Source organism: Actinophytocola sp. KF-1 (genome assembly GCF_054661535.1).
The window spans coordinates 57,672-113,348 of sequence record NZ_BAAFVK010000011.1; the positions used below are offsets into that span (position 1 = coordinate 57,672).

The following is a 55,677-nucleotide window of genomic DNA, read 5'->3' on the forward strand; positions in this document are numbered from 1 at the left end:
CGCCGGGAGATTTCGAGGTCCATGGATCCGCCTTCCGCCGCCTTCGCCGGGCACGCAGCCTTTCGCAACGTAACAACGAAAGTACGTTCAGTATCAACAAAAGTTGCGGGAGCGAAGCGTCAGCTCAACCAGGTGTGCAGCGCCCACCACCAGCGCAGGGTCTCCGGGACCGTGGTCGGCGCCGGGCGGGCGCCGGTCAGCTCGGCGAGTTTGCCCAGCCGGTACCGGACCGTGTTGGGGTGCACGTGCAGCGCCTCGGCGGTCTGGTCGAGGCGCTGCCCGTGGTCGAGGTACGCGATCCCGGTGCCCACGAGCTGGCGGTGGAACGGATCGGCGCGGTCGAGCGCGCCGAGGTACGCCGACGCCAGCAGCTCGGCCAGCAACGGTTGCGCGGCGAGCGCGGTCTCGCCCGCGAGGTCGGTCAGCTGGCGCACCCCGCGCAACCCGGGCACGGCCGTGACCGCCGTCAGGCACAGGTCGTACCGCGACCGCACCTCGCCGAGCGGGGCCGGGGGCGCGACGACCACGAGGTCCGGCACGTCCGCCAGTGCAGGCGCCCGCACCGACAGGCCCGCCAGCCGTCCTTCCACCAGGCCGAAGACGCCGCCGGACGCGGCCAGCCGACGTTCGAGCGTCCTCGCGCGGACCGGGTCGGCGACATCGGTCAGCACGCAGTGGTACCGCCCGTCCGGGCGCAGGCCCGCCCGCGCGATCTCCTCGTCGGCGAGGTCCGCGCCGTGCAGGAGCCTGCGCAGCACGTGGGTGTGCGCGTCGCGGGCGGTGAGCTCCGCGCGGTGGTGGCCGCTGATCACGTGCCGCTCCAGCGCACCCGCGTACCGGCTGAACCGCACGAGCGCCTCGAGCATCACCTGCGGTGGGACGCCGGCCGCGTTCGCCTGGGCGACCGCGATGTCCACGGCACGGGTCCGGCCCGCGTGCACGCCCCGCAGCAGCGCCTCGAGTGGGATGCCCTGCGCGGCGCGGTCCGCGCCCAGCGCCTCGGCCGCCGCGAAGACCTCGTCGGCGGGTTCTGCCGGGTCCTCGACCGCGGCGATGGCGGCGGCGACCACGACCGCGATGTGGCGGCGGTTCTCGGCCTCCGGCAGGCGCGCGACCTCGGGCGACGCCTCGCGGGCCGCGGCGACCACCTCGTCGACGAGCGCCGGATCGGCCGCGAGGGACTTCAGCACGACCCCGAGTGCGTCCATCTGCACCGCCTTGTGCGCGAACCACAACCGGCGTGGTGCGCGTTGGCGGTCGCCGCCTACCGCGGCCGCGCGGCCCGCTGGTTTGCTGAGAGCTACCGAACGGTAACACTCCCCTGCCCGGAGGCTCCGATGTCGTGGCGTCCCCTGCTCGCGGCGGCGCTCGCCGCCGTGTCGATCACCGCGTTCGCACCCACCGCCCCCGCGGATCCGCTGCGGGAGGTGCTGCTCGTCGGCAACAACTGGGAGGGCACGGCCGACGTCGTGGCCTCGACCCCCGACCTCACCAGGATCGGCCGGATCGACGTCGTGCCGGACAAGGACGAGCGGCTGCGCGAGATCTACCTCAACCCGGTCAAGCTCGCCTACTTCCTCGGCATCCGGGAGACCGTCGGCGAGGGCCACGACCAGTTCGTCGACGACATGTACACCACGCCCGACGGGTCCGCGGTCGTCGTGTCGCGGCCCAGCTTCGCCGACGTCGTGTCCATCGACCTCGCCGACGGCGGCGTGAACTGGCGCTTCCCGGTGTCCGGCTTCCGCGCCGACCACATGGCCGTCTCCCCCGACGGCACCAAGGTCGCCGTGTCCGCGTCGACGTCGAACACCGTGCACGTGCTGGACATCGTGACCGGCAGGCAGCTCGGTTCGTTCCGCACCGGCGACAAGCCGCACGAGAACGTGTTCACCGGCGGTGGCCGGTACGTGTGGAACATGTCCATCGGCGAGGTCAACACCGCGCTCGACGACCCGGCGCTGGACTGGACGAAGGGCGACCGTCGCATCACCGTCGCCGACGCGACCACGTTCGCGCAGGTCAAGGTGATCGACATGCGGCAGCGGCTGGACGCGTTCGGCCGCCGCGACCTGTCCGACGCCGTGCGCCCAGCCGTGTTCTCCCCGGACGGGTCGAAGCTGTACTTCCAGGTGTCGTTCTACCACGGGTTCCTCGAGTACGACGTGGCGACCGACCGGATCACGCGCGACAAGACGCTGCCGAAGAACCCCGCGACCAGCGAGGACCGCACCACGTGGATCAACGACTCGCGCCACCACGGCCTGTCGATGAACCCGTCGGGCACGAAGCTGTGCGTGGCCGGGACCATGGACGACTACGCGACCGTCGTGGACCGGGCGACGCTGGCCGAGGGCCCGCTGGTGACGGCGTCGAAGCCGTACTGGGCGACCGTGTCCGGCGACGGCCGCGCGTGCGTGATCTCCGAGAGCGGCGCGGACCGCGTCACGTCGATCGACTTCGCGACCGGCAGGAAGATCGCGTCGGTGCCGGTGGGCGACCACCCGCAGCGCGTGCGCCTCGGGCACGTCCCGGCCGGCTGGACCGGGACGGCCTAGGCGGCGTCCGCGTCCGGGAAGGACGCCTTGTAACCCAGTGACGTGAACATGCCCGACAGCATCTGCCGGGTGTTGCGTTCGGCGCGCGCGGTCAGGCCGGCTTCCTTGGCCGCGTCGCCGATCCGCTTCTCGGCGAGGACGTACAGCTCGCGCTGGTCGGACTCCTCGAACAGCGACTTGATCCGGTCGAACGCGCCGCGGTCCTGCGAGTACAGGTAGGTGTGCTCCTGGTCGATGTTCGGCTTGGCGAGCTTCGGGTCGGGCAGCCGGACCTCGACGGTCTTGCGCTCCTCGTCGACCGTCAGCGCCTTCTCCGACAGCGTGCCGAGGTCGACGTACGCGCTGACCGAACCGCGCGCGACGAACAGCGCGCGGTTCCCGGCGATGAAGTCCGGCACCCAGGCCACGTCGTGCTCGACGTCGACGACGACCTGGAAGTCGCCCTCGGCCGCGTGGTACTGGCTCAGGTCGCGGACCGACTGGAGCATCGCGGGCCCGGTGCGGTCCTTCGTCTCGGTCGTGAAGGGGTTCAGCGAGGGCACCTGGGCGACCAGCCACATCAACGCGGCCACCACCACGACCACGACCAGGACCACCCGGCCGACCTTCCACAATGGACTGTCCGGCACGACGACCTCCCGTCTAGGGTGCCTGTCGTGATCGAAACCGACCTGCGCGTTCCCGACGGGCGGACGCTGCACACGTACGACACCGGGCAGGGCGACCTCGTCGTCTTCTGGCACCACGGAACACCCAACACGGGGCTACCCCCTGAGCCCCTCTTCGAACCAGGGTTGCGCTGGGTGTCGTACGACCGGCCCCGGTACGGCGGATCGTCGGCTGCTCCGGACCGCGACATCGCGTCCACGGCGGCGGACACCGCGGCGGTCGCGGACGCGCTCGGCGTCGGGACCTTCGCCCTGCTGGGCCATTCGGGTGGTGGCGCGCACGCGCTCGCGTGCGCCGCGCTGCTGCCGGACCGGGTGCGCGCGGTCGCGTCGATCTCGTCGATGGCCCCGTTCGACGCGCCCGGCCTCGACTGGTTCGCGGGCATGGGCCCGACCAGCGCGGCGACCCTGCGCGCCGCGGCGGCGGGCCGGGCCGCGCGCGAGGCGGTCGAGGGCGGCGACCCGGACTTCACGGCGGCCGACTGGGCGGCTCTGGCGGGCACGTGGTCGTGGCTCGGCGAGGTCGTGCGCCCGGCACTGGCGGGCGACCCGTCGGCACCGGTCGACGACGACCTCGCCTACGTCCGCCCGTGGGGCTTCGACCCGGCCACCATCACCGCGAAGACGCTGGTGGTGCACGGCGCGGACGACCGCCTGATCCCCGCGGCCCACGGCGAATGGCTGGCACGGCACATCCCCGGCGCGGAGCTGCGGCTCGTGCCGGGGGCAGGGCACATCTCGGTGCTCGACCACGCTCAGCAGGTGCTGGCGTGGTTGCGGCTCAACTCTGGGTGATCTCCACCTTGTCCGGGTAGAAGGCCACGTGGTCGGCGATCCCGGCGACCGCGGGGTACGGGGTGCGGTAGGTCCAGATGGCGTCCGCCAGCTCGCCGTCCGGCGTGACCAGCGTGTAGTACGACGCCTCGCCCTTGTACGGGCAGTAGGTGCTGGTGTCGGTCGGCTTGATGAGGGCCGGGTCGACGTCCGCCAGGGGGATGTACTGCACGGGCGGGTAGTTCGACTCCTGGAGCACCAGGGCGGCGGTGGTGTCGGCGACGACCTGGTCACCGACCCGGACGGTGACCCGTGCCGGGTTCTTCTCGACGGTGATCGGGTGGTCCGGGCCTGGCGTCTTCATCTCACGGGGCATACCTACCTCAAGTCCCGGCGGGCGCGAGTTGTTCCCGGGGTCCACCGATGCGGTGACGCGCGGCCACCGCGTGCCCGCCCGCCGTGCGCTGGCCTTAACCTTGTGCCGCGCGGGGACGTGACGAACGGCGGTGTTGGTGCGCGGGATCGACTACTACGAACTGCTCGGCGTGACGCGCGACGCGTCGTCGTCGGAGATCAGGTCCGCGTACCGGGCGCTCGCGAAGGCCATGCACCCCGACACCGGGGGCACCGCGGGCGCGTTCCGGCTGCTGCGCGAGGCCTACGACACCCTCACCGATCCCGAGCGGCGTGCCGACTACGACCGCGGCGACGAGGACGAGCCGTACGAGCCGGAGCCGCCGCCCGCGCGCACGCGCAGACCCCGGCCGGTGTCCCGGCACGTGCCCGCGTTGCCGGTCATCGAGCCCGGCGACATCCCGTGGTGGGACGAGGTGCGCCGGGAACGGCAGGTGGTGCTCGAGCCGACGAGCGGTCCCAGCAGGACGGTCACCCTGATGGCGGCTGGCGCGACCGCTTTCGTTGTGCTAGCAATGGGTCTCCTCGGCGCACCGCTCTGGCTGTTGATCTTGTTCCTGCTGGTCGGGGGCGCAGCGACCGTCGAATGTGGACGGCGGAACCTCGCGGCGCTGCGCGTGGACAAGGAGTTCACCGCGGAGTTCGGCGACCGCAAGGTGTTCGGGTCGCCGGGCCAGGAGGACGACGAGGTCGCCGAACGCCTGACGGCGGAACTGCTCGCGCGGTACCTGACCCGCATCCCGGGTGTCCGCGTCTGCCACGGACTCGCCGCCGAGGAGGGTTCGGTGTTCGCCGACCTCCACCACGCGGTGCTGTGCGGGCACCGGCTCGTGCTCGTCGAGTCGAAGTCGTGGCTGCCGGGGCACTACGACGTCGACGCGTCCGGCGCCGTGCTGCGCAACGGGCACCCGTTCCGCGGCGGCACGGTGAACCTGCCCGACCGGCTCGCCGCGTACCGCGCGTTGTTGCCCGACGCGGAAATCCGTGGCGCACTGCTGATCTACCCCAGCCGAGCAGGAACGATCACCGTCGGCGACGGCATCGGGCACACACCGGAGCGGTTCGTCGCCGAGATCGGCGGGTGGCTCGCCGCCGATCCGTCCACTGTGGATCGCGAGATGTTCGCCACGCTGCTGCGCCAGGTCGTGTCGCCCGGCTGATCAGCGACGTTGTCGCGAACCGGGGGTGGTAACGCGGAATTCCCCGCACAGGGCCAAAGTTCGCTAGTCCGTTTGCGGTAGAGTCTGCTGCGCTTTCCGGCCCGGCGCGCGCCGGTTCGCGTTCGCCTCCCCTCGCACAGGAAGGACCCGATGTCCGAGACGCCTACCCCACCGTGGGGAATCAGGGTCGAGAACGACATGCAGGCCGCCTACGCCGACGGCATCGAACGGCTGCAGGCCAGACTCCTGCACATCGGGTTGTTCCTCCTCACCGCCGTCGTCCTCGGCGGCGGCGCGGGCGTGCTGGTGCTCGCGACCGGCGGCGGCAGCGCGCTCACCGTCTCGGTCAGCGTGGTCGCCGGCTGCGTGGTCGCGGTGCTCGTCGCCGTCCTCGCCGCGATGTCGGCCACGCGGCAGATCACGCCGCTGGCCCGCAGGCCGGTCCAGCCACGGGCGCCGATCCCGGCCGCGCCACCGGCGCTGCCGACCGCGCAGAAGCCGGAGCAGCGGGTCGTCGAGGTGGTCACCCGCGCGCCGGAGCCCGCACCGCTGTGGGGCCGGCCCGGCGAGGGGCACGTCGTGGTCGGCGACGACCCGGGGCAGCGCCGCGAGGTGTTCGTCAAGCTGGCGCGCCGCCTGCAGTCCCTCATCAACCGCGCCATCAAGCGGATCGACGAGCTGGAGCAGGAGAACGAGGACCCGGAGCTCCTCAACGGCCTCTACGAGATCGACCACCTGTTCACGCTGGCCAGGCGGCAGGGCGAGAACCTGGCCGTGCTGGGCGGCGAGGCGCCGCAGCGCCGCTCCACCAGGCCGGTCAGCGTGTACTCGGTGCTGCTCGCCGCGGTGTCCGAGGCCGAGCACTACCGGCAGATCGCGATCGTGCCGGTCGAGGACGTGGAGATCCACGGCCACGCCGTCGCCGAGATCATCCACCTGCTCGCCGAGCTGCTGGAGAACGCGACCCGCTTCACCTCGCCGGACGGCCCGAAGGTCGAGGTCCGCGCGCAGAAGGTGACCGCGGGCCTCGCGATCGAGGTGCAGGACCGCGGCCTCGGCATGAGCTACGAGGACCTGGAGCGGATCAACCACCTGCTGGACGGCTCGACCCGCATCGACATCTCGGAGCTGCTCACCGACGGCCGCATCGGCCTCGCCGTGGTCCGCGAGCTGGCGCGCCGCCACGACATCCGCGTGCGCCTGCAGTCGAACATCTTCGGCGGCATCGCGGCCGCCGTGGTCATCCCGCCGCAGCTGCTGAGCGAGCCGGAGCCCGCCTCCGACGCCCGCCACCGCGCCCCGGCCCGGCGCGAGCCCGTGGACGCGACGGCCTCGTCGCCGTCGCTGACGCCGGTGCAGAAGCCGGTGCAGAAACCGTCGCCGACGCCGCGGCCCGCTCCGGCCGCCCCGGCACAGCAGGCCCCGACCGTCGTGCCCGCACCGCTCCCCGTGCCCACCGCCGCCGTCGCGGCGCCGGGCCTCGGGCCCATCCGTCCACAACAGGCACGCCCGGCACCGGCGGAGACGGTCGCGGAGACCGTCACCGAGGACAAGCCCGAGCGCGACCTGCCGCCGCTGCCCGTGCGCTCGCCCGGCCGGTCCTACGACGACCTGCGTGCCGGTGGCAGCGGCGGGATCTCCGCGGAGGACGCGGCCAAGCTCGCCGACCCCGGCGTCGTCGCCGGTGAGCAGCCGCCGCCGCTGCCGCAGCGCAAGGGCAGCCACCTGCGCGAGGAGCTGCTCGAGCCACCGCAGCTGACCAAGCCGGTGCCCGGCCACAACACCAACCTCATGAAGACCGTCCAGGCGGGCCGGGACCACTGGCTCGCGGAGCAGAACCGAGAAGCGACGAACAGAGGAGACTCCACAACATGGCCGACGACCTGAACTGGCTGCTCCGCCGGCTGGTTGAGGCGGTACCCGACACGCACAGCGCGCTGTTGCTGTCGGTGGACGGCATCCCGAAGTACTGGTACGGGCTCGACATCGACGGCGCGGACCGGCTCGCCGCGCTCGCCAGCAGCATGTGTTCGCTGGCCAACCAGGTCGGCAAGAAGTTCTCCGAGGACGGCTCGGACGGCGTCCGGCAGGTGATCACCGAGCTCAACGAGATCATCCTGTTCGTGACGGCCGCGAGCGCGGGCAGCGTGCTGGCCGTGCTCGCCGCCCGCGACGTCGACGCGGGCATCCTCAGCTACGAGATGCAGCGCCTGTGCACCCAGGTGCCCGCGGTGCTGACGACGCCGTCGCGCCACCACGTCGCGCACCAGGGCAATGGAACGCGTTGACCATGAGCGGTCCGGACGAGACGACTGCCACGGAGGACCCCGGCTTGTTCGGCGTACGGCCGTACGCGATGACCAACGGAAGGACCCAGCCGAGCACACCGCTCGACCTGATGTCACTGGTGCGGGCGACCGGCCGGGGCATGGTCGGGAAGAGCAGGCTGGGTGTCGAGCACTCGAAAGCACTGGAGCTGTGCGAGTCCCCCACGTCGGTCGCGGAGATCGCGGCCCTGCTGCAGCGGCCGGTCACCGTGACCAAGGTCGTGCTCTCCGACCTGATCGAGCTGGGCGCGGTGATCGCGAAGTTCGCCCCGCGCGATACCTATGCCAACGACCCGGCGATTCTGGAGGCGGTGATCGATGGCCTCCGACGGTTCGTCTGAGCTGTTCCCCAACCAGGTGAAGATCCTCGTGGCGGGCGGCTTCGGCGTCGGCAAGACGACGTTCGTCGGCGCGGTCAGCGAGATCGAGCCGCTCACCACCGAGGAGACGCTGACGGCGGCGAGCGCGTCGGTCGACAGCGTCACCGGCGTGGAGAGCAAGGCGACCACGACAGTGGCCATGGACTTCGGCCGGCTGTCCTTTCGCGACCAGAACCTCGTGCTGTACCTGTTCGGCACGCCGGGCCAGGACCGCTTCTGGTTCATGTGGGACGAGCTGTCCCTCGGCGCGGTCGGCGCGGTGGTGCTCGCCGACACCCGCAGGCTCGCCGACTGCTTCGGCGCCATCGAGTTCTTCGAACGGCGCGACATCCGCTTCCTGGTGGCGCTCAACGAGTTCGACGGCGCCTACCGCTACGAGGACGCGGACGTCCGCACGGCGCTCGCGTTGAAACCCCACGTCCCGCTCGTCCGCTGCGACGCGCGCAACACGCGTTCGGCGAGCCTCGCGTTGATCACCCTGCTCGAGACCGTCCTGGCGACGTCGCGCGCCGCCGCCACACCCCCGATGATGCGGAGTCCACGTTGAACCACGACATCCTCGACACCCGGCTGCTGAAGGCGCCCCACGACCCGGACATCCCGCAGCGCCTCGCGCGGCTGGCACAGCTCGGTCTCGGCACCCGGCCGGACGCGGAGTTCGACCAGTTCGCCGCCCGCCTCGCCGCGGCCGCGAACGCCCCGTACGCGATGGTCAACTTCGTCGGGGACGAGGAGCAGTACTTCGCCGGGCTGTACGGCCCGGACAGCGCGAAGGCCGACGCGCTCGAGGCGGCGTCGTCCGCGTCGCACGCCGCGCCGGGCCGCACGATGTCCCGGGAGCACGGCTACTGCCCGCACGTGGTGGTGCGGCGCAAGGCGCTGGTGCTCGACGACGTGTGCGCGTACCCGAGGTTCGCGGTCAACCCGGTGGTGAACTCGATCGGGGTGCGTGCCTACATGGGCGCGCCGCTGATCGACCGCACCGGCACCGCGCTGGGCACGATCTGCGTGGTGAACACGGAGGAGAGCAACTGGGGCAGGCCCGGCCTCGAGATGATCAAGTCGATGGCGGCCGAGGTCGTCGAGATGATCCACCGCCGCGAGCAGCTCGGCCACTGACGGTGCTGACGGGCACCTCCGGAACGTTTCAATCCGAAGGTGCCCGGGGTGGCTTCACCTGCGCCACCACCGCGACGGCGTCGTGTCGTCGTCATGCGGTTCGTGGACGACGGGTTCGTCCGCGGCGCGGGCGACCCGGTTGAGCAGGCCGCTGCTCGCGCGGAGCTGGGCGGAGAACCGTGCCGACCACTGCTCGCGGTAGGTGCCGAGCGCGACCTCCGCGAGCCGGATCCGCTGGATGTCCGACGTGCCGGCAGGCGCGTAGATGTGGTTGGCGTCGCGCAGGAAGCGCTCGATGTTGCTGCCGGGGTAGAGCCCGTACGCGGCGTGCACCTCCATCGCCGTCCTCGCACTGTCCAATGAGGACTCGACGTTGAGCAGCTTCGCACTGATCAGTTCCGCGTCGCACGGCAGGCCCTCGTCGAGCAGGTGCGCGGCGTGGTACGCGGCGAGCCGCGCGGTCATCAGCTGGGACTGCATCTGGCCCAGTTTCTGTTTGACCGTGGGGAGTTCCGCCAGCGGCTTGCCGTAACGCGTCTGCGCGGTGGCGAACTCGACGGTCTGCTCGACGATCGCGCGGTGGATGCCGAGCGACACCGCGGTCAGGTTCGGGCGTCCATACAGGACACTGGAGGAGTAGGCGACCGCCAGGCCGTCCCCCTCCGACCCGAGCAGGTTCTCCGCGGGGACGCGGCAGTTCTCGAAGATGAGCTCGCCGAAGCTGAACCCGTGCAGCCCCATGGCCGGCTGGTGCCTGCCGAGCGACAGGCCGGGCGCCGTCGACTCCACGAGGAACGCGGACAGGCCGCGGGAACCCGGGCCGGTGCGGACCACCACACCGTGGAGGTCGCCGACGTGGCTGTTGCCGACGAACACCTTTCTGCCGTTGAGGAAATAGTGGTTTCCCACCCGTTCGGCGGTAGCGGACATGCCGAGCACGTGCCCGCCGGACTCGGGTTCCGTCACCGCGATCGTCGGCATGCAGCGGCCGTCGCTGATCATCGGCAGCCAGCGCCGTTTCTGCTGCTCGTTGCCGAAGTGGACGATCTTGGCGACACCCAGCTGGGAGGCCTGGACCATGGCGCCCATCGCGCCGCTGACCCGCGACAACTCCTCGATGATGATGGTCTTCGCCAGGTGCCCGAGACCCATTCCCCCGTACCTGGGGTCGATCGTGACGCCGAGCCAGCCCTGCTGGGCGATCAGGCGGGACATCTCGACGTGGACGGACTTGGCCGCCTCCATGTCCTCGACGCGCGGCGCGACCTTCACCTCGGCGAAGTCGCGGACCTGCGCACGCAACCGCTCGTGCTGCGGGGTGGTGAAGTAGCTGGTCGCAGGGGTGGCGATGGTGGTCACTGGACGGCCCTCGACGTTTCGTCACAGATCAACACGAACTCCCCGTTGGTTGTGTGCGCCGCACAACTTTGCCATTGATCACACTTGAGCGGTACCTCCTTAATGGTGACGAGAATAACTCACGACTACTAACGGTGATCGTTCTCGCTGACCGTGATCATCCACAAAGGACAGACCGCGTGCCGCCCTTTCGTAACAGGGCGACACGCGGCCGCATTGATGAAGGTCAGGCGTGGTTCAGGCGTGCCGCCGCCCCCCGGAGGACCGAACAGGACGATCGACAGCGGGCATCCGGTCGTAGGAGTCCTCGGGCCCGAAGCGCGGGCGGACGAGGTAGTCGTCGTCCGGCCTGCTGTGCTTGGGGACGCGGTCGAACGCGTCGTCCATGCTCGGCAGCGCCGGGACGAGCCGCATGCTGCTCAGCGCCGGGTCCATGGTGCGGGAGAGCCGCTCCTCGGCCCGCCGCCGCGCGGCACGGCCACCGTTGGTCGGCGCGCCCGTGGCGCGGCGGGGCGGCATGCCGTCGACGGACGTCTCGTCGGCGCTTCCCCCGACCGGCGGCATCCGGTCGAGTGAATCCCCGACCGCGGGCGCCAGGGGCGGGAACGGGTCCTCGGGACCGCGGGAGTCGTCGCGGCCGAAGCCCGCCCGCGTGCCACCCCGGCGGACCGGGGGCATGGCGTCGAACGAGTCGGCGGGACCGCGCCGCGACGCGGGCACATCGCGGAAGGAGTCCTCGCGCGCGGCGCCACGTGACTCGGGGGCGCCCCGGCGCGCGGGCGGCATCGCGCTCCGCGAGTCCGCCGCACCGCCCCGGGCAGGCGGCATGGCCCCGAACGAGTCTTCGGCACCCCGCGTCACCGGCGGCATCGCACCACGCGAGTCGGCGGCGCCCCGGCGCACGGGCGGCATGCCGCCGAAGGAACTCTCCGGCCCCCGCGAGACGGGAGGCATCGCGCCATGCGAGTCCGCGGCGCCCGGGCGCACGGGCGGCATCCCACCCCGCGAGTCGGCCGCGCCACGGCGAGCGGGCGGCATGCCGCCGAACGAATCCTCCGGTCCCCGCGACACCGGCGGCACCCCACCGCGCGCGGGCGGCATCCCGCTGCGCGCGTCGGCGGTCCGGCGCACCGGCGGCATGCCGCTGAAGGACGCCTCCGGGCCGGGCGCGACGAAGGGGTCGGGCGGGAGCTGCGCGAACGACCCGTCCGAACCGCGGCCGACCGGCGGGATCACGCCCTCGACCATGGTCTCCGGACCGCCGACCGGGTCGTGGAACTCCGGCTGGCGGACATGCCCGTTCGCGTCGAGCAGCGCCATCTGCCCGGTCACGTCGATCGCGAGCGCGTCGTCCGCGCTCAGCCGCCCGCTCAGCGGCTCGGGCACGGCCCGGAACCGCGGCGGTGTGGCGCGACCACCCGTCGCCGGGCCGAGCGCGGGCCTGCCGTTCCGCGGTGGGGCGAACGGCGGCACCGGGGCCCCGTTCCTCGCCCGCCCGTGCACCGGGGGCGGCACCGGCACACCGGGTGGCGGCACCGGCGTCCCCGGCGGGGGCAGGACCGGGGCGCCGCGCACGGGGCCGCGGTTCGACGGCGGCAGCGGGCCCGCGCCGGGCCGCACCTTCACCGGCAGCATGCGGCTGAACGAGTCGACCACGTTCTTCGGCCGCCCATCCGGCACCTGCCCGGTGCCGACGCCGACGGACGGCGGCTCCTCGACGTACGCGATCTCGTGCTCGCGTTTCTCCGCACGTTGCGGCTGCTTGTCCTTGGGCGGCAACGAATGCCGGCCCTTGCCGCGCTTGGCCTGGCCGCCGACGCTGACCGCGGGCGACTTCTCCGCCGGTGCCGTGCGGGGGCGCGGCGCCGGGTTCTGCCTGCTCACACTGTCGGTCCACGCCAGCACCGACGACGGGCAGTCCAGGCCGACCACCCCCATCAGGCGGCCCTCCTTGGAGTACCCGTACACGGTGCCGGTGCCCTCGTCCGGCGTGCCGAGCGTGATGATGTCCTTGCCCAGCTTCGGCATGCCTGCCGCCTGGATGCGCACGCCGTACTGCTCGGTCCAGAACCGCGGCATCGGGGTGAACGGCTCGGCCTCGGCACGGCCCGCGAGCAGGCTCTCCGCGGCGGCGCGGCCCATCTCGACCGCGTTGAGCCAGTGCTCGACGCGGCGGGGCACGTTGTCGAACCGCAGGTTCGGCCACTGCGCGACGTCACCGGCGGCCACGACGTCCTCGGCGCCGACCACGTGGCACGTGGGCTCGCAGACCACGCCGTTGTCCAGCGGCAGACCGGAACCACGCAGCCAGCCCGTCATGGGCACCGTGCCCGCCGCGACCACCACGCACGACGCGAGCAACGTGGACCCGTCGGTCAGCCGCAGGCCGATGCCCTCGGGCCCCGGCGACCACTCCTGCACCGAGTTGCCCAGCGCCAGGTCGACGCCGTGGTCGCGGTGCAGGTTGGTCAGCCATTCGCCGAGCTCCGGGCCGAGCACGTTGCCCAGCAACGTGTTCTGGCGGCCGATGAGCGTCACCTCGCGGGACAGGTACCGCAGGCTCGCCGCGATCTCGCAGCCGGTGAAGCCGCCGCCGACGACGGCGACGCGGCCCTTCGTGGAGCCGATGACGCGCTCCAGGTCGAGCCCGTCGGCCATGGTGCGCAGCACGAGCACGCGCGGGTCGTAGTAGGGCAGGTCGTTGGGGCGCTTGGCCTCCACGCCGGTCGCGATGACGAGACCGTCGTAGGTCAGCTCCTCGCCGCCGGGCAGGTGCAGGACCTTGTTGTGCGGCACCAGTTGCCGGACCTGCGTGCCGAACCGCCACTTGGCGTTGAGGTCCTCGTACGCGGGCAGGGTGAGATCGCTGGACCGCAGCGTGCCCATGAGCAGTTGCTTGGACAGCGCGGGCCGGTGGTACGGCGGCAGCTTCTCGTCGCCGAGGATCATGATCTCGCCCTCGAACTTGAGCTCACGGAGCCGTTCCGCGGCGCGCAGGCCGGTCAGGCCCGCGCCGACCACGACGATCCGTTCGTCCCGGTTCATCGGGTGCGTACCTCCTGCAACTGGATGGCCTGCATGGGGCAGGACCGTGCCGCCGCCTGCGCCTGGGCGCGGCTGTCGGTGTCGGGGTCACGGACGTAGCGCAGTCGTCCGTCTTCCATGAGCTGGAAGAGCTGCGGGGACTCGGCCTGGCAGATGCCGTACCGCTTGCAGCGCTGGTTGTCGACGCTCACCTGCACCTTGCGCCCGACGCGCGGCCCGGGTGGCGGGGGCTCGACGACCGCCAGCTGGGTGCCGGTGGTGGCGGGGGCCGCGGCGAGCAGCCCGGCGCGGATCAGCATCTTCGGCGGCAGGAACCGCAGCGCGGTCAGCGTCACGGCCGGGGTGAGCACCGTGATGCCGCCGAGCCACAGCAGCGCGAGGTGCCCGTTGTGGATGGCGCCGAACCACGAGTGCACGACGACCATGCCGACCGCGACGTAGGCGAGCTGGTGGAACCGCAGCCAGTTGCGGTAGCGGATGAACCGCCGCATGCCGGTGGTGATCGTGATCGCGATCATGAGCTCGAGGCCGAGGATGCCGAGCGCGTGGCGGGCCAGGCCGGCGAACGGCACCGCGATGCCGAAGACGTCCAGGCCCTGTTCCCGCAGCAGCAGGAACACGATCGCGTGCGTGACGCCGGTCGCGAGCGTGAAGGTCGCGAGGATCATGTGCGCCGAGCGGATGGCCTGGTGGCCGGTGAGCCGTTTGATCCAGCCGGTCGCGGTGAGGACGCCCCAGCACAGCGTCAGGCACATGAAGACGTAGGAGGCCCGTGCCGACAGCGCGGCGACCTCGCGTACCCCGATGTCGTGCTGCGGCAGTGCGATATCGATCATTCGGCGGGCCCCGGTGCGCTGAAGGTCCGCACGATGCCGATCGTGGCCGCCGCCATCAGTACGGCGACGACGCCGGCGAGCAGTAGGTCGCCACGTGTCAACGTGTTCTCCGGGTAGCTGATCTGACGGGCCGCGGCCTCGGCGAACATGCCGTGCTCCACACTGACGTGACCGGTGCCCTCGAGCAGGGTCATGTGCTTCATCACGATGTCGTTGGCCTGGGTCGCGAAGTCGCGGATGACCGGGTTGCGGGTGCCCGCGCGGACCTCGGCGATCAGCCCGAACACGGTGCCGTGCGCGGCGCGCAGCCGGTCGGCGAAGGCGTTGTCGAAGTCCTCGCCGGTCTTGGACGAGATCTCGTTCATCCACGCCTGCGTGGACGAGGACGGCTGGTCGGGCAGCCGGACGCCGAACCGGTCGGCGAGCTGGTTCACGACCCCGTCGAGCTTGGTGTGGTCGGCGGCGATGACCGCGCCGGTGTCGCGGACGGCCTGGGAGTTGCCGCGCTCGGTGGCGAGCTTGCCCATGGGCATCTCCCACAGGTTGGCGAAGTTGATCACCGTGAGGAACTCGCGGTCGAGCGGGGAGATGGTCTGTGCGGCCCGTTGCTGGTCGGGCTGCGCCTGGCTGGTGCTCGCCATGGCCACGCCCACCGCGGGGCAGGCGGCGCCGAGGAACACGAGGAACGCGGCAACGGACCAGCGGACAATTCTGCGTCGCATGGCTCTGTTCACCGGCGACTCAGTTTCCGCCCATTTCGTGTTGGCCGGCCGATTTCGCCATGCCTTGCGGCTCGCCGTACTCACTCGCGGCACCTTCGCGCAGCTGGCAGCCACCGAGGAGGAGCGCGGAGATCGTTGCCAGCACTGCGAGTCCGGCAACTCTAGAGCTCTGCATCCTCATGGATGAACTCCTCTGCAGTAGATATCAGAACGATTACGCGGCGTCAAGATTTTTGTTTCAGGCACGCCTCGTTGCAGGTGCTACCCGTATATACGTTTGGTAACGGCACCTACGTTCAGATCGCCCACTCGGAGATGTGTGGTCTAGGTCACATCGAGCTGACCTGGTGTGACGTTCTCGGCCCGGCGACCGCCAGTCATCGGCCTGCGGCCGAACGGGTGCGGGACGGCGTCGCCGCGGGGTTGTGTGCGAGCGGGGCCCCGGCCTCGGCATCGACGTCCACTGATCAGCGAGAAGCGTGAGGTATCCCCACCCGTCCCCGACAGGGTGGCGTCGCAGTCGGATGGGTTCGTTCCTTGGCTGCTGGTGGTGTGCCTTGCCTGGGTTTTCCCTCCGGGGGGTCCTCGCCGGACGGGCTGGTCTCCGGGATGGCGGGGGTTTGGTCTCGGGTTGGGTTGGCAAGGACTGGTGTCCGTGGCTGCCTGCCATCCCTCAGGGGGTGTTGGGGCTTCGCCCCGCTTCGCGGGGCCGGGCGCGCAGCGCCCGGCATGCCGGGGTCGGCCCACGCCGCTCGCGCGCGATGGCAACCCCCACCCGATCCCGGGGGCCACCCGCCATGCCAGTCTACCGGGGACCACCGACAGTCGGGGGGTGGCGGGGCGCGCCTGTGGACAACTACCCGGGCTGTGGACAACCAGCGGTCAGAGCGGGACCGAGACCATCGTCTGACCGTCGCGGGTGCGGATCTCGACGGCCTTGACCTGGTCCGGCGGGACGTCCGCGGTGCCTTCGAGCTGGGTGCCCTTGGCGGAGCCTTCCTGGGACACGAGCCAGCCGCCCGCGAGGATGTCCTTGCCGTCCTTGGTGACCACGTACATCTCGCAGTGCAGGCCGGCGTCGAGCCCCTGCACGGTCGCGTTCACCCACACCCAGCCCTTCTTGGGCTCCAGCGCGATGGTCATCGACGTGCCGGTGCCGGGGTCGGTGGCCTCGGCGAGACGCGCGTTCGACGGGAGCGTGGACGTCGGCGGCTGGGCGACCGGCGAGGGAGACACGGTCTCGCGGCCGAGCAGGATGCCGCCACCCAGGGCGACGGCCACCGCGACGGCGGCCGCGACCGCGAAGCCCGCCGAGAAGCCCCGGCGGGCCGGTGCCTCGGCGCGGACCTGGCGCAGCGTGCGCCGCAGCAGCAGGTCGCCGTCCTCCGGCGGGCCGTCGACGAACGCCTCCGGCGGCACCTGGTCCAGCGCGCGCCGGATCATCATCAGCTCGTTGACCTCGCGCTGGCAGTCCAAGCAGGTGGCGAGGTGCTCGTGCACCTGCCGTGCCTCGACCGGGTCGAGCACGCCCAGTGCGTAGGCGCCGAGTTGCGCCCGGTCGTGCACGGGACCGGTCATCGGCGCACCTCCCCCGATTGGCCGAGCGTCGCCCGCAGCGCGCGGACCGCGTGATACGTCCTCGATTTCACGGTACCCGGCGCGATGCCGAGCACGGCGGCGGTCTCGTTCACCGTCCGCCCCCGGTAGTACATCTCGACGAGCACGGCCCGGTGCTCCGGTGACAGGCCCTCGAGCGCCCCCAGGACGGTCATGGTGTCGACGACGGTGTCCGCGTGGTCGCGCTGCGCGGCCGGCACGTCGATCGGCTGGTTGACCTCGGTCGGCCGCGCCGCACGCGCCCGTGCCCGGTCGGTCACGAGGTTGCGGGCCACGGTGAGGAGCCAGCCGCGCACCGACCCGACACCGGACTGCAGCGCGTCGGCGTGCTTCCACGCCCGCAGCAGCGTCTCCTGCACGACGTCCTCGGCCGCGGCGCGGTCGCCGGTCAGCCGGGTCGCGTAGTCCAGCAGGCTTCGGCCGTGTTCGGCGTAGAGGGACTTGATGAGGTCCTCGGCCGGGTTCGCGGCACGCGCGCGCCGGGAACGTCTGCCGATCATTGCCACGGCCGCCATCACCTGCCCAAGTGGCCGGTCGATGAGCAGGGTACTGGACGCAACTTCGCTCACGACTGGAACACGGTTGTGAACCGGGTTCGGTTCATGCCAACGAGATCTGATCCCCGGTCACCTTAACGGCAACGGCGGGCAGCGGCGCGGAGGCGGGGCCCTGCGCCACGGATCCGTCGAGCGCGAACTTGCTGCCGTGGCAGTTGCAGTTGATGGTGCCGCCGAGCACGTCGTTGACGACGCACCCCTGGTGCGTGCACACGGCCGAGTACGCGCGGATCTGCCCCGGCGCGGCCTGCGTGACCACGACCTGCTCAGCCTGGAACACCTTGCCGCCGCCGACCGGGATCTCCGCGGTCGTCGCGAAACCGGCGGGCGCCTCGGTGGCCTGCGCGGTCTCCTGCGGGGCGTCCGGCTCGGTCGTGCCGGGGTCGGTCGTCTCCGGCGCGGTGGTGCCCGGCGCTTCGGCCGCGCCCGTCACGAGGTCGCCGTTGTCGTTGACGCTGACCGCCACCGGTGGCAACGGCCGCGTCGCCGGGCCGGTCTCGACCGCGCCGTCCAGCGCGAACTTGCTGCCGTGGCAGTCGCAGTTGATGGTGCCGGCGGCGACGTCGTCGACGACGCAGCCCTGGTGCGTGCACACGGCGGAGAAGCCCTTGAACTCGCCCTTGGCGGGCTGGGTCACCACGATCTTCTTGTCGCGGTACACCACGCCGCCGTTGACGGGGACGTCGATGGCCTTGCCGAGCACCTGCGGCGCCGCCTCCTGGGTGCCGGTCTGCGCCTGGGGCTGCGCCACCGGCGCGCCGTACCGGGTGCAGGCGGCACAGGCGGCGCCCACGACAGCGAACCCCACCGCGGCGCGGCGGGGGATCTCGTGACTCATCAGAGACTCACCCCGAACTCGGAGAAGAACCACAGGGAGGACGTCACCCACAGGCCGACGAGCGCGGTGAACACGGCCGCGCCCATGACCGGCAGCGCCCACCCGGGCGTGCGGTCGCGGGTGAGGACGACCATCTTGCAGACGAACAGGCCGTAGAAGAAGCAGCCCAGCAACGAGTGCAGCAGCACGCGGGTGTCGAAGGTCTGGAAACCCAGGGCGTACAGGCAGTGCGCGGCCACCGGCAGCGACACGAGCACGGCGACGCGCCCCGACCAGCGGTGCACGACGGCGGTGCCCTTGCCCGCGGTGAAACCGGGGAGCCTGCCCCACATCGCCAGCGCGGACAGGACCTGCACGATCGCGAGCACGAACGCGGCGGACCCCAGCCACGCCTTGGCGTGCAGGCCGTCGGAGAAGCCCGCGAGGTTCAGCGCCTCACCGGTGCCCTCGTGCACGTTGCCGTACACGCCGAGCGCGACGGCGACGAGCGCGCCCGCCGACAGCGCGACGACGACACCGCGGATGTTCGGCGGGTCCTCGTAGCTGTCCTCGTCCTCGAACGCCACCGGCGCGACGTTGGTCGCGGTCTCGTTGAGCCAGTGCCCCGGCACGGGCTGGGTGAGGTCGGAGTCGAGCGGTGGGCCCATGGGGCCGAAGTCGGGCGGCTCAGGCGGTCGCGTGGTCATCGGAGTTCTCCTTCGTGCTGCCGGGGAACACGCCCCCGGCACCCTCTGTCGCGTGCTCGGTTCCCCCGCGGAACCGTGGAGATCAGCCGAACGTGGTCTCCCCCGAGACCTTCTCGGCCGTGATGCGCGTGCCGTCGACCGTGACGGCGCCCTTCGCCGGGTCCAGCGCGGGTGCTGGCGCGGTGCCGGACGCGCTGCGTGCGATACCGACCTGCGTGCCGTCGGGCAGCAGGATCCAGCCGAGCGTGGTCACGCCGCCCTCGCCGCGGTACAGCCCGGCAGGCGCCTTCGCGACCGCGAGGCTGAACTGCTGCTGCTGCCCGGCGATCGACACCGTGCCGTTGAGGTCCTTGTCGACCAGCTCGCCGGTGAGCGTCGTGGCGCCGTCCTTGGACGTGAGGCGCACGGTGCCGTCGACGGCCGTGCCCCGCAGCCACGACTCGACCTTGGCGCCGTCGCACAGGTACGCGGCGGCCTCGTCCCCCTTGACCGCGACCGCGATCGCCAGCTCGCTGTTCGTGGCACGGCCCGCGTACACCACCTCCGCCGGGAACCGGGGCTTCGGCGGCGCCTGCTCCTCGGTGGTGGTCGTCGACGCGGGCGGTGGCGGCGGTTCGGTCGTGGTGGGCGGCGGCGCGGCTTCCGTGGTGGTGGTCGGCGCCGCGGTCTCGGTCCCGGTCGCGGCGACCTTCTCCTGACCGGGTGGCGGCGCGTCACCCGCCGTGACGAGCCCACCGGAGGCGTTGGCCGCCATGAGACCGACGAGCCCAGCCACCACGACGACGGCGGTGACCAGCGGACCGCGCTGCGCCATGACCTTCTCCCTGTCCGTGCGTATGCCGACACATGAGCGACCAACCCGCTCGGGAGATACACGTACCGGCGACTGCGCCGGTTCAGGCGGACTTTTCGGGCAGCCTTCGGGGCGTCACCCGGCGACGGTGTCCCGGTGCGCCTGAGCGACGGCGACGAACTCGGCGATCAGCGGCGTGCGCCGGGCGCTGTCCCACGCGAGGCAGACCTGGTTGTCCGCGAGGTCGTCGACGCGCACGGACGTCACGTCCGGGCGGGTGTAGAACCGCGCCGTCGACAACGGCAGCACGACGATCCCCCGTCCCGCGGCGACGTTCTCGAGCTTCTCCTCGACGGTCCACGACCTCAGCGGTGCCGCCGCGGCGCCGGACCACTCCGGCACCGCGGCGGGGTCCTGCAACAGCGTCTCCGCGCCGAGGTCGGCGAGGCACAGGGAATCCTTGCCCGCGAGGCGGTGGTCCGCGGGCAGGACGACCACACGTGGTTCGGTGAGCAGCGGCTCGACGCGCAGCCCCCTGGTGTCCACGGGCAGCCGCACGTAGCCGACGTCGGCCCGTCCGTCCCGCAGGACCTCGACCTGGTCGTCCCAGCCCGTGCGCAGCACCGTGACCGAGAGCTCCGGGTGCCGACCGGACAAGGCACGCACCGCCCCGGTCACCATGAGACCCGGCATGAAACCGACCGTGAACACGCCTTTCTCGCGTGCCGCGAGCACGGCCCTGCGCCTTGCTCCTGCCGCGGCCGCCAGTAGCGGGCGTGCGTCGGCCAGTAGCTGACGGCCTGAGGCGGTCAGTTCGGTGGCCCGCTTGTCCCGCACGAACAGCTGAACCTTCAGTTCTTGCTCGAACGCGCGGATCTGGCGGGACAGCACCGGCTGCGCGATGTGCAGTTCCTCCGCGGCGCGGCTGAAGTTCAGGTGTTCCGCGACGGCCACGAAGTACCGCAGCTTCCGCAGGTCCAGGTCCATACCTCGAGGGTATGACAGCCGACGGATCAGGTCTTGGACGCGCACCCCGGGCCCGGCCCATCGTGGCGGTGTGAGAAAGGAGCACCGGAGATGAAGGCAGTGGTGCTGGGTGGCACGTCGGGGATCGGGTTCGCGGTCGCGGCCGCCGCCGTGCGGGAGGGGTTCGACGTCACCGTCGCGTCGAGCCGTCGGTCGAGTGTGGACAAGGCGGTGGCCGCGCTGCCGGGCGCGGCGGGCGCGGTCGTCGACCTCGGCGACGCCGGGCAGGTCGACGCGTTCTTCGCGGCACAGGGCGAGATCGACCACCTCGTGTACACGGCGGGTGAGCCGCTGTCGATGATGCCGCTGGCCGACCTCGACCTGGACGCGGCGCGGACGTTCTTCGGGCTGCGCTACTTCGGCGCGGTCGGCGCGGTCAAGGCCGCGGCGCCGCACGTGCGCGGGTCGATCACGCTCACCAGCGGCACCGCGGCGGCGCGCGGCGGTCCGGGGTGGGCGATCGGCGCGAGCATCTGCGGCGCGATCGAGGCGCTGACCAGGTCGCTCGCGCTCGAGCTCGCGCCGGTGCGGGTCAACGCGGTCGCGCCAGGCGTGGTGCGGTCACCGCTGTGGCAGCGCATGTCCGACGCGGACCGGGAGGCGATGTACGCCTCGGTCGGGGCGTCGATCCCGGCCGGGCGCGTCGGCGAGGTGGCGGACGTGGCGCCGGCCTACCTGTACTGCATGACCCAGGCGTGGACGACCGGCACGGTGCTGACCGTGGACGGCGGGACGGTCCTGGCGTAGCCGGCTACCCCCGCAGCCGCGTGACCTGGGCGAGGGCCTCGTCGACCGAGGCCGCCGGGTCGGTGACCGGGAACTGGACCGCGCGGATGGTGCGCGCCGGGTCGACGATCATGGTCAGCCGCTTGAGGCGGTCGACGCCGTGGGCGCGGAACGTGGGCAGGCGCAGCGCCGCGGTCAGCGCGAGGTCCTCGTCCGACAGCAGGGGGAACGGCAGGCGCGCGTGGTCCGCGAAGGCACGCAGCTGGTCGGGCCGCTGTGTGCTCAGCCCCCGCACCGCGACGTCGTGACCGACGAAGTCGGGGTACCGGTCGCGGTAGGTGACCGACTCGAGCGTGCAGCCGGGGGCGCCCGGGATGTCGCCCCAGTCGGGCGGCAGCGGGGTGCCCCCGGGCGCGAACGCGCCGGGGAACGCGTAGAGCACCGTCCACTGCGCGGGTACGGCTTCGGTGAGCTTGCCGGAGTCGGCGAGCAGGCCGACGACCGGGACGCGTGTGCCGACCAGCCCGTGCACCCGCCGCGCCTCCGCCGACGACGGTGCACTCGTCCCGGTCAGCGACCCGTCGCCCGACACGTACCGCGTGCCCCAGTCCTGCAACGCGATCAGCACGGGCAGCAGGCCGCGGCCCTTGTCGGTCAGCCGGTACTCGTAACGCGGCGGCCGGTCCGAGTAGTGCGTCTTCTCGACGACCTCGTTGGCCACCAGCGACTTCAGCCGCTCCGTGAGCGTCTTCCTGCTGATGTCCAGCTCCCGCTGCAGGTCGTCGAACCGCGTGATACCGCCCGCGATGTCCCGCACGACCAGCAGCGTCCACCAGTCGCCGACGATGCCGAGTGCCTGCGCGATGGCGCACTCGGCGTCGGCCAGCTCGCTGTGCTTCATGAACGCACTCGCCTGTTCGCCACTCACCCAATATAGTCAGTTCCCATTGTGAACTCACTTGGGAGGGTGCATGTTCTGGCGCTTCTGGTCGGCGATGGCCGTCAGCCAAACGGGCACGGCGGTCACGGCGGTCGCGTTGCCACTGGTCGCGGTGACCACCCTCGACGCGTCGGCGTTCGAGGTCAGCCTGCTCACGGCCGCGACCTACCTGGCGTGGGCGCTGGTCGGCCTGCCCGCGGGGGTGATCGTGCAGCGGCTGCCGTTGCGCGGCACGCAGGTGGCGATGGACCTGGTTCGCGCCGTCGCGATCGGCTCGATCCCGCTCGCGTGGTGGCTCGGCCACCTCACGATCGCGCACCTCGTCGTGGCCGCGCTGGTGATCAGCCTCGCGAACGTCGTGTTCGACGTCGGCTCCAACACGTTCCTGCCCACCATCGTCAGCCGCGAGGAGCTGACCGCGCGCAACAGCCTCGTGTCGGCGACGCACTCGGCGACCTCGCTCGGCGGCCCGAGCCTCGGCGGGCTGGTCGTGCAGGTGCTCGGCGCGGTGCCGACGCTGCTGGTGGACACGGTGAGCTTCCTGGTGTCGGCGGTGCTGCTGCGCGGCCTGCCCCGCGGCTCGGCGCCCGCGCCCGCCGACCGGCCGCGCATGGGCGCGCTGATCCGCGAGGGCTGGCGGTTCGTGGTCCGGCACCCGGTGATGCGCACCTGCATGCTCGGCGCGACCGCCGACAACTTCGCGAACGGCGCGCTGATGGCGCTGATCCCCGTGTTCCTGGTGCGTGACCTGCACGCCTCCCCCGCGCTGGTGGGCGTGCTGATCGCGGCCGACGGGCTCGGCGCGCTCATCGGCGCCGCACTGGCGCCGTGGCTGACGGCGCGGCTGGGCAGTGCGCGGGCGCTGGTCGTGGCGGCGTTCGGCGGCGCGGGGATCGCGTTGCTGATGCCTGCCGGCGCGGGTGTGGCGGGCATGGTGCTGTTCGCCGTGGCCAACGTGGGCTTCGGGATCGGTGTCGTGGTGTTCAGCATCAACGCGCGGACGCACCGGCAGGTGGCGAGCCCGCCGGAGCTGCTGTCGCGGGTGGTCGCGACCGTGCGGTTCGTGTCGTGGGGCGCGATCCCGTTCGGCGCGCTGATGGGCGGCCTGGTGGCGACGGCGATCGGTTCGCGGAGCGCGTTGTGGGTGGCGTGCCTGCTGACGCTGGCGTGCCCGGTGCTCCTGTGGTTCAGCCCGGTCCGCCGGCTGCGGGACCTGGCCGACGAACCCGCGCCACCAGCTTCTGCGGTGCCCGCAGGCAGTAGCTCTCGGTGAGCAGTTCGCCGATCTCGTCCCAGTCGGCGTCCGGTTCGACGACCATGCCGACGGCGTCGGGGTGCCACCTCAGCTTGTAGAACGGGTGACCGGTACCGACCAGCGCGGCCAGCTCGTCGCCGCGCGAGCGGAAGGTCAGCACGGTCGCGTCGCCGACGTAGGGGGCTTCGCGGGCGTAGGCGGGCGGGTACTCGTCGCTGATGCCGAGCACGTGGGCGAAGGTCTTCTTGCGGACCAGCCAGCGGGTGCCGACCCACGCCTGTTCCTCGTGGACGTCGGGCAGCGCGAGGCACAGCGCGCGGAGCCGGCCGAGCACGTCGGCCGGCACGTCTGGTCGGTCCGGCATCCTCGGCCTCCCGGAATTGTCGGTGGTCTCGTGCATGATGCCCCGCATGAACCTCCACCACGTGGACATCGGCACCGGCACCCCGGTGCTCGCCCTGCACGGCTGGACCCCGGACCACCGCCTGATGCTCGGCTCCATGGAACCGGTGTTCGCGCGAAGACCGGGTTACCGGCGGCTGTACCCGGACCTGCCCGGCATGGGCAAGTCCCCTGCCCCACCGTCGATCGCGTCGTCGGACGACGTGCTGGCCGCGGTGCGCGCGTTCGTGTCGGACACCATCGGCACCACGCCGTTCGTGCTGGTCGGCGAGTCGTACGGCGGCTACCTCGCGCGCGGGCTGGCCCGCGCGCTCGGCGAGCAGGTGCTGGGGCTGGCGCTGATCTGCCCGATCGGCGCCGCGGTCGAGCACGCGACGAGGACCGTGCCGCCACGCCAGGTGCTGCGCCGCGAGCCCGGCCTGCGGGAGAACGCCGAGTTCAGCTCGATCGCGGTGGTCGAGACGGCGGAGACGCTGCGCCGCTTCGAGGAGGAGATCGAACCGGGCCTCGCTGCGGCCGACGAGGAGGCCATGGCCCGCGTCCGGCAGCGGTGGCTGCTGACCGACGAACCGGAAGGCGGCGAGAAGTTCGGCAGACCCGCCCTCATCGTCACGGGCAGGCAGGACGACGTGGTCGGCTACGAGGACCAGTGGGCGCTCTTACCCCACTACCCGAGGGCGACGTTCGCGGTACTCGACGTGGCGGGCCACAACCTGCAGTTCGAGCAGCCGGCGCTGTTCGACGCGCTGGTGTCGGAGTGGCTGGACCGCGTCGCCTACGAGTCCTGACCGAGCGTGCCACGCGCCTCGGCGACCCAGCCCAGCACCGCGTCGGCGCCGCACTCCGCGGCCACGGCGGCGGCCTCGTCGAGGTACGCCCGCGCCTGGGCGGGCTCGTCGGCGAGGTAGGCGAGCCCGACGAGGTTGGCGGCTACCCCGGCGTGAAACCCCACCTCGCGCCGCAACGCGGTCGACTCGAGGAACAGCTCCCGCGCGGCGGGCACCCGCCCCTCGGCCTGTTCGACAAAGCCGAGGTGCCGCAGGACGTAGGAGAGCGTGAGGTCGTCACCGGCCTTGGTGGCGAGTTCGCGTGCGCGCGCGAGAACGGGCGCGGCCGTGTCGTGGTCGCCGCGGACCACCTGGTGGAAGGTGCCGACCCAGAACAGGGCCTCGGCCTCCCCGCGCTCGTCCCCGACGCGCCGGCACAGCGCGGCGGCCTGCTCGAAGAGCGGCAACTCGGCGGGATCCTCGACCCGCCGGGCGAGGAAGCGCGCGTGCACGACCCGCCCCCGGGCAAGCGCGAGGTCGGCCTCGACCCCGTCAAGCTCCCGATCGGCGGCAGCCAGGGCGTCGTCGTCACCGCGGAACACGGCCCGCTCGTACAACTCGTTCGCCCGGATGAGCCTCGCGTCCACGCCGCCCCCTTCGTAGGGGCCCGGAGTGTAGCGACAGGAATCAGTCCCGGACCGCGACGCCGGTCCACAGCGGAAGCCACCCCGTGCGGAACCGCAGCACGGGAATTCCACAGGTGGGTCGGTTGTCCACAGGCTGCGGCTGAGCCGTGGTTTTGTCGGTGGTCACCGGTAGACTGGACAGCGGGGTGCCCCCGGGAGTGGTGGGGGCTGCCCGTATGTACTGGGGCCGCGGTTTTCTTTCGGTTTTCGCTGGTCAGTGCCGTTGGTGCGGTTTGTGTGCCCCGGGCTTGGTGGTGTGCCTTGCCTGGGTTTTCCCTCCGGGGGGTCCTCGCCGGACGGGCTGGTCTCCGGGATGGCGGGGGTTTGGTCTCGGGTTGGTTTGGCAGGGACTGGTGTCCGTGGCTGCCTGCCATGTGGGTGGGCTGCTCGCGCCACTTTCCGGGAACGTGAGCCGCTCACGTCCGTGAGCGCGTCGTGAGTCGTTCGGTCAGCGCCGCCACGCCGTCCCCGGTCAACCGGTCCAGCGACACCGTCCGGCCCGTGAGCAGCAGCAGCAACGCATCGATCGGCCCGCACACAACGTCGGCACCCTCACCGGCCGTCCACAACGTGTCCGTGGCAACCAGCCGAAACCCGGCAAGACGGCGCTGAGCCCAGAACGGCCAGCCCATCGTCCACACCCGGGTGGTGCCGGCGCGCGCGGCCGCCACCGGCATGGAGTGCGCACGGTGCAACGGAATCGCGATGTCCTGGGCGTGCACGAGCGTGTCGTACAGGATGTTGCGGTAGTTGGTGAGCGCGGGAAGCCGCCGGGAGCTCGCGTGCTCACGCAGTTCCGCCACCAGCTGCGCGCCGGTGCGGGAGTCGGCGTGCGCCACCGACACGTCGTGGTTGAGGCGGTGGAAGCTGCCGCGTGCGCGGACCGCCCACACGAGCATGTCCCACACCCCCGGCGGTTGCGGCGCGAGTGCCACGTGTGCCGCGACGTCGCGGACGCGCCAGCCCGCGCACAGGGACGGGGCATCCCACTCGTCGTCGGCGAGGGTGTCGAGCAGGTCGGCCAGGCGCAGCCGTTCCTGCTCGATCACCTGCCAGGACTCCTCGCGGTCCATCCGAACCTCCCACTACACTTGGTCAGACTCGCTGACCAAATTAAGTCAGATTCTCTGACCAACGTCAAGGGGCGATCGTGGCCGACGACCAGCTCAACACCGGGCTGCTGCTCTACATCCCGTACCGGTGGCTGGAGAACCGGGTGATCGCCGCGCTGCACGAGGCCGGCTACGACGACATCACCACCGCCCAGATGAAGATCATCCAGCGCATCGGCCCGAGCGGCACCCGGCTGACCGACCTCGCCGAGCAGGCGCAGGTCACCAAGCAGACCGCCGGTTTCCTCGTCGACCAGCTCGAGAAGTCGGGCTGGGTGGAGCGCGTCCCCGACCCGACCGACAGGCGCGCCCGCCTGGTGCGGATCTCCAGCCGGGGCGCGCAGGCCATCCCGATCGCCACCGCGGCGGTCGCCGAGGTCGAGGCGGAGTGGGCCGCGCACCTGGGCAAGCGGAACATGGCGCAGCTCCGGCAGATCCTGTCCCGCCTCCGCGAGGTCACGGACCCGTACGCCTAGGCCGCGGCCGAGACGTGCCGCCTGACCGTCCGGGCACCGGCCGCCCCGGTTGACAGCCCAGCACGCTTCGTGCACACGTCTAGCGCTCGCCGTCGAGGACCACGTCGCAGGCGCGTTCCACGGCCAGCAGCAACGCCGCCTGCGTGCTCCAGTCGAGTCGTGCGCCGTCGCCGTCGGCCGGGTCGGTGTTCGCCAGGTCGCGGCGCCACCCGCGGCTGCGGTCGAGCGCGTCGGCGACGTCCCCGGTGTCGGTGGGCGTCGCGTCGTCGCGGTGGGTGGCGACGGCCTTGGCCAGCGCGTCGAGCAGGTCCGCGTACGAGGACGTGAACCACTCGCCGGCGATCGGCGCGATCCCCGTGCCGGCGGCGAACAACGTCTCGGCGACGTGCTGCACCTGCCGCGCGACCTCGTAGAGCGTGCCGAGGTCCGCGTACAGCACCTCGAGATCGACCCGCCGTCCACGGCGGAACAACCAGCGCGGGTTGTACCGGGTGCTCTCGCGGCTGCGGCCGCCCGCCTGCTCGGCCCGGCGGACGACGTCCTCCAGCTCACGCGCGCGGCGCCGCCAGACCCGCGCGTCCCCCTCGTCCCACCCGCCGCGGAGCCCGCGCGTGATGGCGCGGATCAGTTCCTCGATCTCGACGGCCACGTCCTCGACGGCCCCGCGCCCGGACCGCAGGTACAGCGGCGGCAGCACGAACATGTTCACGGCGAGCCCGACCGACGCACCGAGCACGCCCTCGATGGTCCGGTGGAGCAGGTAACCGGGGTCGTCGGCGGTGCCGTAGGCGAGCATGAGCAACGCGGTCACGGCGATCCAGATCCCGCTGTCACCGAGCCGGTGCCACCGCCCCATCGCGAACCCGGCGAACACGGCCACCGGCAGCGCGACGGCCGGATCGGGGATGACGGTGACGGTGACGAACGCGAGCAACACGCCCAGCACGAGCGTCGCCACGGTCCGCGCGGCTTCGGTGAACGACCGGTACACCGTCTCGGTCATCATGAAGACTGCCGCGTAGGGCGCCATGAACGACTGCGGGGCGTGCACCTCCCGTGCCACGAGAAAGGCGATCGCCGCCGCGATCGCCGCCTTCACCGCTTGGACGAGCCCTTCCCGCTGTCTGGCCGTGAGTCTCATGCGGACGGGTTCCTCCCACAGCGGAACCCTATGCATTGCATACTAACCCCAGAGCGGGTTATAACTGGGGTTATGCGCTCCGTTCTCGCCGTGGTGGTGCTCGCGGTGCTCCTCGTGGTCGCGATCGTGTGAGGTCAGAAGCCGATGGGGAGCCCCGCGTAGTTCTCCGCGAGCCCCTGCGCGCCCGCCGTGCTCGACGCGACCCACCGCAGCTGCGACAGCTGGAGCTGGCGGTCGAACGGGTCCTCCGTCGCGTGCAGCATCGTGGTCATCCACCACGAGAAGTGCGTGCAGCGCCAGACGCGCCGCAGCGCGCGGTCCGAGTACTCGTCGGCGAGCCGCGGGTCCTTCTCACGCAGCAGCGCCACCAGCGCGGGCGCCAGCAGCGCCACGTCGGCCACCGCCAGGTTCAGGCCCTTCGCGCCGGTCGGCGGCACGATGTGCGCCGCGTCGCCTGCCAGGAAGATCCGGTCGTGGCGCATCGGGGCCTGCACGAGGCTGCGCATCGGCAGCACACTCTTGTCGGTGATCGGGCCGCGCTCGAGCTTCCACCCGTCCTGCCCGTGGCCGAGCCGCTCGGACAGCGCGTCCCAGATCCGCTCGTCCGGCCAGTCGGCGATGTCGGTCCCGGACGGCACCTGCAGGTAGAGGCGGGTCACGGTGGGTGAGCGCATCGAGTTCAGCGCGAACCCGTCCGGGTGCCACGCGTAGATCAGCTCGTCCGTCGACGGGGCCACGTTCGCCAGCACGCCGAGCCACGAGTACTCGTACGTCCGCTGCCACGTCGTCCCCGGCACGGACTCCCGCGTCGGGCCGAACGAGCCGTCGCAGCCGACCACCACGTCCGCGTCCAGCCGGTGCGGTCTGCCGTCGACCGTGAACGTGACGTACGGGGCCGCCGGCTCGTGGACCGCCGTGTCGCGCACGTCGTAGATCAGCTGCTGGCCCGCCGCGTCACGCGCGCGGCCGAGGTCCTTCTGCACCTCCGTCTGCCCGTACACCCACACGCTCCGCCCGACCAGGTCGGTGAAGTCGATGTGGTGCCGCTCGCCGGGCCACTGCAGGTAGATGCCGCGGTGCTCGTCGCCCTCCCGCGCGATGCGGTCGCCGACCCCGGCCGAGCGGAGCAGCTCGACCGTCGAGTGCTCCAGGATGCCCGCCCGGATGCGGGACTCGACGTACTCGCGGGTCCGCGTCTCGACCACGACCGACTCCACCCCGCCCGCCGCGAGCAGGTGGGACAGCAGCAGCCCGGCCGGGCCCGCGCCGATGATGGCGACCTGGGTTCGCATGCATGACAGTCAATACCCGCGGTGCCGCGCGGACAACGCACCGGCTTCCGCTCAGCGGAAGAGGCTCCGCCCGATGCCCTGCGCCGCCACCTGGAGCGCGGCGACGAGCCGGGGCCGGTCGCGCCCGAGCCTGGGCACGACGATGCCCAGCGCGGCCACCACGGCGCCGTCCGGCGCGGTGATCGGCACGGCGACCGAGCACGCGCCGAGGCTCATCTCCTCGCTGGTCTGGGCGTACCCGTCGCGGTGCACCCGCCGCAGCTCGCCCCGCAGCCGCCCCGGCTGGGTGACCGTGTACGGGGTGACGCGCGTGAGGTTGCGGAACACCCACGCCCGCACGTCCTCCGGCGCGTGCGCGAGCAGCACCTTGCCGACGCCCGTCGCGTGCATGGGCAGCCGCGAGCCGACGTCGCTGACCACCGGCACCGACACGTGCCCGGCGAGCCGGTCGACGTAGAGCACGGACGTGCCGTCGCGGACCGCGAGGTGCACGGTCGCGAGCGTGGCGGCGTAGAGGTCGTGCAGGAACGGCGACGCGACCTGGCGCAGCCCCGACTGGACGGGCGCGAGCAGCCCGAGATCCCACATCCGCCGCCCGACCACGTACTCCCCCGATTCCCGCCGCACCAGCGCACCCCACTCGACCAGCTCGGCGACCAGGCGAAACGCGGTCGCGACCGGCAGGTCGGCGCGGCGGGCGAGCGCCGTGAGCGTCATGGCCCGGTGCTCGGCGTCGAACGCGCCGAGCAGGGCGAGCACGCGGGACGCCACGCTGGTGCCCGGCCGTGCGCTGTTCCCCGCCACCCCCGGTCCTTCCGCTCAGTGGAAGCCCACTCTCCCACCTCCGCCGCCGCCGGGCCTAGCGTTGTCGTCGTGACCACAGCAGCTTCGTCCGACGCCGCCGTCGCGACACAGGCGGAGATCAGCGCGGAGATCGCGGCCATCGCCGCGACCCGCACCGGCCGGGAAACCCAGCCGCGCCTCGACTACCCGCCCTACCGCAGCAGCGTCCTGCGCCACCCGACCAAGTCCCCGTACCAGGCCGACCCCGAGGCGGTCGAGCTGTCCGCGCCCGTGTTCGGCCCGCAGGACGTCGACCCGCTGGAGGCGGACCTGACGATCCAGCACAACGGTGCGCCGATCGGCGAGCGGATCGTGGTCACCGGCCGGGTGACCGACGGCGACGGCACACCGGTCGCGCACCAGCTCGTGGAGATCTGGCAGGCCAACGCGTGCGGCCGCTACCTCCACCAGCGCGACCAGCACCCGGCGCCGCTGGACCCGAACTTCACCGGCGTCGGCCGCTGCCTCACCGGCGCGGACGGCACCTACCGGTTCGTGACGATCAAGCCCGGCCCGTACCCGTGGCGCAACCACACCAACGCGTGGCGGCCCGCGCACATCCACTTCTCGCTGTTCGGCACCGAGTTCACCCAGCGCATGGTCACGCAGATGTACTTCCCCGGCGACCCGCTGTTCGACCTCGACCCGATCTACCAGTCGATCGTCGACCCGAAGGCGCGGGAGCGGCTGGTGGCGGCGTACGACCACGACGTGACGCTGCCCGAGTTCGCCACCGGCTACCGCTGGGACATCGTGCTGACCGGCGGCCACCGCACCTGGACGGAGTCATGAGCGAACCCACGCCGGGCCAGACCGTCGGCCCCTTCTACGGCTACGCGCTGCCCTACGAGGGCGGTCCCGACCTGGTGCCGAAGGGGCACCCGGACGCGATCCGCCTGCACGGCGTGGTGCGCGACGGCGCGGGCGCGCCGGTGCCGGACGCGCTGCTGGAGATCCGGCAGGCCGACCGCGACGGCACGGTGCCGGAACGCGCCGGGTCGCTGCACCGCGACGGCTACACGTTCACCGGCTGGGGCCGGGCGAGCACGAACAACGTCGGCGAGTACTCGTTCACCACGGTCACCCCGGGCGCGCCGTTCATCGCGATGACCGTGTTCGCGCGCGGCCTGATGAACCGGCTGTTCACCCGCGTCTACCTGCCGGGCGCGAGCGACGAGTTCCTGCTGTCGCTGCCACCGGAGCGCCGCGCGACGCTGGTCGCGGAGAAGGACGCCGCCGGGCTTCGGTTCGACGTCACACTCCAGGGCGACCGGGAGACCGTGTTCATTACCTACCCTGGACATTCATGAGCACTGCCTACGTGTACGACGCGGTACGCACCCCGTTCGGCAAGTTCGACGGCGGCCTCGCGAAGGAGCGCCCGGACGACCTGGCCGCGACCGTCCTGCGCGCGATCGCCGACCGCACCCCCGGGCTGGACCCGGCGGCCGTCGACGAGGTGATCTTCGGCCTCGCGAACGGCGCGGGCGAGGACAACCGCAACGTGGGCCGGATGGCCGTGCTGCTCGCGGGCTGGCCGGTGTCGGTGCCGGGCTCGACGGTGAACCGGCTGTGCGGCTCGAGCCTCGACGCGGTCATGTCGGCGTCCCGGCAGATCGAGACCGGCGACGCGGACGTCGTCGTCGCGGCCGGGGTCGAGTCGATGACGCGCGCGCCGTGGGTGCTGCCGAAGCCGGACCGGGCGTTCCCGGCGCGGGACGTGACGGCCGTGTCGACGACGCTGGGCTGGCGGCTGGTCAACAAGAACATGCCGAAGGAGTGGACGGCGTCCCTCGGCGAGTGCAACGAGCAGTTGCGGGAGGAGTTCGGCATCTCCCGGGAGCGGCAGGACGCGTTCGCGGAGCGGTCGCACCGGCTCGCGCACGCCGCGTGGGAGGCCGGCTTCTACGACGACATCACCGTCCCGGCCGGCGAGCTGACCCGCGACGAGGGCATCCGCGCGGACACGTCGATGGAGAAGCTCGCGAAGCTCAAGCCCTCGTTCCGGCCCGACGGCACGATCACCGCGGGCAACGCGTCGCCGCTGTCGGACGGGGCGTCGGCGGTGCTGGTGGCGTCCGGGTCGGCGGACCTCGGCCGGGACCCGCTCGCGCGGATCGCCGGGCGGGCCGCGTTCGCGCTGGAGCCGCAGCGGTTCGGGTACGCGCCGGTCGAGGCCGCGAACAAGGCCATCGAGCGGGCCGGGATCTCGTGGTCGGACGTGGGCGCGGTGGAGCTGAACGAGGCGTTCGCCGTGCAGTCGCTCGCGTGCGTGGACGCGTGGAAGATCGACCCGGAGATCGTCAACAGCCGCGGCGGCGCGATCGCGCTCGGCCACCCGCTCGGCGCGTCCGGCGGCCGGATCCTGGGCACGCTGGCGAAGGTCATGCGGACCGGCGGCCACCGCTGGGGCGTGGCCGCGATCTGCATCGGCGTCGGCCAGGGGCTCGCCGTCGTGCTGGAGAACGTGGCGTGACACAGGTCTGCGCGTCCGCCGACGAGGCCGTTGCCGGGATCTCCGACGGCGCCACGGTCCTCGTCGGCGGGTTCGGCACGGCCGGGCAGCCGGTCGAGCTGATCGACGCGCTGCGCCGCAACGGCGCGAAGGACCTGACGATCGTGTCGAACAACGCGGGCAACGGGTCGCACGGGCTCGCCGCGCTGCTCGCCGCCGGGCGTGTGCGGCGGATCGTGTGCTCGTTCCCTCGGCAGAAGGACTCGTACGTCTTCGACGAGCTGTACCGGTCGGGGCAGATCGAGCTGGAGGTCGTCCCGCAGGGCAACCTCGCGGAACGGCTGCGCGCGGCAGGCGCGGGCATCGGCGCGTTCTACTGCCCGACCGGCGTCGGCACCCCGCTCGCCGAGGGCAAGGAGACGCGGACCATCGACGGCCGCGAGTACGTGCTGGAGTACCCGATCCGCGGTGACGTCGCGTTGATCAAGGCGCACCGGGCGGACACGCTCGGGAACCTCGTGTACCGCAAGACGGCCCGCAACTTCGGGCCCGTCATGGCGACGGCCGCGACGCTGACGGTCGCGCAGGTGCGCACGGTGGCCGAACCCGGGTCGATCGACCCGGAGGTCGTGGTGACACCGGGGATCTTCGTCGACCGCGTGGTGGCGTGCCCGTCGCCCGCGGTGCTCGCCGAGGAGGGGGCGGCCGGATGAGCCGACTGGACCGCACGGCGATCGCGAAGCTCGTGGCCGCCGACATCCCGCCCGGCTCGTACGTGAACCTCGGCATCGGGCAGCCCACGCTGGTCGCCGACCACCTGGCGCCGGATTCGGGCGTCGTCCTGCACACCGAGAACGGCATGCTCGGCATGGGCCGCGCCGCCCACGGCGACGAGGTGGACCCGGACCTGATCAACGCGGGCAAGGTGCCGGTCACGGAAACCCCCGGCGCGTCGTACTTCCACCACGCCGACTCGTTCGCCATGATGCGCGGCGGCCACCTCGACGTGTGCGTGCTCGGCGCGTTCCAGGTGTCGTTCGCGGGTGACCTCGCGAACTGGCACACCGGCGAGCCGGACGCGATCCCGGCGGTGGGCGGCGCGATGGACCTCGCGATCGGCGCCAAGCAGGTGTTCGTGATGATGTCGCTGTTCACCGGCGCGGGCGAGCCGAAGCTGGTGCCGTCGTGCACCTACCCGCTGACGGGGCTGCGGTGCGTGAGCCGCGTGTACACCGACCACGGCGTGTTCGAGCTCGGCGCCGACGGCGTGGCGATCAGGGAGACGTACGGCATCGGCGAGGCCGAGCTCCGCGACAAGCTGGGCCTGTAACAACCCCTCTGGGAAAGCGATTCGTAGGGCGTCGGAATCCCAACGGCCCGGGGGTCGGTCCCGTGCACGTCAACCAGGCCGCGGCGGACGGCCACCGCAGAGCCGCCCTGTTCGTCGACTTCGAGAACGTGCACCGCGGGCTGTGCGAGTCCAGCCCGGAGGCGGGCCGGCGGTTCGCGACGCAGCCCGCCAGGTGGGTGCAGTGGATGGAGCGGACGCTCGGCCCGCTCGTGGTGGACCTCGACGACCAGCCGCGCAAGCTGCTGCGGCGCATCTGCTACCTCGAACCGGCGCGGTCGGGCCAGTACCGGCCGTACTTCACGCGTGCCGGGTTCCGGGTGGTCGACTGCCCGGCCCTGACCACGATGGGCAAGAACAGCGCCGACATCCACATGGTGCTGGACATCCTCGACACCCTCACCCACCCCGAGCGGTACGACGAGTTCATCCTGCTGTCCGTCGACGCCGACTTCACGCCCGTGCTGCTCCGATTACGTGAGCACGACCGCCGCACCGCCATGCTGGTGAGCGGACCGGCGGCGGCGGCGTTGCAGGCGGCGTGCGACTTCGCGATCCCCGACTCGGTGTTCCTCGACGAGGCGCTCGGCCTCGAGGACGAGCCGTCCCCGGCACCCCCGCCGATCGAGCTGGGCGACCTGCGGCAGCGGATGGAGCGGGTGGTGCGCGAGCTCGTGTCGGCGGCGGCGGAACCGGTCGTGATGGCCAGGGTGGCGCACGAGGTGCGCAAGCAGGTCGGCGTCTCGGTCGAGACGACCAACTGGGCGGGCAGCGGCAGCTTCGGCAAGTTCATCGCGCAGATGACCGACGAGTACCTGCGCGTCGACAGCAGGCGGTCGCCGGGCTGGCTGTACGACCCGACGCGGCACCCGGCGAGCGCGCAGAACCTGTCGGAGGTGGTGGACCGGGTCAGCAGGCTCGTCGACGCGCCCATGCTGTCGGGACAGACGTACGCGGCGCTGTTCGCGGTGCTGGCCGAGGTGGGTGTCGCGGAGGCCGACGGGGAACCGGCCGAGGCGGAGCGGCGGGTGCGGGACCGGTGCGCGGAGCTGGGCCGCCCGGTGTCGAGGCCCGCCGTGCACTTCGTGGTGGTGGGGTTGCGGCACCAGGGCGTGACGTGGCCGAGGGCGGGCCTCGACGCGGCGAAGCTCGCGGAGGCGTTCGCGGACAACGTCCTGGAACTGGCCGCCGCGGTGCCGGTGGTGCTGTCGGACCACGAGCGCGCCGAGATCCGGGCGTGGCTGGCCGGCCCGCCGATCGTCCCCTCTGGACAGTCGTAGACTGCGCGCATGACATCGCCTGCTCCCGTGCGCGGGGCCGTCCTGCTCGTCCGGTTCCTCAGCGAGCTGGGCATGCTGGCCGGGCTCGCGGTGGCGGGCGCGAACCTCGGCGGCGGGGTGGTGCTGAACATCGTGTTCGCCGTGCTGCTGCCCGCCGTCGCGGCGGCGCTGTGGGGGATGTTCGTCGCACCGCGGGCGGGACGCAGGCTGCCGGAGCCGGGGCGGTTCGTGCTGGAGTTCGTGTTGTTCGCCGTCACCGGGGTGGTGCTCGGGCTGGTCGGGTGGCCGGTGTGGGGTGCCGTGGTGGCGGTCGTCGGGATCGGGTTCGCCGCCCTGACCCGGGTGTTCGCGAAGGACAGCTGATGACGGAGACCGAGTTCCCGCAGCGGATGGGCAAGGTCGCGCCGCGTTCGCTCGCCGCGCACGGCTACACCCGCTACGAACACCTGACCACGGTGACGGCGAAGGAACTGCTGAAGATCCACGGCGTCGGCCCCAAGGCGATCCGGATTCTGGAGGAGGAGCTGGCCGCACGAGGCCTGTCCTTCGCCCGGTGAGCGCTGCGGCGGGCGGCGGCCCTGGCTGGGGTGTCCCGAAAGGCGCGCTCAGGACAGCGTCTTCCCGGGGGCGGCCGATGGGCCCCGCTGACGGCGTGCCATCCGACCGGACCCCAGCGAGTCTCCCGTGTCCTGAAGGGGCATTCAAGACACTCGACCTGTCCTGAAAGGCGCGCTCAGGTCACCGGGCGACATGAACACGCCTTTCAGGACAACGGCGTCCCCGGGGTGCGGCAATCCCGGGCCACCCCTCACCCACGTGACTACAACGTGGTCTCGCCCGGGAGGCCGAAGTAGTCGTGCCACTTCGGGCCCGGGCCGAAGGCCGTGCCGGTCGACAGCGCGACGTACGTGTCCGCGCTCGGGAGCTTCGTGAACGTCACGATGTCCGTGCGGCCGTCGCCGTCGTAGTCGCCCACGTACGGGAACTCGCCCTGGGGCGCGAAGAAGTCGTGCCACTTCCGGGCTGCGCCGAAGGCGGTGCCGGTGGACAGCGCCACGTGCACGACACCGTCGCGGCTGAACTGGACGACGTCCGCCTTGCCGTCGCCGTTCACGTCGCCCAGCCGCGGATCCGTGAGCCCCGCCGCGAACGAGTCGTGCCACTTCGCCGACGCGCCGAAGCCGGCACCCGTCGACAGGGCCACGTACACGTCGGCCAGCGAACCGTGCGTGAACGTCACGATGTCGTCGCGCCCGTCGCCGTTCACGTCGGCCACGCCCGGGGACTCGCCCGCGATGCCGAAGAAGTCGTGCCACTTCGCCGACGCCGTGAAGCCGGCACCCGTCGACAGGGCGACGTAGACATCCGCGTCGGCGTTGCGGGTGAACGTGATGATGTCGTCGCGCCCGTCGCCGTTCACGTCGCCCACCGCGGGGACCTCGCCGTCGATCGCGAACCAGTCGTGCCACTTCGCCGACGCGCCGAACGACGAACCGGTGGACAGGGCCACGTACACGTCCGCCAGGGAACCGTGGGTGAACGTGACGATGTCGTCGCGGCCGTCGCCGTTGAAGTCGCCGGTCAGCGGGGTCTCCCCGGACAACGCGAAGTAGTCGTGCCACTTCACCGACGTGCCCGCGAAGCCCGACCCGGACGACAGCGCGACGTACACGTCGGCCAGCGGGTCGTGCGTGAACGTCACGACGTCGTCCCGCCCGTCGCCGTTGAAGTCCGCGCTCGCGCCGCCGACGAAAACGTTTGCGTAGTTCCACTGGAACGACAGCGGCGCCACCCACAGCCCGCCCTGCCCCCAGCCCGCACCGGTCACCCACGTCGCACCGGACGGCTCCGTCACGATCTCCGCCGCGTGCGCGTCGATCCGGCCCGCCAGGTCGTTCACCGAGAAGCTGAACGGGTTGCGGCTGCGGTACACGCGCGTGTCCTTGTAGCCGGCGTCGCAGCAGATCGACAGGTACCACCAGCCGCCGCGGTACACGACGAACGGCGACTCCGTCGGCCCGCCGTACGTGCCCGACGCGGGGTGCTGGAACGCCACCTGCTTCCCGCTCCAGTGCACGAGGTCCGTCGACGTCCGGTACGCCACCTGGTGGTTGCCGCCGGCCGGGGTGCTGTTCGCGGTGTAGTACATGACCCACTGCGGGCCGACGCGCGTCACCATCGGGTCGCGCGCGTCGAAGCCGTCGGTGAACAGCGGGTTCGCCGCGCTGCGGGTCCAGGTGTTCAGGTCCGTCGAGGTCGCCAGGTGCATCCGGTACGCGGCGTGGTCCGGCGTCCCGGCCGCGTAGAACATGTAGTAGACGCCGTTGTGGTGGATCACGTGCGGCGCCCAGATGTGGCTCTCGCCGCGCGCCGGGTCGGCGGTCAGCGCGAACGGGCGCTTCGTCCACGGCCCGTTCGGCGACGGCGCGGTGGCGTGCCCGAAGTTCTTCTCGTCCAACGGGTTCGCCGGTTCGGCGTGCGTGATCGCGTACACGTGCCACGTGCCGGTGACCACGTCCCGAACGAGCGTGTGGTCGTTGTAGTACCACTGCGCCGACTCCCCCACCGACGGGTCGTAGACGCGGATGAAGTTGCCCGCCGAGACCGTCGGCGGGGCCGGGGCCGCACCGGCGGGCGCCGCCATGAGCCCGGTGAACAGCAGCACGAGCGCCAGCAGGCGCAGCCCCTTGCCCATCTCATCTCCTCCTAGAGGGTCACTTCGCCGTTGAGCCCGAAGAAGTCGTGCCACTTCGCGCCGCCCGCGAAGCCGGTGCCGGTCGACGCGCCGACGTAGACGTCGTTGAGCGTGCCCTTGGTGAACGTCAGGATGTCGTCCTTGCCGTCGCCGGTCGCGTCGCCCGTGTACGGGAACTCGCCCGCCAGCCCGAAGAAGTCGTTCCACTTCACCGTGGTGCCGGCGAACCCGCTGCCGGTCGAGGTCGCGACGTACACGTCCGCCGCGGCGTTCAGCGTGAACGTCGCGATGTCGTCGCGCCCGTCCCCGTTGAAGTCGCCGATCCTCGGCGCCTCGCCCGCGACCGAGAAGAAGTCGTGCCACTTCACCGACGTGCCGGAGAACCCGCTGCCGGTGGAGGTCGCCACGTAGACGTCCGCCAGGGTGCCCTGGTTGAACACCACGATGTCGTCCTTGCCGTCCCCGTTGAAGTCGCCGACCCCCGGTGTCTCCCCGGCGAGCCCGAAGTAGTCGTGCCACTTCGCCGACGCGCCGAACGAGGTGCCGGTCGACAAGGCGACATAGACGTCGGCGAGGTTGTTGCGGGTGAACGTGATGATGTCGTCCTTGCCGTCACCGTTCACGTCCCCGACCGCGGGCACCTCGCCCGCCAGCGCGAAGAAGTCGTGCCACTTCACGCCCGGACCGAACGACGTGCCGGTCGACAGGGCCACGAACACGTCGTTGGCCGAGCCGTGGGTGAACGTGACGATGTCGTCGCGGCCGTCGCCGTTGAAGTCGCCGGTCAGCGGCGTCTCCCCGGCGGGGGCGAACCAGTCGTGCCACTTCACCGACGTGCCCGCGAACCCGGACCCGTTCGAGGTCGCCACGTACACGTCACCGAGCGAACCCTGGTTGAACGTGACGATGTCGTCGCGGCCGTCGCCGTTGAAGTCGGTCGGCGATCCCGTGTAGACACCGGCGGAGCCGCCGCTGTTCACGAGGCTCATGTAGTAGGTCCAGTTCCAGTGCGGGCCGGGGTCGGTGTGGTCGTTGCCCGGGATCTCGTTGTGGCCCTGGATGTACTGGCGCGTCTTCGGCAGCCCGTGCCGCTCGCACAGCCACTTCGTGAGCGCCGCCGACGACCGGTACATCGAGTCGGTGAACCACGACGGGTTGTCCACGAAGCCCTCGTGCTCGATGCCCAGCGCACGCGAGTTGGCCGACCGCACGTGGTAGGCGGTGTCGCCGTCGCGCACCATCTGCGTGATCTCACCGTCCGACGACCGCACCACGTAGTGCGCGGAGACCCCCGACGACGGGTTCTGGAACCACGACACGGTGCCCGCGTACGACCCCTGTGTCACGTGGATGACGACCACGTTGATCGCCGACGCGCGGCCGGGGGTGTAGTTGTTCGGGTGCGCGGCCACCCACCGCGAGTTCGGGTAGTCCATGCCCTGCGCGGACACCCCGCCCGAGGTGACCTTCTCGAACCGCCCGCGTTCCGGTGCCCGCGGGTACGGCTTCACCACGACCGGTTCGCCGTCGGGTGTGCGGACCTGCATGCCGGACGCCAGGAACCCGTACACGGTGTCCGCGTACAGCCGGGCCACGGCGTCGTCGGTGGCGCCGCCGTACCGGGCGACGACCGGGTACCAGGCGGCGATCCGGTCGCGCTCGTCGCCGGTCATGCCGGCCTTGTCCGCGAGCGACCGCAGCACGGCCGCGCCGCCGCGGATGTTGGCCGCCGTGTCCTTCTTCAACGCTTCCGTGGACTCGCCGGTCAGCTCCGCCGCCAGCTCGAGCGTCTGCCGGGTGGGGTTGCTCACCAGGTGCATGACGCCGTACCCGTTGTCCTGGCTGGGTGCGCCGCCGTGCCCGTCGAGGTGCGTCTCGCCGTAGCCGACGGCCACGACCAGGTCGCGGGGCACGTCGAACTCGTGCGCCGCCCGCGCGAACGCCGCGCCGACCGTGCCGGGCGCCGCCGACGCGACCGGTGCGCTCACCAGTCCTACCGCGACGGTCAGCGCGGTGCCGAGTGCCGCAAGGGGTCTTCTCATCTCGCGCTCCTAGAGGGTGATCTCGCCGTTGAGGCCGAAGAAGTCGTGCCACTTGGCGCCGCCGCCGAAGCCGGTGCCGGTCGAGAGGCCCACGTACACGTCGTTCAGCGAGCCCTTGGTGAAGGTGACGATGTCGTCGCGGCCGTCCCCGTTGAAGTCGCCGGTGTACGGGAACTCGCCGCCGAGTGCGAAGAAGTCGTGCCACTTGACCGTGGTGCCGGTGAACGCGCTGCCCGTCGAGGTCGCCACGTACACGTCCGCGGCCGCGTTGTTGGTGAACGTCGCGATGTCCGCCTTGCCGTCGCCGGTGAAGTCGCCGATGCGGGGCGACTCGCCGCCGATGGAGAAGAAGTCGTGCCACTTCACCGACGTGCCCGCGAACCCGCTGCCGTTGGACAGCGCCACGTACACGTCCGCCGCCGCGTTGTTGGTGAACACCACGATGTCGGCCTTGCCGTCGCCGTTCACGTCGCCGACGCCGGGCACCTCACCGGCGAGCCCGAAGAAGTCGTGCCACTTCGCGGACGCCGTGAACGACGTCCCGGTCGACAAGGCGACATAGACGTCCGCGAGGTTGTTGCGGGTGAACGTGACGATGTCGTCCTTCCCGTCCCCGTTGACGTCGCCGACCGCGGGCACCTCGCCGCCGAGCGCGAACCAGTCGTGCCACTTGACGCCCGGCCCGAACGACGACCCGGTCGACAGGGCGACGTACACGTCGTTGAGCGAGCCGTGCGTGAACGTGACGATGTCGTCCTTCCCGTCGCCGTTGAAGTCACCGGTCAGCGGCGTCTCCCCGCCCGGCGCGAACCAGTCGTGCCACTTCACCGACGTGCCGGTGAACGCGGACCCGTTCGACAGCGCCACGTAGACGTCGCCCAGCGTGCCCTGGTTGAACGTGACGATGTCGTCGCGGCCGTCACCGTTGAAGTCGGTCGGCGACCCGGTGAACGCCCGCGCACCGCCGACCAGGCCACGCGCCTCGTCCATCATGGCGCGGGCCTTGGCCTCGGCCTGGTCGTAGCGTTCCGGGCAGCACGACCGCTGCACGCTCTGCGCCAGCAGGCCCGCGGTGTAGCTGGGATACAGCGGCTCGTTGCGCTGCGCCTGGACGAAGAACTGGGTGGCCGCGTACGACACGTCCATGATCTGCTCCGGCGTGCCCCAGCCCTGGCTCGGCCGCTGCTGGAAGACGCCGAGCGAGTCCTTGTCGCCGCAGTTCAGGTTGTTCATGTGCGACTCGACCCAGCCCGCCTCGAACGCGGCGAGCATCACCTTCGGCGACACGCTGCGGTCGAGCCCGACCTGGTAGACGATCCGGATCACGTTCGGGTCGTGGTTGGCGGGGATGCTCGAACACGCCAGTGGTTCCACCGACAGCGGCACGTGGTCGCCGGGTGCCACCGGGTCGGCCGGTGCGGCCGCTGCGGGCAGCCCCATCCCGGTCAGGGCAAGCACGGCCACGCCGGCGAGCGCGCCGCGTCTCCAACTGTTCATCGCGAATCCTTTGTTCAGCAGGGATTACTCAGAGGACCCGTTCGCCGGTCAGCCCGAAGAAGTCGTGCCACTTGGCGCCCGGCCCGAAGGCCGTCCGGTTCGACAGCGCCACGTACACGTCGTTGAGAGAGCCCAGCGTGAACGTCACGACGTCGGTGACGCCGTCGCCGTCGAAGTCGCCGGCGTACGGGAACTCCCCGGCCAGGCCGAAGAAGTCGTGCCACTTGACCGTGGTGCCGCTGAACCCGGTGCCGGTGGAGGTCGCCACGTACACGTCCGCGGCCGCGTTGTTCGTGAACGTCGCGATGTCCGCCTTGCCGTCACCGTCGAAGTCGCCGACGCGGGGCTGCTCGGCACCGAGCGCGAAGAAGTCGTGCCACTTCACGGTGGTGCCGGTGAACGCGGACCCGGTGGAGGTCGCCACGAACACGTCCCCGGCCTCGCCCCGGGTGAACGTGACGACGTCGTCCTTCCCGTCGCCGTTCACGTCACCGACCGCCGGGAACTCGCCGCCGACCGCGAACCAGTCGTGCCACTTCACGCCCGCCCCGAAGGACGACCCGGTCGACAGCGCGACGTACACGTCCCCGGTGGTGCCGCGGGTGAACGTGATGATGTCGTCCTTGCCGTCGCCGTTCACGTCGCCCACCGCCGGGATCTCCCCGCCCAGCGCGAACCAGTCGTGCCACTTGAGACCGGCGCCGAAGCCCGTCCCGGTCGACAGGGCGACGTAGACGTCGTTCAGCGTGCCGTGGGTGAACGTGACGATGTCGTCGCGGCCGTCGCCGTTGAAGTCGCCGGTCAGCGGTGTCTCCCCGGCGGGGGCGAAGAAGTCGTGCCACTTGACCGACGTGCCGGTGAAGCCGGACCCCGTCGACAGCGCCACGTACACGTCGGCGAGCGAGCCCTGGGTGAACGTGACGATGTCGTCGCGGCCGTCCCCGTCGAAGTCCGTCGGCGAGCCGCCGAACATGGTGCTCGCGCCGCCACCACCGCAGTTCCCGCTGGTGTGGTAGGAGATCGACGAGCTGTAGCGCAGCGCGACCCCGTCGATGACGATCGGCTGGTTGACCCCGTCGGCCTCCTGCTCGTAGTGCAGGTGCGGGCCCGTCGAGTTGCCGGTGCTGCCGACCTTGCCCAGCTCCTGCCCCGCGACCACGTACTGGCCGCGGCGCACGCTGAACGCGGACAGGTGCGCCACCAGCGAGGTCCAGCCGCCGCCGTGGTCGACACGCACGTGGTTGCCGTAGCCGGTGGACCCGGACACCACGTCGATCACCGTGCCCGCCGCGCTGGCGAGCGCGGGCGTGCCGTGGTCCTCGGCGCCCGCGAGGTTGAAGTCGATCGCGTTCACGACCTCGCTGTCGTGGTGGTAGTACTGCCGTTGCTGGCCGCACGGCCACGGGGCCCGGAAGTCCGGCCGTGGACCGGCGGCCATCCGCATCGCCTTCGGGGTGTCGTCGGCCCAGGGTGCGCTGGGGCCGTCGACGACGGGGGCCGCGGCGGCGATGGCGGCGGTGACGGGGAGGAGGGCGACCGAGGACACGGCCGCCAGGATTCGTCTGGCGCGCATGGGAGTCGTCCTGTCAGATCGTGGGGCGGGGGATCTCGCCGGTGGCGCCGAAGTCGTCGTGCCACTTCGCCGACGTGCCCGCGAAGGCCGAGCCGGTGGAGGTGGCCACGAACGCGTCCGCCGCCGCGCCGCCGGTGAACGTCACGATGTCGGCGCGGCCGTCGCCGTTGACGTCGCCGAGCCCGGGCAGCTCGGCGCCGACCGCGAAGAAGTCGTGCCACTTCCACGCGTTCTGCACGAACCGGCCACCGTCCGACAGGGACACGAAGACGTCGGCGGCGGTGCCGCGCGTGAAGGTGACGACGTCGTCGCGGCCGTCGCCGTCGACGTCCGCCGCGCCTGCCAGCTCCTGCCCGACCGCGAAGTTGTCGTGCCAGAGCCAGCCGTCCTGCACGAACGCGGCGCCGTTGGACAGCGACACGTACACGTCGCCCTGGGTGCCGCCGGTGAACGTGACCACGTCGTCGCGGCCGTCGCCGTCGAAGTCGCCGACCGCGGGCCGCTCGTCGCCGACGCAGAAGTGGTCGGCCCACTTGACACCCGGCCCGAACGACGACCCGGTCGACAGCGCCACGTAGACGTCGCCCGCGGTGCCGCAGGTGAACGTGACGATGTCGTCGCGGCCGTCGCCGTTCACGTCGCCGACGGCGGGCTTCTCCGTGCCGACGGCGAAGAAGTCGTGCCACTTCTGCGACGTGCCGGTGAACCCGGTGCCGTCGGACAGCGCGACGTACACGTCGGCGGCGTCGCCGCGGGTGAACGTCACGACGTCCGAGCGGCCGTCGCCGTTGAAGTCGCCGGTCAGCGGGACCTCGCCGGTGATCGAGAAGAAGTCGTGGCCCTTGACCTTCGCGCCGAACGCGGTGCCCGACGAGGTCGCCGTGTAGACGTCGTTCGTCGTGCCCTGCGTGAACAGCACGGCGTCGTCGCGCCGGTCGCCGTTGACGTCGGTGGTCACGGGGAACCGCGTGGTCGCGCCGACCACACCGGACGCGGCGCCCGCGTTGCCCGCCCGGTCGACCGCGACGACGCGGTAGTACCGGGTGCTGTTGGCGGGCAGCGGCCCGTGCCGGAAGCTCGGCGTGGTGCTGGTGCCGACGAGGTTGCCGCCGGAGATCGGCACGGACGAGCTGGTCGAGGCGTACACGCGGTAGGCGGCGACGCCGACGTCGTCCGTGGCGGGGGGCCAGCTCAACGCGACCGCGTGCGTGCGACCGCCGACGACCGGCGTCGCGACCCCGCTCGGTGGCGTGGTGTCGGTGAACGGGGCCACCAGGTTGATGGCCTGGTACCGGCTCGCGGTCCAGTCCGGCCCGCTGGGCACGAGCCGGACCGTGATGCTCGACTTGCCCGCGGTCAGCGCCGCGGGCAGCGTGAAGTCGTCGTCGAGCCAGCGCTGCGACTGGTTGCCGAGCGCCTGCACCCAGGTGCCCGCGCCCGCGCCGTCGACGGTCACGGCGGCGGTCTGGTACGCGGCGTTCTGGTCGCTGGTGCGCCGGATGCGCACGCCCTGGTTGCCGGGGTCGACGGCGAGCCGGAAGCTGACCGCGCCACCGGTCGACCGGACCTGGTCGGTCACCCCGATGTGGTCGTCGTCGCCCTCGTACACGCTCGTCAGCCCGTACTGCGTGGCGGCGCCGGACTCGGTGTAGGCGTGCGCGGCGCGACTGCCCGCGTCGCCGACGGCGATCGTGTCGGTGGTGCGGTTCGCGAGCTGCGGCTTGGTGTAGAGGAAGGCGGTGCTGCTCTCCGCGACCGGGTAGTCGTTCTGCGGGCCGTGCTCGATGCCGAAGCGCAGGCCCGTCGAGTAGGCGACGGCGTCGCCGATCTGCAGCCGGTACATGGAGTCGCACTCGACCGCGCACGTGGCCGTGCGGATGCGGTGGCCGGTGTTGCCGGTGAAGACGCCGGAGTACTCGCCGCGGTTGAAGTACCAGCCGGACTCGTAGTAGTCCTCGGTGCCGGTGCCGTGCCACTGCGGGGTGAGCGACCCGTCGACCTGCACGCGCTCGTCGCCCTCGAGGTACCCGCGCTCGTTGCCGCCCGCGATCGAGTTGCGGACCACCTGCGTGACACCGAGGAAGCGGCCGCGGCCCGGCTGGTCGGCGAGCAGCCAGTCACGGGCCTGCGTGGTGGTGCCCGCACGGGACTGGGTGGTGAAGTACCCGGCGCCGCCGCCCGGCGCCAGCTCGGCGGTCCACTTGCTGTTGGGCGCGTGCGTGACCTGGGTCTGGATGCCACTGACGGTCGCGCCGGTGGTGTTGGCGACGCTCAGGGTCGCGGAACTGGCGTAGGGCATCATCCACCAGGCGCTGTACCACCCGCCCGGCGCGGGATCCATGGCGAACATCAGCGAGCGGACCTCCCGCTCCCCGAGCCCGGCGCCGAAGAACTCACCGAGCGGCGCGTCCACAGTGGACCGCCCGTCGAAGGTGGCCCGGATGCGGAGCCCGTTCAGGTTCCCCTCGCCGGCCAGGTTGTCGGGCACGCGGATCCGCACGGCGGTGACGGCGCCGGGCCCGGTGAGACTGGCGATCGTGGCGGCGCCACCGGCGCCGGGCGAGACCGTGGCGCTGACGGTCGTCGCGCCGGGCTGTGCGGGCTTGGGGTCCTGGCGGCCGGCGTTGCGCAGCAGGGCGATCACGTCGTTCGCGGGGTCGGCGGGGTTGAACCGCGTGATGCCGGCGGCGTCGGCGAACTCGCGGTAGCCGACGTGGTAGAAGAGCGGGTTGCTGGTCGTGGTGATCAGCATCGAGTCGCGGTAGGGCATGGGCACCTTGATCGTGACGCCGCCGGAGGTCTGGCCGGCGTTGGTCACGAGCGGGAAGGCGAACGGCGCGCCGAGGTCCCCGTCGACCACCCGCTGCAGGCTCGCGTCGAGCACGGTCACCCCGTCGAGCACGATCCGGATGTTGCCGGTCGCGGTGACGTTGCCCTCGTCGCGGGTGAACCAGATCGACTGCACCTCACCGGGCCCCCGGTCCTCGGCGAGGACGCAGCCGGGCCCGTTGGTGCGCAGGCAGGAGTAGCGGCCGACGAACCCGTCGTCGTTGGTGCCGTTGCGGCCGAAGCTGGAGAACTGTTTGGTCTGCGAGCCGGCCGCGAGATCGGGCAGCAGGTCCAGCCGCCGGTAGGTGTCCCACCCCACGGCCCCGTTCCCGGCCCGGGGCTCAGCGGCCGAGGCGGAGACCGGCCCCACCCCGAGAACGACGAGGGCGGCACAGAGCAGAACGGCGATTCTCGACATCGAGGACACCTTTCGATCAACCGCGAAGGCAGGGGACGGTCGATACGACCCGGGTAATCGTTTACCCGAGGTGCGGTCAAGTGTCCGGTTGGTTACTCGGTGACGTCAATAGGCTATATGGCGGTACCAATTCACAAGCAGCCGTCTTCATGCGGCTTATGGCACTGTGGGGCCGCCCCTGGCCGGAACAGGACACCGCTGGGAGGCGGCGTCGTGCCCGGAAGACATCTTCGAGACATCCGCGGTGCCATGAAAGCACCTTCGGGCCATTGGCGCAGGCCGCCGCACCGCACCGGGCGCGACGCGCCCGGCCCGCGAAGCGCGGCCTACCCAAGCCGAGCGCAGCTCACCAAGGGACTGCTGCCTGCCATCCCGGAGACCAGCCCCTCCGGCGAGGACGCCCGTCCGGCAGGACGCCCTCCGGCGAGGACAAACCCAGGACGGCGACAACCCCGACGCGCGCCACAACCTCAGGAAGCCCGCCCACGCTTCTGATGACGCTCCAGCGCGTTGGCCGACTTCCGGACGTGCCGACGAGCGAGCCGCTCCGCCTGCTGCTGCTGACCGGCGGCGATGGCGGCCACGATCTCCCGGTGCTCGACCAACGCCGCGGAGGGCCGCCCGGGCACCCGGGCCGACGTGGCCCGGCCGAGCCGCAACTGCCCGATCATGTTCTCCGCGACGTGCTGCAACCGCCTGGACCCGGCAGCGGCGAGGATCTCCTGGTGGAACTGCCCGTCGAGATCGCTGTACCCCGCCAGGTCGCGGGCCTCGACCTCCGCGGCCTGCGCCGCGACCAGCGCGGTCAGCCGCTCCACCAGCGCCTCCCGCGACGGCAGTGCCGCCGCGCGGCGGGCCGCGATGCCGTCCAGGACCTCACGCAGCTCGTACAGCTCCTGCATGTCGTCCCGGTCGACCTCGGGGACGAAGAAGCCGCGGTGGGGGTGGAGCACGAGGAACCCCTCCCGCTCCAGCGCCGTCAGCGCCGCCTTCACGGGGGTGGCGGACAGGCCGAACTCCTCGCAGAGGGGCCGCACGGTCACGTGTGCGCCCGGCGCCAACCGCCCGCTGAGGATGGCCTGGCGCAGCTCCCCGTACGCCATGCTGCTCAGGGTGCTCCTCGGCAGCGACATCGCCGTCCTTCCCGCTGGTCAGTGACGTGGAACACGGTACAGAGGCACCCGCGCGAGCCGATCAGGGGTTCATCCCACACTATTGAATCTAATATTGCACGCCGGATCGAGCCGGTGGTAGGAACGTCGGGCAGGGTCGCCGGCGCCCCTGATTCCCCCGTACACAAAGGATCTTCGTTGACCGAGCCATGGCACAGCGCGCTGTCCCACTTGGAGTGTGGGCGATGCGGCACGCGCTACGACGCGGACGTGCCGCAGAACCTCTGCGCGTGCGGCACTCCGCTGCTCGTCCGGTACGACCTCGAGCGCGCGGCCGCCACTGTGTCCACTTCGGACATCGCGGGGCGGCGGCCCGATCTGTGGCGCTACCGCGAGCTGCTCCCCGTCCGCGACCGCAGGCACGTGGTGACGCTCGGCGAGGGCATGACCCCGATCCTCCCGCTGCGCTCCTACGGCGCCCGCATCGGCGTGCCGGACCTGCTCGTCAAGGACGAGGGCATGCTCCCGACCGGCAGCTTCAAGGCACGCGGCGCGGCGGTCGGCGTGTCCCGCGCGCTGGAGCTGGGCATCGACAAGATCACCATGCCCACCAACGGGAACGCGGGCGCGGCGTGGGCGACCTACGCGGCCCGCGCAGGCCTCGAGTCGCTGATCGTGATGCCGCAGGACGCCCCGCGGATCACGCGCATGGAGTGCGTGCTGGCCGGCGCCCGTCTATACATTGTGGACGGTCTGATCGGCGACGCGGGCAAGCTCGCCGCACAGGCCGTCACGCACGGCTGGTTCAACACCTCGACGCTCAAGGAGCCCTACCGCATCGAGGGCAAGAAGACGATGGGCCTGGAGATCGTCGAGCAGCTCGGCTGGCGGATGCCCGACGTGCTCGTCTACCCGACCGGCGGCGGCGTCGGGCTGATCGGCATCCGCAAGGCGCTCGACGAGCTGGTCGCGCTCGGCTGGCTCACCGGCAAGCTGCCCAGGCTGGTCGCGGTGCAGTCGTCGGGCGTCGCGCCGATCGTGCGTGCCTACGAGCAGGGCGCGGACACGGCGGAACCGTGGGAGAACGCGGAAACGGTCGCGTTCGGCATCAACGTGCCCAGCGCGATCGGCGACTTCCTCATGCTGTCGGCCATCCGCGACACCGACGGCACCGCGATCGCCGTCGACGACGCGGAGCTGCTCGCCGCGCAGGCGGCCTGCGCGGGCACCGAGGGCGTGCTGATGTGCCCGGAGGGCGCCGCCACGCTCGCCGCCGTCGCCCGGCTGCGCGAGAGCGGCTGGCTCGACGGGTCGGAGGAGGTCGTGGTGCTCAACACCGGCAGCGACCTGAAGTACCCGCACACGGCCACCTACGACGAGCCGCCGGTGCTGGCCAAGGACGCGGAGCTGCCACTGTGAGGCGGCACTTCTCGGCGCCACCGTGCAAACGGCCCCCGGAGCGCCGCCCACCACCGGCACCGCGCCCGCCCGTCACGGCACCACCCGTGGTCCCGCCGCCGCCCAGCGGCCGCCGGATCGTGTAGGGACTCCGGTCACGCGCTCTGCGCGTTGCGGCGCCGGGACAGCTCGTCGTCCCAGCGGGGTCGCAGGTAGTCGTCGATCCCTTCCATGAGCCGGGCGACGTCCTGCTGCGGCCGGACGACCAGGCGCAGGAAGTTGTTGCTCATGCCCAGTTTGTTGCCGCACTCGCGGATGAACACCTGGTGGCGGCTGATCAGGTGGTCGCGCAGCTCGGTGCCGTCCACGCCGGGGCCGAGCTTCACGAGCAGGAAGTTCGCCTGCGACGAGTACACCGACAGCTCCGGCACCCGCGCGAGCTGCATGCCCATGCTGTACCGGTCGCGGGCGAGCAGCCGCAGGCTCTCCCGGTACTCCGCGCCGTGCGCGCCGAGCATGAACACGATCGTCTCGGCGAGCGAGTTCAGGTTCCACTTCGGCAGGGCGCCGCGCATCTTCCGGGCCAGCCCGGGGTTCGCGACGAGGTAGCCGAACCGGATACCGTGCAGCCCGAAGTTCTTGCCGAGGCTCTTGAGCACCACCACGTTCGGCCGGATCACCGCCTCCAGCGCGACGGACGGCGCGGGCTCGGCCTCCACGAAGTCGATGAACGACTCGTCGATCACCACGAGGTCGAGGTCGGCGAGCTCGTCCATGAACCGGATGACCTCGCGGCGCGGCAGGTACCCGCCGTCGGGGTTGTTGGGGTTGCACAGCACGGCGGCGCGTGCGCCGCGCGACCGGATGAACCGCACGTACTCGTCGACGCTGAGCTGGAAGAAGTCCACCTCCCGCAAGGGGAACATGTCGACCCGCTTGCCGGTCTCCATCGGCTGGTCGGTCCACCGGCCGAAGGTCGGGATGGGGACAGCGACGCTCTCGTGGATCCACAGGTGGTCCATCCACGTGATCAGCTCGGTGGAGCCGTTGGCCATGGCGAGGGTGGCCGGGTTGAGCCCGAGCACCCGCGCGAGCTGGCGGGTGATCGTGTCCGCGTCGCTCGGGTAGAACTTGAGCAGCGTCTCCAGGTTGTTCGCCAGCTCGTCGAACATCTCGGGCGTCGGGAAGTACGGGTTGCACGGGATGCAGAAGTCGACCAGCTGCCTGCCCTGCTCCCCCATGCGCCGGGACAGCTCGAAGAACGACGGACTGTGCGCGGTCTGCGAGAACATCCCCGAGTCCACACCGTTGGGCACGCGATCACTTCCGTTCGGTCGTCGGGCAGGCCCCGCCACACCACACACGTACGGATCGCGGACGCAGTTCACAGGAAAAGGCGCGACGATGCGCCCGGTGCGGGAACGAACGGATGGCGACGACGAACGGCGACGTCACGCCCGCGGTCGCCGTCCGCGGCCCGCGGGCGCTACCGGTTCCACGACCTCATCCGCGACCACGTCCGCGGCCTCGCCGCGAGCCGCCCGGCCCCCGCGGTGGACGACGCCATGACCCGGCTCCTCGCCCACCACTCGACGACGGCGAGAACAGCGGACGGTTCGCCGGGGCGGAGGCCGCCCTGACGCAGGCACTCGCCCTCGCCCGCCTCGCCGAGGCGGACGTCCTGACCTTCCTCGGCGAGCTGCACCACGTCACCGGCGCCACGACACGCGCACGCCGCGTTCGTCGAGGCGCTGGCGATCCACGCCGACATCGGCGACGAGTGCTTCGCGCGGTGGTCCGCCACTCTCGTCCGCGGCCCGCACCTGCAGGTACCGGGGTCCGCGGGGATGCCGCGCGGACGGCGACCGCTGCCGAGTTCATGTGGGCCCACTCCCGGGCACGTGAGATCCGGTGGGCCTCGCTCACCGTCACGTCCCCCTATCGGACGCGGTCGGGTGTCACCTGATGGGGCTATTGATCACCCTCCCGCACCATCGCCTACCGTCGAAGCAAGCAGAATGGTGCGAACCGTACGAGATCGGGAAAGGGCGAGTCGAGGCGCGGATGAAAGCCAAGAAGGTCTTGCTGCTCGCGGCTGCGGCCGTCCTGATCTACACGCTGATCGCCCACCCCACGCAGCTCGGCGACGGGGTGCAGGCGATCTTCGGCTGGGTCGGGGACGGTCTCGAGGCCATCGTCGCGTTCCTCAAGAGCACGGTGGACTGACCGGCCGGTCCGGTCACGGCGTGCCTGCCAGCTCCGGTTCGTCGGCCTCGGCCTCCTGCTTCGCGGACAGCGAGCGGGAGCGCAGGAGGCTCGCGACGGTCGTGACGGCCAGGACCGCGACGATCACGCCGAGCGAGAGCGCGATGCCGATGTGCGGGACCGGGAACGTGATCTCGTCGATGTGCGAGCCGTGCAGCGCCTCGATGATCAGCTTGACGCCGATGAAGCCCAGGATGACCGACAGGCCGTAGCTCAGGTACACGAGCCGCTCGAGCAGCCCGCCGATCACGAAGTACAGCTGCCGCAGGCCGAGCAGCGCGAGCGCGTTCGCGGTGAACACGATGTAGCCGTTGGTGGTCAGGCCGAAGATCGCCGGGATCGAGTCCAGGGCGAACACGACGTTGGCGATGCCGAGCGCGCTGACCACCATGACCATCGGCGTGAACACGCGGCGGCCGTCGACCCTGGTGACGATCCTGCCGCCGTCGTAGTGGTCGGACGTCGGCAGGACGCGGTGCAGCGCGCGGACCACGGCGTTGTCCGGCACCTCCGGCTCGTCGTCGCCACCGCCCTCCTTGGCGACCTTGACCGCCGTGTAGATCAGGAACGCGCCGAAGACGTAGAAGATCCAGTTGAACGCGGCCAGCGCGGCGGCGCCCGCGGCGATGCACGCGCCGCGCAGCACGAGCGACAGCACGATGCCGATGAACAGCACGCGGTGCTGGTGCTGCTTGGGCACGGCGAACTTGGCCATGATGATCACGAAGACGAACAGGTTGTCCACCGAGAGGCTGTACTCGGTGACGTACCCCGCGAAGAACTCCGCGCCGGTGCCGGGCCCGGCGAAGATCAGCAGCGCCAGCCCGAACAGGACGGCGAGGCCGACGCACGCGGCCACCCACAGGCTGGCCTCCCGGACGGTCACCTCCCTCGGCCGCCTGCCCACGACGACCAGGTCACCGACGATCAGCGCGGTGAGCCCGACCAGCGTCGCCACCCAGACCCACACGGGGAATCCCATGGAAAGACCGCCTCCCTTTTTCCACGTCGCGACAGCTTAGCGACGGGGGACATTCCGGACGCCTTTTCGTGACGAGGAGAACCCCACGATAATCGCCGAGCATACAGTATGCAATCAAATCCGAGAATCTCGGCCCAATGCGCCGAAAAGGCACACCGGGCCGAAATCAGGCAAAGCGGGACGATCATACCCTGCGGACCACGTGCAGCAGGTACTCCTTGCGGTTGAGCGGGTTGTGGTCCGACCGGGGCCGCTCCGGCGGCGGTCCGGCGACCTCCCGGTAGTGGTCGAACCCGCTCTCGAACACCCCTTCCCCATGCGTCAGCGTCGGCAGTTTCCGCGTCAGGGAATGCACTTTTTCCGCCGGAATGTCCCCTTCGATCACATATGTTCGCTGCGCGACTTTCGTCGTCAACGGAATGGCGCGGTGCCGCGCGAGCACGGGCATCACGGCGGTCGCCGAATCGGCGGGCACCGCCAGGCGGAACCGGTGCACGGGTTCGAGCACGGCGGTGCCCGCCTCGGCGAGCGCGGCCATCAGCACGAGCGGCGTGAGGTTGCGGAAGTCGCCCGCGGTGCTGGACATGCTCTTGTCGAAGGTGCCGTGCGCGTGGCTCTGGCGCGCCCAGTACCCGGAGTGCGTCATGGTGACGAGCACGTCGGTGACCTGCCAGCCGTGCAGGCCCTGCCGCAGCGCGGCGTGCACGGTCTCCTCGACCGCGGCGAAGAACGCGTACGGCATCGAGCCCAGCTCGACCCCGAGCCGGAACCCGGTCCCCGACCCCGGCTCGACCCGCAACCCGACGGTCGCGAGGAAGGGCCCGGTGCCGATCAGCTCGACGGCGTGCCCGGTGCCTGCCGGCCGCTCCACGTGGATGGTCGTGGACTCGCGGAAGGTGACCTCGATCCCGTACTCGTCGAGCAACGTCGCGCCGATGACCTCCTTCTGCACCTCCCCGTAGAGCGAGACGGACAGCTCCTCGTCCTGGCGCAGGTTGATGAGCGGGTCCTGCTCGGCCAGCTCGGTGAGCGCCGCGTGCAGCGCGCCCCCCTTGGCGGGGTCGACGGCCGTCACGACGGTCTCGAGCGTGGGCGGGGCGAACTGTCCACCGGCCACGCCCGCACGCCCCGGAACCGCCGGTGCCGTCCGGTGGCGTGGTTCGCGGGGGCCGGCGGCCACGCCCAGCACGTCACCGATCCGCACGTCGAGCCCCTGCACCCGCGCGATCTGCCCGCCGGACACCTCGGCCGCCCCGGTCGACACCTCCCGGATCGCGGTGACCTTCCCCGCGTCGAGCCGGTCCCGCACCCGCAGCGTGCCGGCGTGCATGCGGACGTACGCGATCTTCTCCCCCGCCGGGCCCCGCTCGACCTTGAACACCGTGCCGGACACCGGGCCGTCGACGGGGGCGGACGTGGGCAGCAGCTCGGTGAGCGCGGCCATCAACGCCCCGACGCCCTCGCCGGTGATCGCGGAGCCCGCGAAGACCGGGTGCACGGTGACGTCCCTGGTCCGCGCCGCCAGCCGGCCGGGCACCGGTCGCCCGTCGAGGTAGGCGGCGAGCACGTCGTCGTCGTGCTCGGCGAGCGCCTCGACGTCCCCGGGCCGGACAGCGGGCGCGAGCTGGTTGAGCCGGCGGATCACCCGGTCCGGGTCGGCGCCACGCCGGTCGGTCTTGTTGACGAACACCAGCGTGGGGATCCGCAGCCGCCGCAGGGTCCGCAACAGGACGCGGGTCTGCGCCTGCACCCCCTCGACCGCGGACACGACGAGCACGGCCCCGTCGAGCACGGCCAGCACCCGCTCCACCTCGGCGATGAAGTCCGGGTGGCCGGGGGTGTCGATGATGTTGACGGTGACGCCGTCCAGCGGGAACGAGACGACCGCGGACTTGATGGTGATCCCGCGCCTGCGTTCCAGGTCGAGGGAGTCGGTCTGGGTGGAACCGTCGTCGACGCTGCCGAGCCGGTCGATGACGCCCGCGTCGAGCAGGAGCCGTTCGGTCAGGCTGGTCTTACCGGCGTCGACGTGCGCGAGAATCCCCAGGTTGAGGGTGTGCATTCATGTCCTCTGCGTAGGCGGCAGCTGGCTGGGTGGACATGAAGGCAACTCGCATGACGGGACCCCCTGGGTTCTGGTGCGTCCAGGAGAGCAGCCCGGTTCGGGCAGCCGCAACCGATTTGTGCTGACATGGGGACGTGACCACTCTTCTCGTGCCGTTCCACCAGGACGAACGCCTCGACCTCGCCGTGCCCGCCGACGTGGTCGTCGAGCCCGAGCTGCCCGGCGGGGACATCTGGGCCACGCTGGCCGTGCTCTGCCGGCACGTCGCCGACACGATCCGGCCGGGCGACACCGTGATCTCCGGGGACTGCCTCGTCGCCGCGGGAGTGCTGGCCGGGCTGCAGCGGGCGGGCGTCGACCCGGTGGTCGTCTGGTTCGACGCGCACGGGGACGTGCACACGCTCGACACCACGACGTCCGGCTACCTCGGCGGCCTGTCGCTGCGCCTGCTGCTGGGCGCGCACCGCGACCTGCTCGCCGACCGCATCGGGTTGCGGCCGCTCGCCGAGGACCGGGCCGTGCTCGTCGACGCGCGCGACCTCGACCCCGCGGAGGTGGACTACCTCGGCACGGCGGGCGTCCACCGCGCCACCGTGCACGACCTCGACGGGATCCCCGAGGGTCCGGTCCTGCTGCACGTCGACGCCGACGTGATCGACTCCGGCGAGCTGACGGGGCTGCGCTTCCCCGCTCCGGGCGGCCCGTCCCGGGACGACGTCGTCGCCGCCGTGCGGCGCATCCGCGCCACGCGGGAGGTCGTCGCGCTCGACATCGCGTGCACGTGGCGCTCCGGACAGGGCGACGTCTCCCTGGTCGCGGACATGACGGCGCCGCCGGGACGGTAGCCCCGGCGGCGCCGTGTGACGGACTCAGTTCCGGATGATCGTGAACGTCGTCGTCGTGTTCCTGATGTCGACCGCGTTGTTCGTCATCACCAGGTTGGTGAAGGTCGCCGAGCCGCGGGCCGGGCCCTCGCCCGGTTCGGGCAGCTCGTTGGCCCAGATGGCGAACCCGGACTTGGCGTCGTAGGCGTCACCGCTCTTGCGGGCACCCGAGATGGTCACGTTCGTGAAGACCGTGTCCGCCACCGGGTACAGCGGCTGCCCGCCGACGTAGTCGGTCTGGAACATGATGCCGTGGTACGTCGGGTCCACGATGTCCACATCGGACACTCGGATGCCCTGGAACACCTTCGTCGC

General features: G+C 71.6%; 55 protein-coding genes (2 of these 55 running past the window's edge). 23 read left to right on the forward strand and 32 right to left on the reverse strand.

What is annotated here, in order from left to right:
* A protein-coding gene (locus tag ACYQ77_RS30240) for an FAD-dependent oxidoreductase (protein WP_459717127.1) crosses the window boundary here: on the reverse strand, positions 1-23 show its 5' end (the start). 2,473 nt of this gene lie to the left of the window's left edge; 23 of the gene's 2,496 nt are visible here — the first part of the coding sequence; the start codon lies at positions 21-23; its stop codon lies off the left edge, out of view.
* A gap of 96 nt (positions 24-119) precedes the next feature.
* Positions 120-1,208: a PucR family transcriptional regulator gene (locus ACYQ77_RS30245; protein WP_459717128.1), complete on the reverse strand. Its 1,089-nt coding sequence runs from the start codon at positions 1,206-1,208 to the stop codon at positions 120-122.
* A 129-nt stretch (positions 1,209-1,337) separates the two neighbouring features.
* Between ACYQ77_RS30245 and ACYQ77_RS30250 the strand changes: the two genes are divergently transcribed.
* On the forward strand, positions 1,338-2,558 hold the full coding sequence (locus tag ACYQ77_RS30250; RefSeq protein WP_459717130.1) for a YncE family protein: 1,221 nt from the start codon (positions 1,338-1,340) through the stop codon (positions 2,556-2,558).
* On the opposite strand, the gene ACYQ77_RS30255 is transcribed toward ACYQ77_RS30250, so the two are convergent.
* A complete protein-coding gene (locus ACYQ77_RS30255) occupies positions 2,555-3,187 on the reverse strand; it encodes a DUF4230 domain-containing protein (protein ID WP_459717132.1) in 633 nt (210 codons plus the stop codon). The genes ACYQ77_RS30250 and ACYQ77_RS30255 overlap by 4 nt on opposite strands.
* Before the next feature lie 27 nt (positions 3,188-3,214).
* On the opposite strand from ACYQ77_RS30255, the gene ACYQ77_RS30260 reads away from it, so the two are divergent.
* Positions 3,215-4,021: an alpha/beta fold hydrolase gene (locus tag ACYQ77_RS30260; protein WP_459717133.1), complete on the forward strand. Its 807-nt coding sequence runs from the start codon at positions 3,215-3,217 to the stop codon at positions 4,019-4,021.
* On the opposite strand, the gene ACYQ77_RS30265 is transcribed toward ACYQ77_RS30260, so the two are convergent.
* On the reverse strand, positions 4,008-4,364 hold the full coding sequence (locus ACYQ77_RS30265) for a DUF427 domain-containing protein (RefSeq protein ID WP_459717135.1): 357 nt from the start codon (positions 4,362-4,364) through the stop codon (positions 4,008-4,010). The two genes, ACYQ77_RS30260 and ACYQ77_RS30265, sit on opposite strands and share 14 nt — an antisense overlap.
* A 142-nt stretch (positions 4,365-4,506) precedes the next feature.
* On the opposite strand from ACYQ77_RS30265, the gene ACYQ77_RS30270 reads away from it, so the two are divergent.
* The 6 genes from ACYQ77_RS30270 to ACYQ77_RS30295 all read left to right on the forward strand — a co-directional run bounded on the left by ACYQ77_RS30270 (position 4,507) and on the right by ACYQ77_RS30295 (position 9,400).
* A complete protein-coding gene (locus ACYQ77_RS30270) occupies positions 4,507-5,574 on the forward strand; it encodes a J domain-containing protein (RefSeq protein WP_459717136.1) in 1,068 nt (355 codons plus the stop codon).
* A 150-nt stretch (positions 5,575-5,724) separates the two neighbouring features.
* Positions 5,725-7,461 carry a sensor histidine kinase gene (locus tag ACYQ77_RS30275; protein WP_459717138.1) on the forward strand — a complete coding sequence of 579 codons (1,737 nt, stop codon included), beginning with the start codon at positions 5,725-5,727 and terminating at the stop codon, positions 7,459-7,461.
* A complete protein-coding gene (locus ACYQ77_RS30280; RefSeq protein WP_459717139.1) occupies positions 7,446-7,862 on the forward strand; it encodes a roadblock/LC7 domain-containing protein in 417 nt (138 codons plus the stop codon). The genes ACYQ77_RS30275 and ACYQ77_RS30280 overlap by 16 nt, the downstream gene beginning before the upstream one ends.
* A 68-nt stretch (positions 7,863-7,930) precedes the next feature.
* Positions 7,931-8,242 (forward strand): DUF742 domain-containing protein, encoded by a 312-nt coding sequence (locus ACYQ77_RS30285; protein WP_459717141.1) that lies wholly within the window; start codon positions 7,931-7,933, stop codon positions 8,240-8,242.
* On the forward strand, positions 8,220-8,828 hold the full coding sequence (locus ACYQ77_RS30290) for a GTP-binding protein (protein ID WP_459717143.1): 609 nt from the start codon (positions 8,220-8,222) through the stop codon (positions 8,826-8,828). The genes ACYQ77_RS30285 and ACYQ77_RS30290 overlap by 23 nt, the downstream gene beginning before the upstream one ends.
* The gene (locus ACYQ77_RS30295; protein WP_459717145.1) at positions 8,825-9,400 is read left to right on the forward strand and encodes a GAF domain-containing protein; all 576 of its coding nucleotides are present in this window, start codon (positions 8,825-8,827) and stop codon (positions 9,398-9,400) included. The genes ACYQ77_RS30290 and ACYQ77_RS30295 overlap by 4 nt, the downstream gene beginning before the upstream one ends.
* 54 nt (positions 9,401-9,454) lie before the next feature.
* Here the strand turns inward: ACYQ77_RS30295 and ACYQ77_RS30300 are convergent, their stop codons facing one another.
* From ACYQ77_RS30300 to ACYQ77_RS30345, 10 genes are all read right to left on the reverse strand, one after another.
* On the reverse strand, positions 9,455-10,759 hold the full coding sequence (locus tag ACYQ77_RS30300; protein WP_459717147.1) for an acyl-CoA dehydrogenase family protein: 1,305 nt from the start codon (positions 10,757-10,759) through the stop codon (positions 9,455-9,457).
* A gap of 237 nt (positions 10,760-10,996) precedes the next feature.
* Positions 10,997-13,804, reverse strand: coding sequence for an FAD-dependent oxidoreductase (locus ACYQ77_RS30305; protein ID WP_459717149.1), 2,808 nt, complete (start codon positions 13,802-13,804; stop codon positions 10,997-10,999).
* The gene (locus ACYQ77_RS30310) at positions 13,801-14,640 is read right to left on the reverse strand and encodes a ferredoxin (protein ID WP_459717150.1); all 840 of its coding nucleotides are present in this window, start codon (positions 14,638-14,640) and stop codon (positions 13,801-13,803) included. The genes ACYQ77_RS30305 and ACYQ77_RS30310 overlap by 4 nt, the downstream gene beginning before the upstream one ends.
* Positions 14,637-15,362 (reverse strand): DUF4142 domain-containing protein, encoded by a 726-nt coding sequence (locus ACYQ77_RS30315; protein WP_459717152.1) that lies wholly within the window; start codon positions 15,360-15,362, stop codon positions 14,637-14,639. The genes ACYQ77_RS30310 and ACYQ77_RS30315 overlap by 4 nt, the downstream gene beginning before the upstream one ends.
* A gap of 882 nt (positions 15,363-16,244) precedes the next feature.
* Positions 16,245-16,940 carry an anti-sigma factor family protein gene (locus tag ACYQ77_RS30320; RefSeq protein WP_459717153.1) on the reverse strand — a complete coding sequence of 232 codons (696 nt, stop codon included), beginning with the start codon at positions 16,938-16,940 and terminating at the stop codon, positions 16,245-16,247.
* Positions 16,937-17,479: a sigma-70 family RNA polymerase sigma factor gene (locus ACYQ77_RS30325; protein ID WP_459717155.1), complete on the reverse strand. Its 543-nt coding sequence runs from the start codon at positions 17,477-17,479 to the stop codon at positions 16,937-16,939. Before ACYQ77_RS30325 ends, ACYQ77_RS30320 begins: the two co-directional genes overlap by 4 nt.
* A gap of 100 nt (positions 17,480-17,579) precedes the next feature.
* Positions 17,580-18,374: a Rieske 2Fe-2S domain-containing protein gene (locus ACYQ77_RS30330; protein WP_459717156.1), complete on the reverse strand. Its 795-nt coding sequence runs from the start codon at positions 18,372-18,374 to the stop codon at positions 17,580-17,582.
* Positions 18,374-19,060 (reverse strand): DUF6529 family protein, encoded by a 687-nt coding sequence (locus ACYQ77_RS30335; RefSeq protein ID WP_459717157.1) that lies wholly within the window; start codon positions 19,058-19,060, stop codon positions 18,374-18,376. The genes ACYQ77_RS30330 and ACYQ77_RS30335 overlap by 1 nt, the downstream gene beginning before the upstream one ends.
* Before the next feature lie 82 nt (positions 19,061-19,142).
* Complete coding sequence (locus tag ACYQ77_RS30340) at positions 19,143-19,874, reverse strand: hypothetical protein (RefSeq protein WP_459717159.1); 732 nt, start codon at positions 19,872-19,874, stop codon at positions 19,143-19,145.
* 114 nt (positions 19,875-19,988) lie between these two features.
* Positions 19,989-20,840 carry a LysR family transcriptional regulator gene (locus ACYQ77_RS30345; protein ID WP_459717160.1) on the reverse strand — a complete coding sequence of 284 codons (852 nt, stop codon included), beginning with the start codon at positions 20,838-20,840 and terminating at the stop codon, positions 19,989-19,991.
* Between the two features lie 90 nt (positions 20,841-20,930).
* Between ACYQ77_RS30345 and ACYQ77_RS30350 the strand changes: the two genes are divergently transcribed.
* The gene (locus tag ACYQ77_RS30350) at positions 20,931-21,626 is read left to right on the forward strand and encodes an SDR family oxidoreductase (RefSeq protein ID WP_459717162.1); all 696 of its coding nucleotides are present in this window, start codon (positions 20,931-20,933) and stop codon (positions 21,624-21,626) included.
* A gap of 4 nt (positions 21,627-21,630) precedes the next feature.
* Here the strand turns inward: ACYQ77_RS30350 and ACYQ77_RS30355 are convergent, their stop codons facing one another.
* Positions 21,631-22,506: a winged helix-turn-helix transcriptional regulator gene (locus ACYQ77_RS30355; protein ID WP_459717164.1), complete on the reverse strand. Its 876-nt coding sequence runs from the start codon at positions 22,504-22,506 to the stop codon at positions 21,631-21,633.
* 70 nt (positions 22,507-22,576) lie between these two features.
* Here ACYQ77_RS30355 and ACYQ77_RS30360 point away from each other — a divergent pair, with 70 nt between their 5' ends.
* Positions 22,577-23,818 (forward strand): MFS transporter, encoded by a 1,242-nt coding sequence (locus ACYQ77_RS30360; protein ID WP_459717166.1) that lies wholly within the window; start codon positions 22,577-22,579, stop codon positions 23,816-23,818.
* On the opposite strand, the gene ACYQ77_RS30365 is transcribed toward ACYQ77_RS30360, so the two are convergent.
* Positions 23,733-24,164 (reverse strand): MmcQ/YjbR family DNA-binding protein, encoded by a 432-nt coding sequence (locus ACYQ77_RS30365; RefSeq protein WP_459717168.1) that lies wholly within the window; start codon positions 24,162-24,164, stop codon positions 23,733-23,735. The genes ACYQ77_RS30360 and ACYQ77_RS30365 overlap by 86 nt on opposite strands.
* Positions 24,165-24,210: 46 nt before the next feature.
* Between ACYQ77_RS30365 and ACYQ77_RS30370 the strand changes: the two genes are divergently transcribed.
* On the forward strand, positions 24,211-24,990 hold the full coding sequence (locus tag ACYQ77_RS30370) for an alpha/beta fold hydrolase (RefSeq protein WP_459717169.1): 780 nt from the start codon (positions 24,211-24,213) through the stop codon (positions 24,988-24,990).
* On the opposite strand, the gene ACYQ77_RS30375 is transcribed toward ACYQ77_RS30370, so the two are convergent.
* Positions 24,978-25,616 carry a hypothetical protein gene (locus ACYQ77_RS30375; RefSeq protein ID WP_459717171.1) on the reverse strand — a complete coding sequence of 213 codons (639 nt, stop codon included), beginning with the start codon at positions 25,614-25,616 and terminating at the stop codon, positions 24,978-24,980. The genes ACYQ77_RS30370 and ACYQ77_RS30375 overlap by 13 nt on opposite strands.
* Positions 25,617-26,071: 455 nt before the next feature.
* The gene (locus ACYQ77_RS30380) at positions 26,072-26,728 is read right to left on the reverse strand and encodes a maleylpyruvate isomerase family mycothiol-dependent enzyme (protein ID WP_459717172.1); all 657 of its coding nucleotides are present in this window, start codon (positions 26,726-26,728) and stop codon (positions 26,072-26,074) included.
* A 77-nt stretch (positions 26,729-26,805) separates the two neighbouring features.
* On the opposite strand from ACYQ77_RS30380, the gene ACYQ77_RS30385 reads away from it, so the two are divergent.
* Positions 26,806-27,243, forward strand: coding sequence for a MarR family winged helix-turn-helix transcriptional regulator (locus ACYQ77_RS30385; RefSeq protein ID WP_459717173.1), 438 nt, complete (start codon positions 26,806-26,808; stop codon positions 27,241-27,243).
* A gap of 79 nt (positions 27,244-27,322) precedes the next feature.
* Here ACYQ77_RS30385 and ACYQ77_RS30390 read toward each other — a convergent pair whose 3' ends face one another.
* The 3 genes from ACYQ77_RS30390 to ACYQ77_RS30400 form a co-directional block, all read right to left on the reverse strand.
* A complete protein-coding gene (locus ACYQ77_RS30390; RefSeq protein WP_459717174.1) occupies positions 27,323-28,384 on the reverse strand; it encodes an FUSC family protein in 1,062 nt (353 codons plus the stop codon).
* 134 nt (positions 28,385-28,518) lie between these two features.
* Positions 28,519-29,676 carry a 4-hydroxybenzoate 3-monooxygenase gene (locus tag ACYQ77_RS30395; protein WP_459717175.1) on the reverse strand — a complete coding sequence of 386 codons (1,158 nt, stop codon included), beginning with the start codon at positions 29,674-29,676 and terminating at the stop codon, positions 28,519-28,521.
* A 51-nt stretch (positions 29,677-29,727) separates the two neighbouring features.
* Entirely contained in the window at positions 29,728-30,480 is a 753-nt protein-coding gene (locus tag ACYQ77_RS30400) for an IclR family transcriptional regulator (RefSeq protein ID WP_459717177.1), read from the reverse strand.
* Between the two features lie 69 nt (positions 30,481-30,549).
* On the opposite strand from ACYQ77_RS30400, the gene pcaH reads away from it, so the two are divergent.
* The 8 genes from pcaH (at position 30,550) to ACYQ77_RS30440 (ending at position 36,159) form a co-directional block, all read left to right on the forward strand.
* A complete protein-coding gene (gene pcaH / locus ACYQ77_RS30405) occupies positions 30,550-31,311 on the forward strand; it encodes a protocatechuate 3,4-dioxygenase subunit beta (RefSeq protein ID WP_459717179.1) in 762 nt (253 codons plus the stop codon).
* Positions 31,308-31,829 carry a protocatechuate 3,4-dioxygenase subunit alpha gene (pcaG, locus tag ACYQ77_RS30410; protein WP_459717181.1) on the forward strand — a complete coding sequence of 174 codons (522 nt, stop codon included), beginning with the start codon at positions 31,308-31,310 and terminating at the stop codon, positions 31,827-31,829. Before pcaH ends, pcaG begins: the two co-directional genes overlap by 4 nt.
* On the forward strand, positions 31,826-32,995 hold the full coding sequence (locus ACYQ77_RS30415; RefSeq protein WP_459717182.1) for a thiolase family protein: 1,170 nt from the start codon (positions 31,826-31,828) through the stop codon (positions 32,993-32,995). Before pcaG ends, ACYQ77_RS30415 begins: the two co-directional genes overlap by 4 nt.
* Positions 32,992-33,687, forward strand: a complete 696-nt coding sequence (locus ACYQ77_RS30420) for a 3-oxoacid CoA-transferase subunit A (RefSeq protein ID WP_459717183.1) — start codon at positions 32,992-32,994, stop codon at positions 33,685-33,687. The genes ACYQ77_RS30415 and ACYQ77_RS30420 overlap by 4 nt, the downstream gene beginning before the upstream one ends.
* Positions 33,684-34,304, forward strand: a complete 621-nt coding sequence (locus ACYQ77_RS30425) for a 3-oxoacid CoA-transferase subunit B (RefSeq protein WP_459717185.1) — start codon at positions 33,684-33,686, stop codon at positions 34,302-34,304. The genes ACYQ77_RS30420 and ACYQ77_RS30425 overlap by 4 nt, the downstream gene beginning before the upstream one ends.
* A gap of 62 nt (positions 34,305-34,366) precedes the next feature.
* Positions 34,367-35,602 carry an NYN domain-containing protein gene (locus ACYQ77_RS30430; RefSeq protein WP_459717187.1) on the forward strand — a complete coding sequence of 412 codons (1,236 nt, stop codon included), beginning with the start codon at positions 34,367-34,369 and terminating at the stop codon, positions 35,600-35,602.
* Positions 35,603-35,611: 9 nt separating this feature from the next.
* Positions 35,612-35,965: a YrdB family protein gene (locus ACYQ77_RS30435; protein ID WP_459717188.1), complete on the forward strand. Its 354-nt coding sequence runs from the start codon at positions 35,612-35,614 to the stop codon at positions 35,963-35,965.
* Positions 35,965-36,159, forward strand: coding sequence for a helix-hairpin-helix domain-containing protein (locus tag ACYQ77_RS30440; protein WP_459717189.1), 195 nt, complete (start codon positions 35,965-35,967; stop codon positions 36,157-36,159). Before ACYQ77_RS30435 ends, ACYQ77_RS30440 begins: the two co-directional genes overlap by 1 nt.
* 263 nt (positions 36,160-36,422) lie before the next feature.
* Here the strand turns inward: ACYQ77_RS30440 and ACYQ77_RS30445 are convergent, their stop codons facing one another.
* From ACYQ77_RS30445 to ACYQ77_RS30470, 6 genes are all read right to left on the reverse strand, one after another.
* A complete protein-coding gene (locus tag ACYQ77_RS30445; RefSeq protein WP_459717191.1) occupies positions 36,423-38,297 on the reverse strand; it encodes an FG-GAP-like repeat-containing protein in 1,875 nt (624 codons plus the stop codon).
* A gap of 11 nt (positions 38,298-38,308) precedes the next feature.
* Positions 38,309-40,339 (reverse strand): N-acetylmuramoyl-L-alanine amidase, encoded by a 2,031-nt coding sequence (locus tag ACYQ77_RS30450; RefSeq protein ID WP_459717193.1) that lies wholly within the window; start codon positions 40,337-40,339, stop codon positions 38,309-38,311.
* A 9-nt stretch (positions 40,340-40,348) separates the two neighbouring features.
* Positions 40,349-41,836 carry an FG-GAP repeat domain-containing protein gene (locus tag ACYQ77_RS30455; RefSeq protein ID WP_459717194.1) on the reverse strand — a complete coding sequence of 496 codons (1,488 nt, stop codon included), beginning with the start codon at positions 41,834-41,836 and terminating at the stop codon, positions 40,349-40,351.
* A 28-nt stretch (positions 41,837-41,864) separates the two neighbouring features.
* Positions 41,865-43,409: an FG-GAP-like repeat-containing protein gene (locus ACYQ77_RS30460; RefSeq protein WP_459717196.1), complete on the reverse strand. Its 1,545-nt coding sequence runs from the start codon at positions 43,407-43,409 to the stop codon at positions 41,865-41,867.
* Between the two features lie 13 nt (positions 43,410-43,422).
* Positions 43,423-46,656: a DUF2961 domain-containing protein gene (locus ACYQ77_RS30465; RefSeq protein WP_459717198.1), complete on the reverse strand. Its 3,234-nt coding sequence runs from the start codon at positions 46,654-46,656 to the stop codon at positions 43,423-43,425.
* Positions 46,657-47,126: 470 nt separating this feature from the next.
* A complete protein-coding gene (locus ACYQ77_RS30470) occupies positions 47,127-47,759 on the reverse strand; it encodes a GntR family transcriptional regulator (protein ID WP_459717200.1) in 633 nt (210 codons plus the stop codon).
* 144 nt (positions 47,760-47,903) lie between these two features.
* On the opposite strand from ACYQ77_RS30470, the gene ACYQ77_RS30475 reads away from it, so the two are divergent.
* On the forward strand, positions 47,904-49,187 hold the full coding sequence (locus ACYQ77_RS30475; RefSeq protein WP_459717202.1) for a threonine synthase: 1,284 nt from the start codon (positions 47,904-47,906) through the stop codon (positions 49,185-49,187).
* Between the two features lie 134 nt (positions 49,188-49,321).
* Here the strand turns inward: ACYQ77_RS30475 and ACYQ77_RS30480 are convergent, their stop codons facing one another.
* Together ACYQ77_RS30480 and ACYQ77_RS30485 are read right to left on the reverse strand one after the other, a co-directional pair.
* Positions 49,322-50,482: a pyridoxal phosphate-dependent aminotransferase gene (locus ACYQ77_RS30480; protein ID WP_459717203.1), complete on the reverse strand. Its 1,161-nt coding sequence runs from the start codon at positions 50,480-50,482 to the stop codon at positions 49,322-49,324.
* Positions 50,483-50,652: 170 nt separating this feature from the next.
* The gene (locus tag ACYQ77_RS30485; RefSeq protein WP_459717205.1) at positions 50,653-50,970 is read right to left on the reverse strand and encodes a hypothetical protein; all 318 of its coding nucleotides are present in this window, start codon (positions 50,968-50,970) and stop codon (positions 50,653-50,655) included.
* A 260-nt stretch (positions 50,971-51,230) separates the two neighbouring features.
* On the opposite strand from ACYQ77_RS30485, the gene ACYQ77_RS30490 reads away from it, so the two are divergent.
* Entirely contained in the window at positions 51,231-51,392 is a 162-nt protein-coding gene (locus ACYQ77_RS30490; RefSeq protein WP_459717207.1) for a hypothetical protein, read from the forward strand.
* Positions 51,393-51,405: 13 nt separating this feature from the next.
* Here the strand turns inward: ACYQ77_RS30490 and ACYQ77_RS30495 are convergent, their stop codons facing one another.
* On the reverse strand, positions 51,406-52,413 hold the full coding sequence (locus ACYQ77_RS30495) for a TerC family protein (RefSeq protein ID WP_459717209.1): 1,008 nt from the start codon (positions 52,411-52,413) through the stop codon (positions 51,406-51,408).
* 184 nt (positions 52,414-52,597) lie between these two features.
* Entirely contained in the window at positions 52,598-54,475 is a 1,878-nt protein-coding gene (locus ACYQ77_RS30500) for a GTP-binding protein (RefSeq protein ID WP_459717210.1), read from the reverse strand.
* A gap of 137 nt (positions 54,476-54,612) precedes the next feature.
* Here ACYQ77_RS30500 and ACYQ77_RS30505 point away from each other — a divergent pair, with 137 nt between their 5' ends.
* Positions 54,613-55,323 carry an arginase family protein gene (locus ACYQ77_RS30505; RefSeq protein ID WP_459717212.1) on the forward strand — a complete coding sequence of 237 codons (711 nt, stop codon included), beginning with the start codon at positions 54,613-54,615 and terminating at the stop codon, positions 55,321-55,323.
* A 24-nt stretch (positions 55,324-55,347) separates the two neighbouring features.
* Here the strand turns inward: ACYQ77_RS30505 and ACYQ77_RS30510 are convergent, their stop codons facing one another.
* On the reverse strand, positions 55,348-55,677 hold the end of the coding sequence (locus ACYQ77_RS30510; RefSeq protein ID WP_459717214.1) for a discoidin domain-containing protein. Its footprint extends 3,651 nt past the window's final position; the window shows 330 of its 3,981 coding nt (coding positions 3,652-3,981); its start codon lies off the right edge, out of view; the stop codon is at positions 55,348-55,350.

Coding starts and splice junctions, on each gene's coding strand:
- ACYQ77_RS30245 (WP_459717128.1), bottom strand. CDS start 1,208: ATGGACGCACTCGGGGTCGTGCTGAAGTCCCTCGCGGCCGATCCGGCG.
- ACYQ77_RS30250 (WP_459717130.1), top strand. CDS start 1,338: ATGTCGTGGCGTCCCCTGCTCGCGGCGGCGCTCGCCGCCGTGTCGATC.
- ACYQ77_RS30265 (WP_459717135.1), bottom strand. CDS start 4,364: ATGAAGACGCCAGGCCCGGACCACCCGATCACCGTCGAGAAGAACCCG.
- ACYQ77_RS30275 (WP_459717138.1), top strand. CDS start 5,725: ATGTCCGAGACGCCTACCCCACCGTGGGGAATCAGGGTCGAGAACGAC.
- ACYQ77_RS30280 (WP_459717139.1), top strand. CDS start 7,446: ATGGCCGACGACCTGAACTGGCTGCTCCGCCGGCTGGTTGAGGCGGTA.
- ACYQ77_RS30285 (WP_459717141.1), top strand. CDS start 7,931: ATGACCAACGGAAGGACCCAGCCGAGCACACCGCTCGACCTGATGTCA.
- ACYQ77_RS30290 (WP_459717143.1), top strand. CDS start 8,220: ATGGCCTCCGACGGTTCGTCTGAGCTGTTCCCCAACCAGGTGAAGATC.
- ACYQ77_RS30305 (WP_459717149.1), bottom strand. CDS start 13,804: ATGAACCGGGACGAACGGATCGTCGTGGTCGGCGCGGGCCTGACCGGC.
- ACYQ77_RS30310 (WP_459717150.1), bottom strand. CDS start 14,640: ATGATCGATATCGCACTGCCGCAGCACGACATCGGGGTACGCGAGGTC.
- ACYQ77_RS30315 (WP_459717152.1), bottom strand. CDS start 15,362: ATGCGACGCAGAATTGTCCGCTGGTCCGTTGCCGCGTTCCTCGTGTTC.
- ACYQ77_RS30320 (WP_459717153.1), bottom strand. CDS start 16,940: ATGACCGGTCCCGTGCACGACCGGGCGCAACTCGGCGCCTACGCACTG.
- ACYQ77_RS30325 (WP_459717155.1), bottom strand. CDS start 17,479: ATGATCGGCAGACGTTCCCGGCGCGCGCGTGCCGCGAACCCGGCCGAG.
- ACYQ77_RS30330 (WP_459717156.1), bottom strand. CDS start 18,374: ATGAGTCACGAGATCCCCCGCCGCGCCGCGGTGGGGTTCGCTGTCGTG.
- ACYQ77_RS30335 (WP_459717157.1), bottom strand. CDS start 19,060: ATGACCACGCGACCGCCTGAGCCGCCCGACTTCGGCCCCATGGGCCCA.
- ACYQ77_RS30340 (WP_459717159.1), bottom strand. CDS start 19,874: ATGGCGCAGCGCGGTCCGCTGGTCACCGCCGTCGTCGTGGTGGCTGGG.
- ACYQ77_RS30345 (WP_459717160.1), bottom strand. CDS start 20,840: ATGGACCTGGACCTGCGGAAGCTGCGGTACTTCGTGGCCGTCGCGGAA.
- ACYQ77_RS30350 (WP_459717162.1), top strand. CDS start 20,931: ATGAAGGCAGTGGTGCTGGGTGGCACGTCGGGGATCGGGTTCGCGGTC.
- ACYQ77_RS30355 (WP_459717164.1), bottom strand. CDS start 22,506: ATGAAGCACAGCGAGCTGGCCGACGCCGAGTGCGCCATCGCGCAGGCA.
- ACYQ77_RS30360 (WP_459717166.1), top strand. CDS start 22,577: ATGTTCTGGCGCTTCTGGTCGGCGATGGCCGTCAGCCAAACGGGCACG.
- ACYQ77_RS30365 (WP_459717168.1), bottom strand. CDS start 24,164: ATGCCGGACCGACCAGACGTGCCGGCCGACGTGCTCGGCCGGCTCCGC.
- ACYQ77_RS30370 (WP_459717169.1), top strand. CDS start 24,211: ATGAACCTCCACCACGTGGACATCGGCACCGGCACCCCGGTGCTCGCC.
- ACYQ77_RS30380 (WP_459717172.1), bottom strand. CDS start 26,728: ATGGACCGCGAGGAGTCCTGGCAGGTGATCGAGCAGGAACGGCTGCGC.
- ACYQ77_RS30390 (WP_459717174.1), bottom strand. CDS start 28,384: ATGAGACTCACGGCCAGACAGCGGGAAGGGCTCGTCCAAGCGGTGAAG.
- ACYQ77_RS30395 (WP_459717175.1), bottom strand. CDS start 29,676: ATGCGAACCCAGGTCGCCATCATCGGCGCGGGCCCGGCCGGGCTGCTG.
- pcaG (WP_459717181.1), top strand. CDS start 31,308: ATGAGCGAACCCACGCCGGGCCAGACCGTCGGCCCCTTCTACGGCTAC.
- ACYQ77_RS30415 (WP_459717182.1), top strand. CDS start 31,826: ATGAGCACTGCCTACGTGTACGACGCGGTACGCACCCCGTTCGGCAAG.
- ACYQ77_RS30425 (WP_459717185.1), top strand. CDS start 33,684: ATGAGCCGACTGGACCGCACGGCGATCGCGAAGCTCGTGGCCGCCGAC.
- ACYQ77_RS30435 (WP_459717188.1), top strand. CDS start 35,612: ATGACATCGCCTGCTCCCGTGCGCGGGGCCGTCCTGCTCGTCCGGTTC.
- ACYQ77_RS30440 (WP_459717189.1), top strand. CDS start 35,965: ATGACGGAGACCGAGTTCCCGCAGCGGATGGGCAAGGTCGCGCCGCGT.
- ACYQ77_RS30445 (WP_459717191.1), bottom strand. CDS start 38,297: ATGGGCAAGGGGCTGCGCCTGCTGGCGCTCGTGCTGCTGTTCACCGGG.
- ACYQ77_RS30450 (WP_459717193.1), bottom strand. CDS start 40,339: ATGAGAAGACCCCTTGCGGCACTCGGCACCGCGCTGACCGTCGCGGTA.
- ACYQ77_RS30455 (WP_459717194.1), bottom strand. CDS start 41,836: ATGAACAGTTGGAGACGCGGCGCGCTCGCCGGCGTGGCCGTGCTTGCC.
- ACYQ77_RS30460 (WP_459717196.1), bottom strand. CDS start 43,409: ATGCGCGCCAGACGAATCCTGGCGGCCGTGTCCTCGGTCGCCCTCCTC.
- ACYQ77_RS30465 (WP_459717198.1), bottom strand. CDS start 46,656: ATGTCGAGAATCGCCGTTCTGCTCTGTGCCGCCCTCGTCGTTCTCGGG.
- ACYQ77_RS30470 (WP_459717200.1), bottom strand. CDS start 47,759: ATGGCGTACGGGGAGCTGCGCCAGGCCATCCTCAGCGGGCGGTTGGCG.
- ACYQ77_RS30490 (WP_459717207.1), top strand. CDS start 51,231: ATGAAAGCCAAGAAGGTCTTGCTGCTCGCGGCTGCGGCCGTCCTGATC.
- ACYQ77_RS30495 (WP_459717209.1), bottom strand. CDS start 52,413: ATGGGATTCCCCGTGTGGGTCTGGGTGGCGACGCTGGTCGGGCTCACC.
- ACYQ77_RS30500 (WP_459717210.1), bottom strand. CDS start 54,475: ATGCACACCCTCAACCTGGGGATTCTCGCGCACGTCGACGCCGGTAAG.